The organism is Bradyrhizobium sp. Leo78 (genome assembly GCF_059512425.1).
Genome location: NZ_JCAMOT010000042.1, coordinates 1 through 57671 on the forward strand (window position 1 = coordinate 1; position 57671 = coordinate 57671).

The following is a 57671-nucleotide window of genomic DNA, read 5'->3' on the forward strand; positions in this document are numbered from 1 at the left end:
CGACCCGCCCCTCATTCGCGCTGAGACGCGCGGAGTTAAATCACTGATTTGCCCGACGGCGAAAGCGGAATGTTTTTTGCGCGAGGACTGGACAGACTTTTGCTGATTTGCCCGTCGGGTTGTTATGTCGCACCCAAAATAGCCACATCGTCATTGCGAGCGCAGCGAAGCAATCCATAGCGCCGCAAGTAGAGACATGGATTGCTTCGCTGCGCTCGCAATGACGGAGGTGGTGGCGCGAGCCGCCGCACCCTCGGCAAGGGGCTTTTCGACGACGATCATTCGTGTACTAATAAACAATCCGACTTGATCGGCACGTCAGGCCGCGGGCACAATGCGCGGCGCAGGGATTGAGCGAAAAGGACAGAGCATGGCCCACGATGCACCGGAGGCGACCGGACCGAGCAAGCTGATGATCCGCAATATCGGGCTGTTGCTGTCGGGGGCGCTGGAGCGGCCGATCCTCGATGCCGACACCATCGTGGCCGAGAACGGCAAGATCACCGCGATCGGCCGCGCCAAGGATGTCGACACCGAAGGCGCTACCACCATCGTCGATGCCAATGGCACGACGGTGGCGCCCGGGCTGATCGACAGCCACGTCCACCCTGTTGCGGGCGACTGGACGCCGCGGCAGAACCAGGTCAACTGGATCGACAGCTACCTGCATGGCGGCGTCACCACCATGATCTCCGCGGGCGAAGTCCACATGCCGGGCCGGCCACGTGATGTCGTGGGCCTCAAGGCGATGGCTATCTTCGCGCAGCGCGCATTCTGGACACTGAGGCCCGGCGGCGTGAAGGTGCACGCCGGCGCGCCGGTGATCGAATGCGAGATGGTGGAAGAGGATTTCAAGGAAATGGCCGCCGCCGGCGTCAAGCTGCTCGGCGAGGTCGGCCTTGGCGGCGTGAAGGACGGCCCGACCGCGCGGAAGATGGTGGGATGGGCGCGCAAATACGGCATCCAGAGCACGATCCACACCGGCGGCCCCTCGATCCCCGGCTCCGGTCTGATCGACAAGGATGTGGTGCTGGAGGCCGACACCGACGTGGTCGGCCACATCAACGGCGGCCACACCGCCCTGCCGGACGACCAGATCCGCTGCATCTGCGAGGGCTGCAAGCGCGGCCTCGAACTGGTTCACAACGGCAATGAGCGATCGGCGCTCTACACGCTGCGCATCGCGCGCGATATGGGTGATCTTCACCGCGTCATCCTCGGCACCGATGCGCCCGCCGGCTCCGGCGTGCAGCCGCTCGGGATTTTGCGCATGGTCTCGATGCTGTCCTCGCTGGGCGAACTGCCGGCAGAGATCGCGTTCTGCCTCGCCACCGGCAACACCGCGCGGATGCGCGGATTGGATTGCGGATTGGTCGAAGTCGGCCGCGCGGCGGATTTCGTGCTGATGGACAAGGCGCAGCATTCGCCAGGCAAGAATATCCTGGAGAGCGTGCAGCTCGGCGATCTGCCGGGCATCGGCATGACTATCATCGACGGCATCGTCCGCACCCAGCGCAGCAGGAATACGCCGCCGGCGGGCAAAGTGCCGGAGATTATGGGACGGTAACCGCTCCGGAGTCATTCCGGGGCATCGCGAAGCATCGAGCCCGGAATCCATCTCGCCGCAGAGTGCGCGGCCAAATGGATTCCGGGCTCGCGCTACGCGCGCCCCGGAATGACGGGGTGCGGGCGCGCCTACTCGATCACCTGCACTATCTTCTGCTGCTGCGGATCGACCAGCACGATCTGGTCGCCGACAGCGAGATAGCGATAGTTCCTGAGCTCGGCATTGCTGCGCACCATCTCCTCTGGCACGGGCTGCAGCGACAGGCAGTTCGATGCCGACGTTCCGCCCGACGAGGTCGTCGAGCCGACCGTGGTCGAAGGCCCGCGCGCCAACTCCCTGAACCTCGTGCGCATGTCGTCGCTGATGACGATGCGCTCGCGGCCATAGGCTGCGGCCCCGCCATAGCCCGGCCCTTCGTCGAGGATGTCGACGACTTCGTGCCGCCGCGGATCGACGATCACGACCCTGTCGTCGACGAGCGTGTAATCGTAGTCGCGATATTGCGGAGCAATCCGCACGATGTCTGCCGGCAGCCGGTGAGGCTGGATACTCGGCGGCAACGGCTGGCCGATATTGACATTCACATTGGAGGTCCGGGTTGCCGTTCGATCACTCCGTAGCTGATCCACGATCTGCTTGCGCTGGTCGTCATTGACGTTTGCAGCGCGCTGACCGGCCTGTCCAGACGTTTGGCCGGTCCTTGTGGCCTGGTCCTGCGTCGTGTCGCTCGGCCGCGAGCTCTGCTGCTGCGTCGACGTGCCGGAGGGCTGTCCCGCCTGATCGCGCTGATCCCTGCGGTCGCGGTCCATCTGCTGCTGGCTCTGCTGCCTGGTATCGGCAGGCTGCCTGGCGTCCTGCGCGCGGTCACGTCCAGTGCGGTCCTCGCGACCACGCTGCTGCTCGGTGGTCTCCTTGGCGTTGCGACCTTGCTGATCTTCCTTGCTCTGTTGCTGCGACGCGCTGGCTGGCGGTCGTTCGCGACGATCCTGATCCTGGCTTTGCCGGGTCGGCTCCTTGCTCTCACGCCCTTGCGGCTCCTGAGCCTGCTTGCTCCGCTCAGCGGGCGACGAACCTTCGCCGCGCTGCATGTCCCTGGTGCCGCCCTTCTGTTCAGATTGAGCGCGCTCCTTCGCGCGATCGGCGGCGCCGGAGCGGTCCATCTCCCTGGACTGGGCGCCCGAACGATCCATGTCTTTCGACTGAGCCGTGGGCGCCTGTGCGCGAGGGCTCTCCTCGCGCTTCTGCGATTGATCCGGCGCCTGCGCAATGGCCGCGCTGGCGCCGATGGTCATGGCGATTGCCGTTGTGTAAAGCCAATTCATCCTCATTGGGGGAACTCCTGTTGGTTCCTCTGCCCGCCTCTTGAACCTTAGCAATGTCAGCCGCCGGGTTTTGTTCCGCCGACAATCCGGCGGACTCTGGACGCTTCAGCGCAGCTTGCTCAGGAGCGCGATCAACGTCTCGCGCTCCTTGCCATCGAGCGGCGCCAGCGTTTCCTTGGTGATCGCCAGCGCGTTCGGCGCAGCTTTTTCGACCGTCTGCTGGCCCGCGCGGGTCAGGCTGACGAGCAAACGACGGCCGTCCTCAGGATCGGAACTGGTCTCGGTCAGGCCCCGCGCCGTGAGGCGGTCGATGACGCCCTTGATGGTGGCGACATCCATCGCTGTCAGCCGGCCAAGCTGGTTCTGCGAGCACGAGCCGGTCTCGGCGAGCTTCGACAGCGCCGCCCATTGCGGCGAGGTTAGCTCGACGCCGATCTCACGCGCGAAGATGGTGGCGTGGCGCTGCCACACCTGGCGCAGCAAGAAGCCGATCTGCTCGTCCAGAACGTAGCTGATCTTCTGCGGCTTCGGGTTGCGTTTCGCGCCCCCATTCCTGGCCATTATTGAATCTCCCACCGTCGCCCATCACAGCGACAGATGCGCGTCCCGAATATCGGGCCGCGCATCGAGCTCGGCCATCGTGCCGCCGAAGCAGATGCGGCCGCGCTCGATGATATAGGCGCGATCCGAGATCAGGCGCGCGAAATGCAGGTTCTGCTCGGAGACGACGATGCTCACGCCCTCCTTTTTCATGGCAAGGATCGCGTCGACCATCTGCTCGACGATCTTCGGCGACAGGCCTTCAGAGGGCTCATCGAGCAGCACCAGCGACGGGTTGCCCATCAGCGTGCGCGCAATCGTCAGCATCTGCTGCTCGCCGCCGCTCATGCGCCCGCCTGCGCGTCCCCGCATCTCGCCGAGATTCGGAAACAGCGTGAACAGTTTTTCGCGCGTCCAGTATGGCGCATTGGCGCGCTTCGGCTGACGGCCGACTTCGAGATTCTCCTCGACCGTCAGGTCGGTGAAGATGCGCCGTTCCTCCGGCACATAGCCGAGCCCGCCGCGCACGATCGCGTGCGTCGGCTCGCGCGAAACATCCCTGCCCTCGAAGAGGATGCGCCCCGAGCGGTTCTCGACCAGGCCAACGATGGAGCGGAACGTCGTCGACTTGCCGGCGCCGTTGCGACCGAGCAGCGCGACCACCTCGCCTTCGCCGACATCGAGCGCGATATCGAACAGGATGTGCGCCGGACCATAGAAGCTGTTGAGATCGCTGACCTGGAGTTTCATGCGTGCGCTCCGTCGCGGTGGCGCGCGTCATAGACCAGGCCCTCGCCGAGATAGATGGCGCGCACCTGCGCATTGCCGCGGACTTCCTCAGGCGATCCCTCGGCAACCAGGCTGCCGCGGTTGAGCACCAGGATGCGGTCGGCATGCTCGAACACGACGTCCATGTCGTGCTCGGTGAAGAGCACGCCAATCGACTGCTCCCGTGCGATCGTGGCGGTGAGCCGCATCAAGTCGATGCGCTCGCGCGGCGCCATGCCGGCGGTCGGCTCGTCCATCAACAACAGCTTCGGCTGGTTGGCGAGTGCAACCGCGAGCTCGAGCCGCTTGAGGTCGCCATAGGCGAGCTCGCCGCAGGGACGCTCGGCATAGGCGCCCATACCGACGAGATCGAGCAGCCGGCCTGCCTCCTCGCGCGCGAAATTCGGCGTCGAGCTCCAGACATTGAAAAGCTGGTGCCGGTGCGAGACCAGCGCGACCTGCACGTTCTCGCGCACGGTCATGGTGGGAAAGGTCGCGGTGATCTGGAAGGTGCGACCCACGCCGAGCCGCCAGATCGCGCGCGGCTTCTTGCCGGCGGTGTCCTCGCCCAGGATCGTGATGCGGCCGGAGTCCGGGATGTTCTGGCCGTTGAGCATATCGAAGCAGGTGCTCTTGCCGGCACCGTTGGGACCGATCAGCGCCAGGATCTCGCCGGCGCGCAGCTCGAACGAGACGCCGCGCACGGCGTGCACGCCGCCATACGACTTGGTCAGGCCTTCGACCGACAGCAATGTGGGGACCATGCTCATTCGGCGGTCTCGATGCGCGAGGCGAGAAGCGGCGAGTTCGACGATGACGATTTGCGGCGGCGGCTGAGGATCGATTCCAGCGTGCCGACGATGCCCTTCGGGAAGGCGACGACGATCAGCACGATGAAGGCGCCAAGCACCAGTTTCGACCAGTCGGTCTGGCTGACCAGCCAGATGTTCAAGGCCTTGTAGACGATGGCGCCGACCACGGCGCCGGACACCGTCTCGACGCCGCCGAGCAGCACCATGACCAGCGCATCGACCGAGAGCGAGATGCCCATGTTGTCAGGAAAGACGCTGCCTTTCAGATACGCGAACAGCGCGCCGGCGAGACCAGCCACGGTGCCTGCGATCACGAATGCGGTCCACTGGATGCGCTTGCCGTTGATGCCAACAGCCTCGCTGCGCAGCGGCGAATCCCGCGTCGCGCGCAATGCGAAGCCGAAGGGCGAGAACACGATGATGCGGAGGATCAGAACTGCCAGCGCCGCGATGCCGAGCGAGAGCCAGTAGAAGTGCGACGGGCTCGCCGCCCATTTCTCCGGCCAGACGCCAAGGATGCCATTGTCGCCGCCGGTGACCGCCACCCACTGGAACGCGATCGACCACACGATCTGGGCAAAGGCGAGCGTCAGCATCGCGAAATAGACGCCGGAGAGCTGTACGGCAAAGAAGCCAAACACGGCGGCACCGACGAGGCCCAATAGCGGGCCAAGCGCGAGGCACACGATCATCGGCAGCCCCGCCAGTTTAGCGAGGAAGGCGACGCCATAGGCGCCCAGGCCGAAATAGGCGGCATGGCCGAACGAGGCGAGACCGCCGACCGACATCAGGAAATGCAGGCTGACGGCGAAGATCACGAAGATCGCGATCTCCGAGCCGACGGTGAGCGCGTAATTGCCGGCGAAAAACGGCAGTGCGGCAGCCACGACCAGGGCGGCGATTGCGGCCAATCGCTCGTTCGAGGTCCAGGGCCGCCACGGATTGACGGTGAGGCCCGGCGTGCGGCGCGCCGGCGCCTCCGGCTTGCCGAACAGGCCCCACGGGCGGACGATCAGCACGACCGCCATCACCAGGAAGACCAGGATGATGGAGATCTTCGGGAAGATCAAAATGCCGAAGGCATTGAGCTCGGAGACCAGCACCGCGGCGACGAAGGCGCCGGTGATGCTGCCGAGGCCGCCGATCACGACAACGACGAACACATCGACGATGATGCGCAAGTCCATCGCATGATGCACGGCATCGCGCGGGATCTGCAGTGCGCCGCCGAGCGCAGCCAGGAAGACGCCGACCGCAAACACGCTGGTGAACAGCCATTTCTGGTTGACCCCAAGCGCTGCGACCATGTCGCGATCCTGCGTCGCCGCGCGCACCAGGACGCCCCAGCGCGTGCGCTGGAACAGCAGCCAGAGGATGCCGAGCACGACAGGGCCGAGCACGATCAGGAACAGGTCATAGCTCGGGATGTTCTGGCCGAAGAAATCGACCGCGCCCTTGAAGCCGGGCGCGCGGCGGCCGACGAGATCGCTCGGGCCCCAGATCAGCACGACGAGATCCTGGACCATCAGCGTGAGGCCGAAGGTCGCGAGCAACTGGAACAGCTCGGGCGAATGATAGATGCGCCGCAGCAGCACCATCTCAACGAGCACGCCAACCACGGCGACGACAAGTGCGGCGACAACGATGCCACCCCAGAAGCCGAGCGCGCCGGCGAAGCGCTCGGTGAGCGTGAAGGCGATGTAGGCGCCGAGCATGTAGAAGGCGCCATGCGCGAAATTCACGATCCGCGTCACGCCGAAGATGATCGACAGCCCCGAGGCGACCAGGAACAGCGAGGCGGCGCTGGCAAGTCCGGTCAGGAACTGAACGACGTAAAAGGCCATCGGCGGTCCAGGTTGGAGGCTGGGTCACCTCTCCCCGCCTTTGCGGGGAGAGGTCGAATTGCGCAGCAATTCGGGTGAGGGGCTCTCTCCGCGAGCGCGACTCGTGGAGACAGCCCCTCACCCCGACCCTCTCCCCGCAAGAGCGGGGAGAGGGAGGAGATCATCCATCAATCCTTCGGCCGGAGCTTCTCGATCTCGGCATCGGCGGGCAGATAGTCGGAGCCCTTCTTGTAGGAGGACTCCACCATTACGCCCTTGCCGTCCTTCAGCGCGGTCTTGCCGACGTAAGCACCGAGCGTCGACTGGTGGTCGATCTTGCGGAAGGTGATCTCGCCGAACGGCGACGGCACCGACAGGCCTTCGGTCGCCGCGATCAGCTTCTCCGGATCGGTCGAGTTCGCCTTGGTCAGGATCGCCGCCGCCGACTTGATGGTCTGGTAGCCGACGATCGAGCCGAGCCGCGGATAATCCTTGAACTTGGCCTGGTAGGCCTTCAGGAACGCCTCATGCTCCGGCGTCTTGATATCGTACCAGGGGTAGCCAGTGACGATCCACCCTTCCGGCGTTTCGTCCTTCAGCGGATCGAGATATTCCGGCTCGCCGGTCAGGAAGCTCACCACCGCGCGGTCCTTGAACAGGCCACGCGTGTTGCCTTCGCGCACGAGCTTGACCAAGTCGGCGCCGAAGGTGACGTTGAGGATCGCTTCCGGATTGGCGGCGGCAACCGCCTGCACCACCGGGCCGGCGTCGATCTTGCCCTGCGGCGGCCACTGCTCGTCGACCCAGACAATGTCGGGACGCTTCTCCGACATCAGCTTCTTGAACACGGCAACGGCGGACTGGCCGTATTCATAGTTCGGCGCGATGGTGGCCCAGCGCTTGGCCGGCAGTTTCGCGGCGGCCTCGACCAGCATCGCCGCCTGCATGTAATTCGAGGGACGCAGACGGAAGGTATAGCGGTTGCCCTTGGGCCAGGTGATGGCATCGGTCAACGGCTCGGCGGCGAGGAAGAATACCTTCTTCTGGTTGGCGAAGTCAGAGACGGCGAGCCCGATATTGGAGAGGAAGGTCCCGGCGAGCATCGCGACGTTCTCGCTCGAGACCAGTTCGTTGGCCGCGGTCTGCGCATCCGCCGGCTTGCCATTGTCATCCTTGGAGATGACGACCAGCTTCTTGCCATTGATGCCGCCGCTCGCGTTGATCTCCTCGACCGCGAGCTGCCAGCCCTTGCGATAGGGCTCGGTGAAGGCGGGCAACAGCGAATAGCTGTTGATCTCGCCGATCTTGATCTCGCTCTGGGCCATGGCAGTATTCGCCATGCCCGCAACCAGGACCGCGAGCCCTGCCCCAATCAAATAATTCCGCATCCCTTACCCTCCGATGTCCAACAAAATTATCTCAAACCGTCTTCGCCCTTGATCTCCGCGACCGTCAGCCCGCCGACGCGCGGCAGCGGCCGCCCAGAGTCGGTCACGGCGACCGCGACCATGATCTCGTTGGCCCGCGGCGCGTCGTTGATCTGCACCTCCATGCCATCGAAATGGCTCCGCACGAAAGCCGCATCCTTATGCCCCAGCGGGATATCCAGCGTCGTCCCCGGACCAGAACGCTTTTTCGAGGATGGAATCAATGCGGCTCCTTTACTCAGGACCTTGCGGACGGGCGCTCCCATCTTGGGATGCAAGATCGCGGCCGCATGTTCGAGCTCGCCGTTTTCGCCGACGGCGGCGGCTTTCCCATAGGAATGCGCCTTGGAGCCCTCGATGCCGAGCGCCGCCACCGCTCGTTTCGACAGCAATTCGCCGAGTTCCTCGCCAATCGCGATCAGAGACGAAAGGTCCTCGACATAGCGGCCGGCAAAGGGGTTTTCGATTACCGCGATCGCCGCCGCGCGCCGGGTCGGCGGAGCGATGGTCTTACCCATCTCGATGTGGGTCTCCTCGACCACGGTGACGATCTTGCGAATGATGGCACTCATCGGTTTCCGCCCTGTTGTGTTCGGCCCTGTTTGATCAGGCCCGCGTAGTCTCTATCGCGCATTCATGAACGAGTTGCGATTCCGGTACCTTAAGCGCACGCGCCCGCACGATCGCCGTCTCGCCGAACAGGCGCAGCGCCGCGCTCTCGATCAATCCTGCCGCAAGGCATTGTCGCGCGCAAACCGCACCCGCTTCAAGGGCATCGGTGATCTCGCGAGCCGACAATGTGCCGACCTCCCGCGTCACCAGGCGCGGGCCGAGGTCGCTGTCGGGCTGCAATTCGTTTGCCGGACGGCGGACAATCGCCGGGTGCCCGGGCAGATCGACGGCGTTGGCGATGACGGTCGCGGCGGCATCGGCTTCCGAGGCGGTCCGCGCCAGCACGGTGACGGCATCGGCGATGCCGAAGGAGAAGCTGCGGCCGTGACGGCCGCTGGTGGCGATACCGCGGACGGGATCGTCGGCGTGGATGACCATGGTCTGCAGCAGGCCGCGGCTATCGGGACGGTCGATCAGGCCGACGGTGAACTGCTCGTCGCCGGCAAGATGCAGGGCGATGTCGCCGCCATTATTGACATAGGCGCGATCGAGCGATGCTGCCTCCAGCATCGCGCCGAGGATTTCTTCCGCCACGCTGCCCGCGACAGCTGCCATCGGCGTGATGAAGCGGTCGGCGGCAAACGGGGCCACCGCAGCATGCATGCGGCGGGCGATGACGCCTTCGAGCGCGCAGTGCATCGGATGGGCCGCCTTGCGCAGTTCGCCGAGCTCCATGCAGAGCCCGTCCAGCAGGCCGGTGAAGCGGCACACCGCCGCATCATAGGCTGCGCGCACGGCAGTCTCGCTTCCCGTTGCCTCCACGATCAGATCGATCGGTCCGTCCTGCAAATGCAGCCGCTTGCCATCAGGAAGAAGCGCGATTTGCGGACGTCTCGTCATGGTCGCCTCCCCGAAGTGAAGAGCATGGGCCGGATCTCGGCGCTGTCGCGGAGCGATGACAGCGGCCGCACGTAATCCATGTGGCCGCCGAGCGCCGCATAGTCGGAAAGTCTTAGCGTGAACTCGATCGGCGCCACCAGCGCCGGCGTCGGCACGTAGCCAAATGCCCCTATCGGCATCTGCGTGACATCGACCATGAAGGTGATGCCGCCGCCGGGCCAGACATAGACAGGTGCGCCGCCGCTGGTGACGCGGGTCAGCGCGTCCTTCACCGAGCGCGTCAGCCGCACCGGGTTGTCGGTGACGCCGGCGCGCAGCGAGCCGCCCGCGCCGGCCATGAACAGCACGGTGCACAGCGCCGGCTCGCAATTCTCCTGGATGCGCTCGACCGAGAATTTCAGCTCGGCCGGCATCTCCTGCTCGATCGGCCGCAGCGCCTCGTCGAGCACGTAATAGGCCGCATGCTCGCCGGTGGTCGAGACCATCAGCATGGTCAGCCCCGGCCGCGCATCCTTAGGATCGAACGGGCCAAGCACGGACAGCGGATCGGAGATCCTGGTGCCGCCCCAGCCCGTGCCGGGCTCGGCGACCTGGAAATAACGCCCGGGCGTCGAGCGACGCCCTTTCATCTTGATGCCGGTGTCGGGAATATCCAATAGCTTGCCGGCCTGGTGCTCCGAGAGCACGCCGGTGATGTGGTCATCGACCACAACGACTTCGTCGACCTTGCCGTGCCATTGCTTGGCGAACATGCCGATGGTGGCCGAGCCGCAGCCGACGCGCATGCGCTCTTCCTGCACGCCGTTGACAACAGGCGCTTGGCCCGCCTGCACCACGACGGTGGCGCCGCCGTCGATCGTAAGTTCCACCGGCTTGCAGTTGGAAAGATCCATCAGCGTATCGCAGGTGACGCGGCCCTCTTTCTTGGAGCCGCCGGTCAGATGATGCACGCCGCCGAGCGACAGCATCTGCGAACCGTATTCGCTTGTCGTGACATGCCCGACCACCTCGCCCTGCGCGCGCACTGCGGCGGTCTCCGGGCCGAGATAACGGTCAGTGTCGATCTTCACCTTGACGCCGCAATAGGAGAAGATGCCTTCGGTCACCACGGTGACCATATCGACGCCGTCGATTTCCGACGACACGATGAAGGGCGCCGGCTTGTAATCGGGATAGGTCGTGCCGGCGCCGATCGCGGTGACGAAGATATCGCGCTGGTGGACGATCTTGCCGTCCCAGTCGCCGCTCGCCTGGAACGGCACAACGCGCCCGCCATGCTCGAGCGCGCGCGACAGCACGATGTGCGGATCGACGCGCACCAGTTTCCCATCATGATTGGCATAGCGGTCGCAGGCGCCCGCCGCGCCCGGCTTGATGTAGCACATCACCGGGCAGGCATCGCAGCGGATCTTGTCAGAAGCGGCAACGTCGGCCATCGCGAACAAGCCTGGTGTTGGGAGGCGGCGTCATCTGGTCCCCGGGATATCAATCATCGGGGATATCGTTCGTATACGAATGATCCTGCGCGCAGGTTGTAGAGCTGTCAAGCGGGTGCAATCGCGAAAAACCACACCTGCCGAATAAAACCTCATTTGCCTGCTCGCTTTGTCCAGAAAGCGGGCAGCGCAGTGCAGCAAATTTCGGGCGGCTTGCACGTTTGTACACAAACGTTATCCTCCGATTCATCGATCGTAGATTTTGCGATCGCCGATTTTGCAATGCAATCATCGAAACGCTCATAGAAGCCTTAGGGGACCACGAGCCGATGCGCCTGACCGTCAACGGCAGGATTTTCGATGTCGACGCCGCTCCGGACACCGCACTGCTTTACGTGCTGCGCAACGATCTCGAACTGAACGGACCGAAATATGGGTGCGGGCTCGGCGAATGCGGCGCCTGTGCGGTGCTGATCGACGGCGTCGCGGCGCGATCCTGCGTGATCCCCATCGATGGCTGCGCCGGGCGCGACATTGTGACGCTCGAAGGGCTCGGCGCGCGCGAACATCCAGATCCCGTGCAGCAAGCCTTCATCGCCGAGCAGGCCGCACAATGCGGCTACTGCCTCAACGGCATGATCATCACGACGAAGGCGCTGCTCACGCGCAATCCGCGTCCGACCGAAAACGAGATATTGGAAGCACTGCGCTACAATCTCTGCCGCTGCGGCGCGCATATCGAGATCATCCGCGCCGCGATGCGCGCGGCCGGCCACGAACTCGAGGCACGCGATTGATGGCGTCGGATGAGAATCGCCCCCGGCCGCAGGGATCGCTCTCCGTTGTTCGACGATCGGATGCGAACGGCGCGTTCGAGACCTTCATCAAGATCACGGCGGATGGCTTTGTCACCGCCTATAACGGCCATGTCGATCTCGGTACCGGCATCCGCACCGCGCTCGGGCAGGTCGTCGCCGAAGAGCTCGACGTATCCTTTGCGCGCGTGGTCGTGGTGCTCGGTGACACCTCGCAGACGCCCAACCAGGGTCCGACGATCGCCAGCGAGACCATGCAGATATCGGCGGTGCCGCTCCGCAAGGCGGCAGCGCAGGCGCGGCACTTCTTGGCCGCGCGTGCGGCAGAACGACTCGATGTATCGGCTGAAGAGCTCTCGGTCGAGGACGGACTGATCCGCGGCAAGGACAACCGCAGCATCACCTATGGCGAGCTGATCGCGGACGAGACGATCCGGCTCGAGCTGGCCGACGATGTGCCGGTGAAATCCGTCGATACCTATTCCGTGGTCGGGCGTTCGGTGCCGCGCGTCGATCTGCCGGCCAAGGCGACCGGCGAACCGGTCTACGTCCACGACGTGCGCGTGCCCGGCATGCTGCACGGCCGCGTGGTGCGCCCGCCCTATGCCGGCGTCGATGCCGGGCCGTTCGTCGGCACCAGCCTGATTGCAGTTGATGAAAGCTCGGTGCGCAACATTCCGGGCCTCGTCGCGGTGGTGCGGATCGGCGATTTCGTCGGCGTCGTCGCCGAGCGCGAAGAAAACGCGATCAAGGCGGCGGCGCAACTGAAGGTCACTTGGAAACCAGGGCCGACGCTGACGAGTCTCGATAACGTCGAGCAGGCGCTGCGCGCCAATCCTTCGACGCCGCGCACGCTGCTCGACAAGGGCGATGTCGACAGCGCAATCAAGGGCGCCGCGAAGCCGATGCAGCGGACCTATCTGTGGCCATACCAGATGCATGGCTCGATCGGCCCGTCCTGCGCGGTGGCGGACTATCGCGACGATGCGATCCACGTCTGGTCGGGCACGCAGAACCCGCACCTCCTGCGCAGCGATCTCGCGCTGCTGATCGAGCGGCCGGAAGCCGAGATCGAGGTGATCAGGATGGAGGCAGCCGGCTGCTATGGCCGCAACTGCGCCGACGATGTCTCGGCGGACGCGCTCCTGCTCTCGCGCGCCGTTGGCCGTCCCGTGCGCGTGCAGTTGACGCGCGAGCAGGAGCACGCCTGGGAGCCGAAGGGCACCGCGCAGTTGATGGACGTCAATGGCGGCCTGAACGCGGACGGCAGCGTAGCGGCCTACGACTTTGCCACGCGCTATCCCTCGAACGGTGCGCCGACGCTGGCGCTGCTGCTCACGGGGAGGATTGCGCCGACACCTGCTGTCTTCGAGATGGGCGACCGCACCGCGATCCCGCCATACGACTACGACCACATGCGCGTGGTCGCCCACGACATGCCGCCGATCGTGCGCGCCTCCTGGTTTCGCGGCGTCTCGGCGCTGCCGAACACCTTCGCGCATGAATCCTATATCGACGAGCTCGCGACTGAAGCCGGCGTCGATCCGATCGAATACCGGCTGCGCTACCTCAAGGACAAGCGCGCCATCGATCTCGTCAACGCGGTCGCCGAGCGCGCCGGCTGGAAGCCACGCCCGGTGCGCGAGGAGAAGGTCGCGGAAGGCGACATCTTGCGCGGGCGCGGCTTTGCCTATGCGCTCTACGTCCACAGCAAGTTTCCGGGCTATGGCGCGGCATGGTCGGCGTGGATCGCCGATGTCGCGGTCAACAAGGCGACGGGCGAGGTCAGCGTGACGCGCGTGGTGGCGGGCCAGGATTCCGGACTGATGATAAATCCGGACGGCGTGCGCCACCAGATCCATGGCAACGTCGTCCAGTCGACCAGTCGTGCGCTGATGGAAGAAGTCACCTTCGAGCGCGGCGCGGTGACGGCGCGGGAGTGGGGCGCCTACCCCATCATCAAATTCCCGGAGCTTCCGAAGATCGATGTGCTGATGCTGCCGCGGCAGGACCAGCCACCGCTCGGCGTCGGCGAATCCGCGTCCGTGCCGAGCGCGGCCGCCATCGCGAACGCAATCTATGACGCGACCGGAGTTCGTTTTCGTGAATTGCCGTTCACGCCGGAACGTATCCTGAAGGGATTGCACGGCGAGGAACCGACTGCCCCACCTGCGCTGGCGCCACCACTGCCTGCTCCATCAGAGAAATGGCAAAAACCGTTCGCGAGACGCACCGGCGTGCTTGCCGGCATCGCCGCCGTATGTGCGGCCGTCGTCGGCATCGGCGCGGCCACACTGCCGTGGCGCGCGATTGCGCCGATCGCGCGTCCTGACGCATCGGTCTATTCGGCCGCGACCATTGCACGCGGCAAGGAGCTTGCCGCGCTCGGCGCCTGCGCGGTGTGCCATACCGCAGCGGACGGAAAGCTCAACGCCGGCGGCCGGGCGCTGGAGACGCCGTTCGGCATCATCTACGCGACCAACATCACGCCCGATGTCGAGACCGGCATCGGCGCGTGGTCCTATCCGGCCTTCGAGCGCGCGATGCGCGAAGGCATCCATCGCGACGGCCGGCATCTCTATCCGGCTTTCCCCTACCCCCATTTTGCCAAAGCCACCGACGCCGACCTGCAGGCGCTCTATGCCTACCTGATGGCGCAGGCCCCGGTGCGCGCGATGACGCCGGAACACGACCTGAAGTTTCCTTTCAACCTGCGCCCGCTGCTCGCCGGATGGAATGCGCTGTTCCACGATACGAAAACATTCCAGCCCGATCCGACCAGGTCGGAGATGTGGAATCGCGGCGCCTATCTGGTCGAAGGTCTCGGCCATTGCAGCGCCTGCCATTCGCCGCGCAACGCGCTCGGCGCCGAACTGAAGAATGCCTATCTCGCCGGCGGCTTTGCCGAGGGCTGGGAGGCGCCTGCGCTGACGTCGCTCTCAAAGGCACCGATCCCCTGGAGTGAGGACGAGCTCTACGCCTATTTGCGGACCGGCGAATCCCGCTTCCATGGCGTGGCGGCCGGGCCGATGGCGCCGGTCGTGAAGGAATTGGCCGCACTGCCAGACCGGGACATCCGCGCCATGGCCGTCTATCTCGGCTCTTTCAACGAGACCGCCATTGACGGGCCGGCGCAGGAAGCGCTCGCCGTGAAGCTCGAACATGCGACGGCCACGAGCGCGGTTGTCCCCGCCTCTTTCGGCGCCCGCCTCTACCAGGGCGCCTGCGCGGTCTGTCACGAGGTGGGCGGACCGCCTCTGTTCGGCAGCCGGCCCTCGCTGTCCCTGAACAGCAATCTGCACAGCGCGGTGCCGGACAATTTGATCCAGGTGATCCTGCACGGCATCCGCGAACCTGCGACCGGCGACCTCGGTTATATGCCCGGATTCAAGGACAGCATGACCGACGGCCAGGTCGCCGAACTCGTTTCCTATCTCCGGCGGCAGTTTGCTCCGGACAAGCCGGCCTGGACCGGCATCGAGGCGACCGCTGGCAGGATCAGACAGGGAACACGCTGAGCTGCCCTGCCAGAACCACTGCCACAATCCACTGGTTGGGCAGCTTTTGGCACGCTAAGGTTCCGCCATGACGTTTACGGATATTGCAACCCGAACCTACAACCATGGCTGGCGGCTCGACCCGATCGTGCGCAGCCTGCTCGACACCGATTTCTACAAGCTGTTGATGCTGCAGATGATCCGGGAGTTCTACCCGGACACGCGCACGACCTTTTCGGTGATCAACCGCACCAGCCGGGTCCGGCTTGCCGAGGTGATCGACGAGGGCGAATTGCGCGCCCAGCTCGACCACGCCCGCACCATCCGCTTCAGCAAGAAGGAACTGATCTGGCTCGCCGGTAACACGTTCTACGGCAAGACCCAGATGTTCTCGCCGGATTTCATCAACTGGCTTTCGACTTTCCGCCTGCCCGAATATGAACTGCGCAAGGTCGATGGGCAGTATGAACTGCATTTCCACGGGCCCTGGACCCACACCACGATGTGGGAGATCCCGGCGCTCGCGATCCTGAACGAATTGCGCTCGCGCGCGGCGATGAAGGGTCAGGGCCGTTTCGCGCTCGACGTGCTCTATGCGCGCGCCAAGGCCAAGCTGTGGGCCAAGGTCGAGCGCCTGCGCAAGCTCGACGGCTTAAAGCTTTCGGACTTCGGCACCCGCCGCCGCCACGGCTTCCTCTGGCAGCGCTGGTGCGTCGAGGCCGTGAAGGAGGGGCTCGGGCCGTCTTTCACCGGCACCTCCAACGTGCTGCTGGCAATGGACAACGACCTCGAGGCGATCGGCACCAATGCCCATGAACTGCCGATGGTGGCTGCGGCGCTCGCCAATTCGGATGAAGAGCTGCGCTGGGCGCCCTACGCCATCCTGGACCAGTGGCGCCATACCTATGGCGGCAATCTGCTGGTCGCCCTCCCCGACGCCTTCGGCACCAGGGTGTTTCTGCGCGACGCGCCGGATTGGGTCGCCGACTGGACCGGCTTTCGCCCGGACAGCGCGCCGCCGATCGCGGCCGGCGAGGAGATCATCCGATGGTGGAAGCAGAAGGGCCGCGATCCCAGGGAGAAGCTCCTGGTCTTCTCGGACGCCATGGACGTCGATTCAATCGAGGAAAGCTACAGGCATTTCGCCGGCCGCGTTCGCATCAGCTTCGGCTGGGGCACCAACCTCACCAATGACTTCGTCGGCTGCGCGCCTGACGGTTCCGCCGACCTCGACCCGATCTCGATCGTCTGCAAGGTGACCTCGGTCGACGGCAGGCCGGCGGTAAAACTCTCAGATAATCCCGAGAAGGCGACCGGTATCCCCTCCGAGGTCGAGCGTTACCTGCGCGTATTCGGCAACGCCGGCCGCGTGCGCGCCGCCGTGCACGTCTAGTTTTGGGCATAATCTCCGCGCAAACACTACGCGTTTGTCGCGCGGGAAAACTGGCTTCCATCTTTCCGGATCAGGCCATAAACCGCACCAATCCCGCCCCCAGCTCGCGAGTTTCAGCATGCCCGCACCCAACCCGCCTGCGTTCGAAACCCTAAGCCTGCATGCCGGACAGCGCCCCGATCCCGTGACGGGATCGCGCGCAGTGCCGATCTACCAGACGACGTCCTACGTGTTCCAGGACGCCGATCATGCGGCGGCGCTGTTCAACCTGGAGCGCGCCGGCCACATCTACACACGAATTTCCAATCCAACGACTGCGGTGCTGGAAGAGCGGATCGCAGCGCTCGAAGGCGGCGTCGGCGCGATCTGCACCGCGAGCGGCATGGCGGCGATGCATCTGGCGATCGCCACGCTGCTCAATGCCGGCGACCATATCGTCGCTTCGGCCTCGCTCTATGGCGGCACCATCAACCTGCTGGCGCACACGCTGCCGCGCTTCGGCATCACGACAACCTTCGTGAAGCCGCGGGCGCTGGACAAATTCCGCGCCGCGATCAAGCCGAACACGCGCCTGGTGATCGCCGAGACCATCGGCAATCCCGGCCTTGAAGTGCTCGATATCCCCGCGGTGGCTGACATCGCGCATGACGCGAAAATTCCGCTGTTGATCGACAACACCTTTGCGACGCCCTATCTCAGCCGCCCGATCGAATTCGGCGCCGACATCGTCATGAACTCGGCGACGAAATGGCTCGGCGGGCATGGCATTGCGATCGGCGGCGTCATTGTCGACGGCGGCGGCTTCGACTGGCATGCGTCGGGCAAATTCCCGCAGCTCACCGAACCCTATGCCGGCTATCACGGCATCGTCTTCGACGAGCAGTTCGGCAAGGCGGCCTTCATCATGCGGGCCCGCACCGAGGGCTTGCGCGATTTCGGCGCCTGCCTGTCGCCGACCAACGCGTTCCAGCTCCTGCAGGGCATCGAGACGCTCGGCGTGCGGATGGATCGGCACATGAGCAATACGCTCGCCGTGCTGGAATTCCTGACCGCGAACAAGGCAGTCGATTGGGTGCTACATCCGGCGCTGGAAAATCACCCGGATTACGAGCTTGCGAAGAAGCTGCTGCCGCGCGGCGCCGGCTCGATCGTCAGCTTCGGCATCAAGGGCGGACGCGCTGCGGGCAAGAAGTTCATCGAACAGTTGAAGCTGATCAGCCACCTCGCCAATGTCGGGGACGCCAAGACGCTGGTGATCCATCCCGCCTCCACCACCCATCAGCAGATGGACGCCGAGCAGCTCAAGGCTGCCGGCATCGGCGAAGAGCTGGTGCGGCTGTCGGTCGGCATCGAGACCGCGCAGGACATCATCGACGATCTCGGCCAGGCGCTTCGCGCATCGCAGAGGGTTTGAGCCATGCAGCTTTCGGTGAACGGGATTGAGACTTTCGTGGTAACTGGCGGAAAGCCGTTCGATCCATCGTTGCCCACGGTCATGATGATCCACGGCGCGGGCTTTGACAGCTCCACCTGGGCGCTGCACAGCCGCTGGTTCGCGCATCACGGCTATTCGGTGCTGGCGCCGGATCTGCCCGGCCACGGCCGCTCGTCCGGCAAGCCCTTGCCGACGATTGCGGCGATGGCGGACTGGATCGCGGCGCTGTTGCATGCGGCCGGCGCCTCGAAGGCGAAGCTGATCGGACACTCCATGGGTTCGCTGATCGCGCTGGAGACCGCGGCGCGGCACCCGGACAAAGTGTCGGCACTGAGCCTGATCGGAACGGCGGCGACGATGACGGTTGGGCCTGATCTGTTGAAGGCGGCGGAGGCCAACGATCCCGCCGCGATCGACATGGTCTCGATCTGGGGTCTCGGCTTCAAGGCCGAGCTCGGCGGCTCGCTCGCGCCGGGATTATGGATGCACCACGGCGCACAACGCGTGCTGCAGCGCGCGCGACCGGGCGTGCTCTACAACGATCTGAACGCCTGCAATTCATACCAGAATGCGCTGGCCGCGGCGGCGCAGATCAAGGTGCCGGTGACGTTCATCCTCGGCGAGCGCGATCTGATGACTCCAGCAAAAGCCGGCAAGACGCTGGCGGCCGCAACGCCAAACGCGCGCACCGTGGTGCTGGCCGGTGCCGGCCACATGATGATGGTCGAGCAGCCCGACGAACTGCTGGCGGCGCTGCGGACGTAGTTCATCCCTTCTCCCCTTGTGGGAGAAGGTGGCGCGAAGCGCCGGATGAGGGGTTCTCGCCACACGCTCTTGTGCTCGCGGAGAGAACCCCTCACCCAATCGAGTTCGCTGCCGGCAGCCGAGCTGCCCTCTCCCGCAAGGGGCGAGGGCACATCAACTGGCAGCTCCAAAGCTGCGATCGTCCGGCAGCGGGCTGCTGGCGACGCTGAAGCACTGACATTGTACTCGTCATTGCCGGGCTTGACCCGGCAATCCATCCCTTCGCAAGAACTCTTTTCTTGATGGATGCGCGGGTCAAGCCCGCGCATGACGAGCTGAGAACGACTACCTCGCCGGCTTGCGTTCGATCGGGTGGATGTCGATCGCGCGCAACCGACCCAGGCGCAGCACGTCCATGGCCAGCGTGCGGTCGATGCGGTCGCGGTCGAGGGCGCGGATCAGGTCGTCGACGCCGTTGATGTCGATGCCGTCGAGCTTGATCACGACATCGCCGGGCAGAAGGCCCGCTTTCGACGCCGGGCTATCCGGCTCGATCTGCGCGAGCAGCGCGCCCATCTTGTTCTCGACGCCGGCGAGCACGGCATGGCGCCGCGGGATCGGCGCGGTCTGGCCAGCGACGCCGATGAAGGCGCGGCGGACATAGCCGTGGCGGATGATCTCCGACAGCACGAACTGCGCGGTGTTGCTCGCGACCGCAAAGCAGATGCCCTGCGCGCCGTTGATGATCGCGGTGTTGATGCCGATCACCTGCGAATTCGACGACACCAGCGGGCCGCCGGAATTGCCGGGGTTGAGCGCGGCATCGGTCTGGATCACGTCCTCGATCGTGCGCCCGCTGACCGAGCGGATCGAGCGCCCGAGCGCCGACACCACGCCGGCGGTGACCGTCGATTCAAAGCCGAGCGGATTGCCGATCGCGACCACGAGCTGGCCGCGCCGGAGTTGCTTGGAATCGCCGAGCGAGGCGTAAGGCAGATCGCGCGCGCCATCGGCCCGCAACAATGCGAGATCGGTGTCGGGATCGACGCCGAGCACATGGGCGTCGGTGACGAATCCCTCGGTGTCACGCAGGCGGATCTCTTTCGACGAGCCGACCACGTGGCTGTTGGTCAGCACGAGGCCGTCGGGCGAGATGACGATGCCTGAACCGAGCCCGCCGCGCTCACGCGGCGTTCGCACTTTCGGCCCGGTCTCGACGCGCACCACCGCGGGGCCGACGCGTTCGGTCACGTCGATCACGGCGTTGGAATAGGCATCGAGCAACGCCCGGTCATCGGCCGGGATAGCTTCGGTCGTTCGCGGTGACAGCGCGTCACCGGCGTTATTTGAGGTGATATCCAACATGGTGAGGGTTCCTTCGGCTCATTCAAATGGGAGCCGAGTTCCTCCTGCGCAAGGTGCCCGTGCCGGGCTCAGACCTGCCCAAACGGCTAGGGCGCCGGAGCTCTCTCCGCTCGGTCGGGACGTAGCCCGGGTGAAGCGCCAGCGTAACCCGGGACCCGTCGTGGCCGCGGATATGGAATATCCCGGGTTACGTGTTCCGCTCCACCCGGGCTACGACTTCCTGCTAGGGCGCTCGCCGCAAGCTGCCCCCGTGCGCCCTGACGGGATCAAGCAATGACCAGTCGCCCTGCTCCAGCGTGTGGCCCTTCGGGAAGGGGGCGCGGAGCTCGTATCCGAGCGAGCGCAGCACGCGGTCATCGCGGTAGTAGCATTGCAGGACCACGCGAACGAGCGTTGCCGCGGGGACTGCGCCGGTCGCGCGGAATTCCTTTGCGACCCGGTCGCGCTGCGCTGTGTCGAGCTCGGCGAGCGGCTTGCCGGCCAAGCGCGCGAGATGGTCGAGCGCGGCGCGCACCGGCTCGGTATCCCGGCCGAGCGTTGCCAAGATATCGGCCTGGATGGCTCGATCATCGGCGCCGGGCACCTTGTACTCGGCACTCTCGGGGATGATCATGCCGGCGATCGTCCTGAGATCGTCGCGCTGAACTGTGGTAAGCGTATCGGCTGACATGGCATCCTCAGTCGAAAAGATTTGCAAGGCGCTGCTTCATCTGGTCGGCGATGTAGAGCGCGATCGCCTGGATGGTCGAGGTCGGGTTGACGCCGCCTGAGGTGACGAAGACGCTGCCGTCGACGATGAACAGGTTCTTCACGTCATGCGAGCGGCCCCATTCGTTGACCACGGAGCGCGCAGGATCGGTGCCCATCCGCGCGGTGCCGAGCAGATGCCAGCCGCCCCAGGGGATCGGATTATTGGTGCAGATATCAGTCGCGCCGGCGGCCTCGAGAATCTCGCGGCCGCGCGCCAGCCCATGCTCCATCATCTTCCGGCTGTTCTCGCTGATCGTGTAATCGATCTTCGGGGCGGGAATGCCGTGGCTGTCCTTCAACACGGGATCGAGCGTGACGCGGTTGTGCTCCTCGGGGAGATCCTCGCAGATCGCAGAGACCGCAAGGCGGTGGCCGTTGAGCTTGCGGAAGACGCGGTGATGGTCCGCCCCCCACGGCAGAATGCCCTTCTGCTCGCTGGCGACGGCCTCGAACACCGGCCCTGCGCCGCGGCCGAACTGGATGCCGTAACCGCGGACGAAGCCGCGCGAGAGGTCGGTGTCGTAGAACTCCTTGCTCCACAGGCAAGTCGGCGGCGCGCGGTTGCTGTCGGTCGGCTCCTTCACGAAACCGTAGATCTGCGCATAGGGATGGAACATCAGGTTCTTGCCGACCAGGCCTGATGAATTGGCGAGGCCGTTCGGAAAGCGGCCGGAGACGGAGTTCAAGAGCAGCCGTGGCGTGCCGACGCCGTTGCAGGCGATGATGACGACCTCCGCCGGCTGAAACTGCTCGACGCCGTCCTTGTCGTAATAGACGACGCCGGAGGCCATGCCGTGCTCGTTGGTCAGGATCTCACGCACGCGGCAATGCGTCTTGATTTCGACGCCGGCGCGGATCGCATGCGGCCAATACGTGATGTCGGTCGAGGCTTTCGCGCCTTGCGCGCAGGCCGGTGTGCAATGGCCGAGATTGATGCAGCGCGCCCTGCCCTCGTAGTCCATTGTCGCGACCGTGGTATCCGACGGCCACCAGTGCCAGCCAAGCTTGTTCATGGCCTTGCCGATCAACGGACCGGAAAGTCCGAGCGGCTGCGGCGGCATCGGCGGGTGCGTCAATGGCGAAAGCGGATCGCCTGACAGGCCCGATACGCCCATCATCCGGTCGTTCTCTTCGAAGAACGGAGTGAGTGCGTCGTAGTCGATCGGCCAGTCATCGGCGACGCCGTCGAGTGTCTTCACCTTGAAATCGGACGGATGCAATCGCGGCCAATGCGCCGTGTACATCACGGTCGAACCGCCGACGGCGTTGAAGTTGACGACCTTGATCGGCGAGTTGTCGTCGTTGATGGGATAATCCTCGGGCCGACCGCGGACGTTCGGGCTGGTCGACCAGTCGCCATAGAACTTGGCTTCCCAGTCCCGCCCGGTGCTCGGATAGTCCGCGGGATTCATCCAGCCGCCCTGCTCCAGGCAGAGGATGTGCATTTTCGTCTCGGCCAGCGACCACGCCACCGCGGCGCCGGATGCGCCGGCGCCGATGATCAGGACGTCAACGGAATCGTTCATTTGGGGTTTCCCCTAGAATTATTTGTCCGTCATTGCGAGCGAAGCGAAGCAATCCACGCCTCAGCGGACGGACAGATGGATTGCTTCGCTACGCTCGCAATGACGGCGCGTTGTTGGCTAGACGATAGGGGAAAACCGGATGCGGAGTAAAGCGGCAGGTCATTGCACGCGCGGCACGATCATCACGTCGAGCCCGCGGATTTCGTCCGGCGTTGCGGATCGCGTCATCGCGCCCGGCGCTTCCACCAGCACTTGCACCCGCAGGCGCTTGTTGACCACGTTCCTCGACTGAACGGGGAAGGTTTCGGAACGGGTGTCATTCGGACCCGGCACGCCGTAGGTCATAATCGAGCCGATCACGTCGCCTTGCTCGGTCTTCACAACAAGGCGCGCGCCGAACGGCAACGGACCGGTTACGACCTTGAGCCGGACTGCCTCCTTGGGGCCGGGATCGCGCGGCGCTAATAGCTCGGTCATCCTCCGGTCCTGCGCGGTGGCTATGCCAGCACCAGCGAGGGTTGCGAGAATAAGGGCGATAGAAACTCTGTGTCGCATGTCGGGCCTTGGCAGGAGAACGCTGCTTCGGATTGCACTCCGTCTTTTGGGCGCGATCATGGTCGGGCACGATCTTTCGTGGGATGGGTAGAGCGAAAGCGAAACCCATCACCCGCGTCGATGGCGATCGAAGCTGATGGGTTTCGCTTTCGCTCTACCCATCCTACAAACTCTACAAACTCAAACCTACCACGCATCGATACAGGGGCGCTTGCGGTGGGTGCGCGGCGCGGGTTTCGGCACCGAGCGCAGACCTGACATGATCCAGTGGCGGGTTTGCGCGGGATCGATCACCTCGTCGATCTCGAGCACGGAGGCGATCGAGACCGCCTTGCCGTTGGCATAGAGCTCGGCCACCTTGGCCTGGTAATATTTTTCGCGTTCGACCGGATCCTCGATCGCTTCCATCTCCTTGCGGAAGCCGAGCCGCACATAGCCTTCCAGGCCCATGCCGCCGAACTCGCCGGTCGGCCAGGCCACCGTGAAGAACGACGCGTGAAAGCCGCCGCCGATCATAGATTGCGCGCCGAGGCCATAGCCCTTGCGCAGCACGATGCCGAACAGCGGCACGGTGAGACTCGCGCCGGTGACGAACATGCGCGAGACGTGACGCACGATCGCGGTCTTTTCGGCTTCCGGCCCGACCATGAAGCCGGGCGTGTCGCAGAGCGAGATGATCGGGATGTCGAAGGCGTCGCAGAGCTGCATGAAGCGCGCGGCCTTGTCGCCGGCGGGCGCATCGATCGCGCCGCCGAGATGTTTCGGATTGTTGGCGATCAGGCCGAACGGCTTGCCTTCGATGCGGATGAAGGCGGTGATCATGCCGACGCCGAAGTCGCGGCGGATTTCGAGCACCGAGCCCTCGTCGGCGAGGAGATCGATCACCTTGCGGATGTCGTAGACGCGCAACCGGTTCTCCGGGATCGCGCGGCGGAGCAGCCGCTGGTCCGGCGCCTTCCAGTCGCCGGTCGCGCCCTGGAAGTAGGACAGGTATTTTTGCGAGGCGACGGTCGCCTCCGCCTCATCCTCCACGAGGATGTCGATGACGCCGTTCGGCGCCTGGAACGACACCGGACCGACCTCGGCCGGATGATAGACGCCGAGGCCGCCGCCTTCGATCATCGCCGGCCCGCCCATGCCGATCGACGCGTTCTTCGTCGCGATGATGACGTCGCAGCAGCCGAGCATCGCGGCGTTACCGGCAAAACAATAGCCGGAGACCACGCCGATGACGGGGACGAGGCCGGAGAGCCGCGCGAACTGCACGAAGGACGGGCCGTCGAGCCCGGTCATGCCGAGCCGGTCCGTATCACCCGGCCGCCCGCCGCCGCCCTCGGCATAGAACACCAGCGGCAATCGCCACTGCTCGGTCAGGGTGAGCATGCGATCGATCTTCTTGTGGTTCATGTGGCCCTGCGTGCCCGCGAGCACGGTGTAGTCGTAGGCGATCACCATGCAGCGCGCGGCGTCCGCGCCGAACTTGTCGGCGTTCACGGTGGCGACGCCGGTGATCAGGCCGTCGGCCGGCGTGTTGCGAATGAGATCGTCGACCTTGCGCCGGCGGCGCTGCGCGGCGATGGCGAGCGAGCCGTATTCGACAAACGAGCCCTCATCGACGAGATGGGCGACGTTCTCGCGCGCGGTGCGCTGGTTGGTCTTACGCCGGCGCTCGACGGAAGCTGGCCGGTTCTCATCCAGCGTGATCGCGTGGCGGGCGATCACCTCGGCGAGATCGGGACGGATGTAGTCGAGATCGATCTCCGCTTCCTCGGCGACATGGTGGCCATCGACCTCAGCAGGCTCGATGAACAGAATCGCCTCGCCATGCATCAGCGTGACGCCGACGCCACCGGCGATCTTCGTCACCCTGCCGCCATGCGGCGCGGTGACGAGATGCTCCATCTTCATGGATTCGAGCACTGCGATCTGCTGGCCCGGACGGACGAGATCGCCCGCGGCGACATCGATTGCAACGATGGTGCCCTGCAGTGGTGCCGGGACGGCGACGGAGCCTTCCGGGCCTGCCTCGCCCGTCGACGGTCCGACGGGCGTACCGATGCCGCCATTCGCCTCGACCAGCACCGGCTCATCGGCTTCCTTCGCCGCGGCGACCAGCGAGCCGGCATGCGCATTGATGAAATTGGTGCTGACCCGGTTGGCGGCAAAATCCGGATGCGCGAGGATCGCGCCGAGGAACGGGATGTTGGTGGCGACGCCGCCGATGCGGAATTCGCGCAGGGTGCGGAGCGCTTTCTGAACGACGTCGGCCCAATTCGCGTTCGGCGAATGCACGATCACCTTCGCGAGCAGGGAATCGAAGGCGGCGCTGGTCTTGTACCCCATATAACCAAAGGTATCGACCCGTACGCCCGGGCCGGACGGCAGGTCGAACACCGACAACGTCCCACCGGTCGGTTTGGTCTCGCCCTTCTCGTTCATCACCTCCATGTTGACGCGGAGCTGCATCGCAAAGCCGCGCGGCGACGGGATCGCTGCCTGCGCCAGACCGAGCGAGGCCAGCGTCGCGCCCGAGGCGACGGCAAGTTGCGCCTTGACGAGATCGATGCCGAGCACCTCCTCAGTGACGGTGTGCTCGACCTGCAATCGCGGATTGGCCTCGATGAAGGCGAAGGCGGCCTCGCCTTCACGTGCCTCGTCGTCGACGAGGAATTCGAAGGTGCCGAGATTGTCATAGCGCGCGGCGGCTGCCAGCTTCTTCGCGGCTTCGATGATGCGCGAGCGCTGGGCCTCGCTCAGCGACGGGCTTGGCGCCGCCTCGATCAGTTTCTGGTTGCGCCGCTGGATCGTGCATTCGCGCTCCCACAAATGGCTGATCTGACCGGAGCGGTCGCCGATGATCTGCACCTCGATATGACGCGCTTTTCGGATCAGCCGCTCGACATAGACGCCGTCGTTGCCGAAGGCGGCCTTGGCCTCGGACTGGCAGCGCGCATAGGCCTGTTCCAGCTTGGCGGCGTCATCGACGATGCGCATGCCGCGCCCGCCGCCGCCGGCGATCGCCTTGACCATGACGGCGCCGCCGGGGCCGAGCGAGGCGAAGAATGCCTTGGCTTCCTCCAGGCTGGTCGGGCCGCTGGTGCCTGATATGATCGGCACGCTGCAGCTTTTCGCCAGCGCTTTGGCTTTCGCCTTGTCGCCGAACAGTTCCAGCGCCTCCGGCGACGGTCCGACAAAGGTGATCCCCTCCTCCGCGCAGCGCCGCGCCAGCGCCGCGTTCTCGCTGAGAAAACCATAGCCGGGATGCAGCGCGTCGCATTTCGCAGCCTTGGCTGCGCCGATCACCGCTTCGATATCGAGATAGGCGCGCGCGCCGCGGCCCGGAATCTCGTGCGCCTCGTCCGCCGCGCGGACATGCCGCGACGTCGCGTCATCGGCCGGACAGATCGCGACGGTGGCGATGCCGCTTTCGCCTGCCGCGCGGGCGATACGGATGGCGACCTCGCCGCGATTGGCGATCAGCAATTTCTTGAAGGACATGAACGTTTCCATGAAAACTCTAGATCAGGCCGCGAGCTTCCACCTCTCCCCGACGGGGAGAGGTCGGCGCGCAGCGCCGGGTGAGGGGCAGCAGGTCCCACGAGAAAGCGTATCCCCTCACCCGGATCGCATCTTGCGATGCGATCCGACCTCTCCCCGCTGGAGAGAGGTGGGGTACCTTCGACGAGGCACCAACGCAGTGCAATCATGCTCTATCGATCCTTCATGGTCGGATCGAGCACGATGCGCAAGGACTCTCCGAGCGCGTTGAAGGCCAGCGACACGACCAGAATGGCGACGCCGGGCGCATACATCTGCTCCGGCGCGATCTCCATATATTGGTAGGCGCGCGCCAGCATCGCGCCCCAGCTCGGGTTCGGCGGCTGGATGCCGAGACCGAGGAAGCTGAGGCTTGCTTCCGCCAGCAGCGCCGCGGCCAGCAGCAATGTCACCTGCACGATGACGGGCTGCAGCGTGTTCGGCAGCACGTGCCGCCACAGGATATGCCAGGCCGGCGCGCCGAAACATCTGGAGGCATCGACATACAGCTCCTGCCGCACCACCAGCGTCCGCGCCCGGACGATGCGGGCGAGCGCCGGAAACATCACGATGCCGACCGCGATCATGCCGTTGGTGAGCCCGATGCCAAGCGCGCCGGTGACTGCAATCGCCAGCACGATTGCCGGGAACGACAGGAACGTATCGATGATGCGGCTGATGATGTCGTCGGTCCAGCCGCCGAAGAAGCCGGCGACCAGCCCGACCGGCAGGCCGATGGCAACTGCGACGCACACCGCCAGCACGCTGGCATAGACGGTCGCCGGCGCGCCATAGATCAGGCGGCTGAAGATGTCGCGGCCGAGATCGTCGGTGCCGAGCAGATGCGCCGGGCCCGGCGGCGCCAGCATGTTGTTGACGTCCTGCGCGGTCGGAGAATAGGGCGCGATCCACGGCGCGCCGATCGCGACGATGACGAGCGCCAGCAGCACGAGGATCGCAAGCGCGGCCCGCAGATCTCCGGCCAGCCAGCGCAGGAAACGCCGCATCCGGGTCGGCTTGGCAGGCAGTCGCGCAGAGGCCAGCGCGAGGTCGGTCATTGCTCGATCCTCGGATCAATGGCGGCGCAGAGCAGATCGGTGATCAGGTTGACCAGGATCACCACGATCACCATCGTGAACACGACGCCCTGCACGATCGGGAAATCCCGCTGGATCGCGCCGCGCACGATCAGGCTGCCGAGACCGGGAATGGCGAACACCGCCTCGATGACGACAGTCGCGGCCAGCATCCGGTTCACCAGCAGGCTGATGATGGTGAAGAGGTTGACGCTGACGTTCTTCAGCCCGTGCTGCCAGAGGATGCGGCTCATCGACAATCCCTTGGCGTGCAGCGTCCGCACGTATTGCGAGGACAGCGCTTCCAGCAGCGAGCCGCGGAGCTGGCGCGCTACTTCGGCCATGCCATAGGCCGCGATCGCAATCCCCGGCAACAACGCGTGCCTGATCGCCTCGATTGGCGAGACGGTGAAGGATTTGGCGCCAGTCGCCGGCAGCCAGTTGAGCCTAAGCGAGATTTCGGCGACCAGGATCATCGCGAGCCAGAAGCCGGGAATGGCGACGCCGAGCGAGGCGATCATGCTGACGGCCTTGTCGACCCAGCCATTGGGCTTGATCGCCGCAATCACGCCCATCGGAATGCCGGTCAAGAGCGCGAGGATCAGCGCGATCACCACGATCAGAAGCGTGTTCGGAAAGGCGCGGCCGATCGAGGTTGCGACCTGCTCGCCCGTCAATAGCGATTGCGAGAGGTCGCCCTGGACGACATTCCCGAGCCAGACGGCGTATTGCACCAGGAACGGCCGATCGAGCCCGTAGATGCTGCGGATCTCGGCAATGCGCGCATCCGAGGCGTTGTCGCCCGCGAGCGTCACCGCGATGTCGCCCGGCACGAGCTTCAGCAGCGCGAACACCATGAAGGTCGCGAGCACGATCACGGGCAGCGCCTGCAACAGGCGGCTGCCGACAACCCTGACCGGACTGCGTCGCGCCATGTTCCTCAGCTCTCCAGCCAGACGTCGTCGTATTTCGGCTTGCCGAGAAGGTTCGGCCGATAACCCTGCACCTTCTTGTTCATCGCGACCAGCTCGAACTGGAAGGCGAGCGGCGCGACGAAGGCGTTCTCCATCACCAGCCGCTGCACGGTGGCAAAGGCCTTGCGGCGCTGCTCGATATCTTCCGATGCCCGCGATTCCTTGATCGCGGCCTCGAGCTCCGGCGGCACCGGCGCACGGCCGGCATTGTAATAGGCGTCCTTGGTGAACATCAGCGAATAGGTCAGGCTCGGGTCCGGCCGCCCGGTCCATGCCGACAGCAGGCCGGAGCCTCGCTTTTCGCTGGCGAAGAAGGCAGCGGATGCTTCCGCAATCGGCGCGTTCGAGAACCGTGCGGTCATGCCCGCCTTGCGGAGCTGCTCGATCAGGATTTCCTGGCGCTGCACCGAGTCCTGGTCAGGATAACCGAGGAGATCGAGCGTGAGACCATCCTTGAAACCGGCTTCCGCCAGCAGCTTGCGCGCTTTGTCGGGATCGTAGGGGTAGAGCGCGGCGACCGATTTATCGTAGGCCCAATGTGCCTTCGGCAGGTTCATGTAGGCGGGCTCCGCCAGCCCGGCGAGCGCCGCCTTCACGAAGGACTCGCGGTCGATCGCGAAGTTGAGGGCCTGGCGGACCTTTGGATTGTCGAAGGGCGGCTTGGCCCAGTTCAGGAAGATCTGCAGGACATAAAGCGTCGGCCCGCTCACGACCTTGATGCTGCTGGCGCGATCGAGGATGGCCTTCTGGCGCGGCGGCAGTTGATAGATCAGGTCGTTCTGTCCGGCGGTGACGGAACGCGCGCCGGTGGTCAGTTCCGGGATGATCGAAAACTCGATGCCGTCGGGAAGAGGACGGTTCGGCTTCCAGTATTTCTCGTTGCGCTTGACGACGATGCGCTCGCCATCCGCCCAGCTCACGAACGCATAGGCGCCTGCGCCGACCGGCTTGCGCGCGACGGTGCCGCCTTCGGCCGCCTTCAGCGCTGATGGCGAGACCATCATGCCGGCGCGGTCGGAGAGGATGAGCGGCAGCGCGGTGTCGGGCGTGCTCAGCTTCAGCGTGACCTGCGTCGGACTGGTGACCTCGACCGAAGCCACGGAAGCAAGATCGGCCTTGATGTTGGACTTCTGGTCGCTCTTGTTGCGCTCGAGGTTGAATTTCACGGCTTCCGCATCGAGCGGCGTGCCATCGTGAAACGTGACGCCGGTACGGATGTTGAGCACCAAAGTGTTCGGATCTATGAACTTCCAGCTCTCGGCAAGGCCGGGCTTGGGCGCCAGCGTCTCGAAATCCCATTCGATCAGCGTGTCGTACATCGTGAACAGAAAGGCGTGATCGGAGCCGGCGCCGCCGGTGGCCGGATCGAGGCTCGAAGGATTGGCGGGCGCCGAGATGCGCAAGGTGCCACCCCGCTTCGGGGCGACATCCGCCCACGCACGGCCACCGAGCGTCACGCCGGCTATCGCCGCCGATGTCAGCGCGATAGCCTCGCGTCGCGTCATCTCTGTCATGTCGTCTCCTCCCGGCAATTCTTGTTAGTTTGGCGCAAAGTTTGGATGCTCGGCGAAATGGCAGGCAACCCAGTGGTCCGGGTGAAGCTCGCGCCACTCCGGCGTCTTCTCGGCGCAGAGCGGCTGCGCGTGGGCACAGCGGGTGCGGAAGCGGCAGCCCGAGGGCGGATCGATCGGGCTCGGAATCTCGCCCTGCAGCATGATGCGGCTGCCCTCGCGCAAGTGTGACGGCAATGGTCGCGGCTCGGCCGACAAAAGCGCCTGCGTATAGGGATGCAGCGGATGCTCGGAGACGCGCTCGGTCGGCCCAAGTTCGACGAAGCGGCCGAGATACATCACGGCGATACGCTCGCTGATGTGGGAGACCACCGCGAGATCGTGGGTGATGAAGACATAGGTGAGACCGAGCTCACGCTGCAGGTCGGCGAAGAGATTGAGCACATCGCCCCGAATGGACATATCCAGCGCGGCCACCACCTCGTCGCAGACGATCAGCTTCGGTTTCAGCGTCAAGGCGCGGGCGATCACCACGCGCTGCTTCTGGCCGCCGGAAAGCTGGTGTGGATAGCGCTCGCCGACGTCCTGTGGCAGGCCGACCCGATCAAGCGCCTCTCTCGCCTGCCACTCGCGCTCAGCACCGGTGCCGACGCGTGCAAGCTCGAGCGGTTCCAGCACTGACGAGAGGATGGTCATGCGCGGATTGAGCGCCGCATTCGGATCCTGGAAGATGATCTGGTAGTCGCGGCGGTGGCTTTGAAATCTCTTCCGCGGCAGCGCCAGCGGATCGATCCCCTCATGCCGGATGGCGCCCGCGCTCGGCTTGAGCAGGAATACCAGCGCGCGGCCGATCGTGGTCTTGCCTGAGCCGGATTCACCGATGATCCCAAAGGTCTCGCCGCGGCGGACGTCGAAGTTGACGCCGTCAACCGCCTTCACCGTGGCGCGGCGATCGCTGGTCTGAAACCGCACTTCGAGATCGCGCACCGAGACGATGGTGTCCTGCCTGATATCGGGGGCAAGCGGCATCACTGCGTCCCGGCCATCGCGGCGATCGGCACTGACGCCGCGTGCTGCAGCGCGCCCGGCAGATCGAGCTCGCGGAAGCGCCAGCAGCGCACCTTGCGGCCGCCTCCCGCATCGCGCAGTTCCTGCTCAGCCTCGCAGCCCTGTGCCGCATGGGCGCAGCGCGCGCGAAAGCGGCAGCCGTTTGGCATATCGACGATCGAGGGCACACGGCCCGGGATCGACGGCAGCCGGCCGTGGCGCGGGCTCAAGTGCGGCAGCGAACGCAACAGGCCTGAGGTGTAGGGATGCAGCGGCCGCACCAGCGCATCGTCGACCGGGGCGTCCTCGATCACCTCGCCGGCATACATCGTGATCATCCGCGTGCAGGTCTCGGCGACCACGCCGAGATCGTGGGTGATCAGCATCAAGGCGGTGTTCGAGGTCTCGCTGAGCTCGCGGAGCAGCTCCAAAATCTGCGCCTGCACGGTGACGTCGAGCGCTGTGGTCGGCTCGTCCGCGATCAGAAGCTGCGGGCCGCAGATCAGGGCGGCTGCGATCATCACGCGCTGGCGCATGCCGCCGGAAAGCTGATGCGGATAGTCGTCGATCCGCCGCTCGGGCGAGGCGATGCCGACCCGGCGCAGCATCTCGAGTGTCTTCGCCCTCGCCTCTTCCTTGCCGGCGCCGGTATGAACGCGCAGCGTCTCGGCAATCTGGTGGCCGACGGTGAAGACGGGATCGAGCGCGCTCATCGGCTCCTGGAAAATCATGGCGATCCGACGTCCGCGGATCGCGCGCATCGGCCGCGCGCTGCAGGAGACGAGGTCTGTGCCGTCGAACAGGATCGAGCCGTCGAGGCCGGCGAGATTGCCCGGCAACAGCCGCAGGATCGAAAGGCCGGTGATGGTCTTGCCGCAGCCGCTCTCGCCGACGATGCCGACGCGCTCGCCGGGCGCGATATCGAAATCGATCTTGCGCGTCGCCTGCCAGACGCCGAGCGAGGTCTTGAAGCGGATGCCGAGGCCGCGCACCGACATCAGCGGCGGCGCGCTACCGGCCGCGGTTTCCGATCGGGACTGTTGTCGTGCAGCCGCGGCCATCAACCCGCCGCCTGCTTCTTCTTCACGAGTTCTTCTTCCATCAGCATCTCGGTTCCGATGATGCCGTCGCGCTCAAGCTGCTCGATTTCGGCCTCCGACAGGCCGAGCATGCCGGAAAGAATCTCGTGGTTGTGCTCGCCCAGCGTCGGCGGTATCCGCCGGATTGGGAACGGGTGCGCGCCTTCACGAAACGGCATCGACGGCTGCGGATGCTTTCCGATGAAAGCGCGATTGACCTCCTGGATGAAGCCGCGCGCCTGAAGCTGTGGGTCACGCAGGAGATCGATCGGCAGCCGCGCCACGCCGGCGGCAACGCCTGCGGTCTGCAGCAGGTTCATCGCCTCTTCCGCATCGCGTCCGGCGGTCCAGGCCGCGATGGCCGCTTCGATCTCGCTTTCGATCCGTCGCCGGCCGGCGGCAGTCTTCAGCGTTTCGTCACTGGCCCAGTCGGCGCGTCCGAGCAGTGTTGCGAGCCTCAGCCACATCGCGTCGCTGGACGCGGCAATCACGATCCAGTTGTCTTCGCCCGCACAGCGGAAGCAGCCATGCGGCACGAAGTCCGGGTGACGACTGCCGTATTTGATCGGCGGTTTTCCGTCGATCGACTGCGCGATGATCCAGGGCGCGGCGAACGGCATCATGCACTCGATCTGCGCAAGGTCGATGAACTGGCCCTTGCCGGTCAGCTTCGCATGGATCAGTGCGGTGAGCACTGCGGCGCAACCGTTGAGGCCGCCGACGGCGTCGCCAAAGGCGGTGTGGCTCATGACCGGCGGCCCGCCGGCATCGCCGACCACGCTCGGCAGCCCCGAGCCTTGCTCCAGGGTGGAGCCATAGGCGCGGCAATCGCGATGGACGCTGCCCGCGCCGAAGGCCGACATCGACATCATCACGAGCTTCGGGTTCAGCTTGCTGAGCACGTCATAGCCGAGCCCGAGTTTCGGCAGCACCTCGACCGAGTAATTGTCGACGACGAGGTCCGCATCCGCGAGCAACCGTTTGGCAAGACTGAGCCCTTGCGGCCGGGTCAGGTCGAGCGTGATGGCGCGCTTGTTGCGGTTCATGATGCAATAGCGCACCGACTTCTCGTACATCTTCTCCAGTACATAGGCCGGCCGCCGGTCGACGCCGCGCCACCAGTCCGGATACTGGATCGCCTCGATCTTGATGACGTCGGCCCCGAGATCGGCGAGCGTGCGGGTGCAGATCGGGCCGGCCCAGCCCATCGAGAAGTCGATCGCGCGGACGCCCTCGAGCGGCAGGCGGTTCGGTCCGCTCCGCTCCGGCAGCGGCACACGCGGCGGCGTCTCGATCTGTTGCTGTTCGCCGATGGCGGGTACCTTGCCACCGCGGCGCGGCGGCGTGCCGGTCAATCGCTGCATGCAGCCGGCGGAATACCCGCGCTCCTCGCCCACGGTGACGGGCACGATCGCGCCACGCGCCCGCTTCTCCTCATCCGCGATCAGCTCGGCGATTTCGGGCACCGGCACGATCGGGATCTTTCGTTTCAAGCCTTCGGCAAACCATTCCTGCGCGGTGCGCTGCTTCAGGCGCGGCAGGAATTTGGCTTCGATCGCCTCGACATGCTGCAATCGATCGACGCCGAGGAACAGCTTTGGATCGTCGCGCAGCTCGAGCAGTCCCAGCATCTCGCAGAACGAGCGCCATTGCGCCGGTGTCACCGTTGTGACGCCGAGCCAGCCCTGCTTGGTTTCGTAGATTCCGACCGGAAAGGTCGGCCAGAAGCGGTTCACGCCGATCCGCCGCATGATATCGCCGCGGGAAAACGACTCGAACATGATGTACTCGGTCACGGCGATGGCGGATTCGAAGATGCTCAGGCGGCTCGCGCGCCCGCGCCCGTCCTGCATCCGGCCGAGCACCGAGGACGACGCAGCGATAAAGCCCCACAGCCCGGCGAGAATGCCGGTCTGGAAGTCCGGCGCGTGCATCGGCGGCCCTTCGGTCGGCCCCACCAATTTGATCAGCCCGGTCAGCGCGCGAACGGTCGCGTCGGTTGCGGCAAAGCTGGCGTAAGGACCGACATCGCCGAACCAGTCAGCCTCAAGATGGATCAGGCCGGGATGCCTCTCCTTTATGGCGGCGAGATCCAGCGGCGGACAATCGGCCGCATCGATATCGCGACCGTCGAGCAGGATATCGCAGGACTCGATGAGTTCCGTCAGGCGGGACGACGCGCTGGCATCCCAGCGATCGAGCACGACGCTCGACTTGTTGAAGTTGAGGAACGCGAACCAGGCGCTCTCTCCTTTCGGAGTGAACGGCGCCGCGCGGCGAAGCGGATCGCCCGCTGGAGGCTCGACCTTCTGCACGGTGGCGCCAAAATCGGCGAACAAACGCGCGCAATAGCTGATCGCAGCCGCGCTCCCGATCTCGACAATCCGCAGATGCGACAACGCGCCCATCACGTTTCCTTAAGACCCCGCATGGCCAGCGCGAACGACGCACCGGCTCATTTTTTGTTGCGAACATCAAACCTTGCGGGCGCGATGATGCAAGCGGAAACTTCTCCCGCGTTGCGGAATTCGCTTTGAGGTGCTTGCGCTTAGCGGCAGTCGAATTGCGCTTCGAACCAATTTTCGAGCGAAGTCGAAAGCGGTTGCCACATGCGCTGGAAGTGCGAGAGTTTCGCAGCGCTACCGCGATAGATCACGCGCAACTCCTGTTCAATCGCAGGAAGATCGACGCCGGTGACACGACCTTCGCTGACGATCGTGCGTCCATCGACAACAACGTCCTTGAGCAGCGACGCATTGCCGCGCGCGAACAAAAGCTCGATCGGATCGACCGGCACGATCTGGTCGCGATCGAGCCGATCGAGATCAAGTGTGACGAAATCGGCCGATGCGCCCGGCAAAAGCTCGCCGCTACCCGGCGCGCCGGTCGCGCGGCGGCCGTTGCGGATCGCGAGTGCGAAGAACTCGGCCGGCGTCCAGGACCGCTTGAATCCTGTGCCGCCGTGCATCATCTGCACCAGCCGCATCTCGCGCAGCACGTCGTCGTCCTCATCGAGCGCGAGCCCATCGACACCGACGGTGACCGCGCAGCCGCATCTGTGTGCGGCGGCGATCGGCGCAAGGCCGGAACGCAGATGCATGTTGGAGCTGAAGTTGGTGACAATGCGCGCACCGGACGCGGCGATCATTTCCAGCTCGTCAGGGCGTGCATGGATGCAATGCGCGAGCGTCAGGCGTTCGGAGAGAAAACCGATGTCGCGGAGATGGCGGACGATGCCGTCAGGAAAATGCTGGTCCGCCCACGCGCGCTGGTAGATCGTCTCCAACAGATGCATGTGAATGCGGCGGCCGGTCAGCGCGGAATTTTCGGCGACGGCCTCCAGCAACGGTTTGGAACACCATTGCACACCGGCCGGGCCGAGCTGCACGTCTATCTTTGGGCCGGCAATCGCCGCGGCGATCGCGTCGGTCAGTTCGATATAGGCCTTCGGCGACATCGGCGCGCGGACGAACAGGTCCTCGATCGTCTTGCGATCGTCGCCGGATAATCTGGAGAGCACCGGTTCGGCATCGCCATAGACGACCGGATTCTGGTCGCGCACAGCGATCGCAAAGGCGATGCGGATGCCGACGTCGGAAGCCGCGCGCGCGATCTCTTTGGCTTCCTCCACCAGCGGCATGGTTCCGCTCGGGCGCGTGTAATGCACCATCATCGCGGCGCAGCCGGCGCGCGCCGATCGCGCCAGCGCGGAAGCCGCAGTGAGATAGGGATCGACCGGCGTGCCCAATGCGGAACGCAGGAGCCAACTCTCCAGGGGCATGCCGAGTGCGCCGAAGGACGATGCGGTCGGCCGCGCATGATCGTGGGCGTTGACGAAGGCCGGCAGGACGAAGGAGCGCGACCCCGTCGGCGGCGCTCCCTGATCGATGGAAGTGATGAAGCCGTTGTCGTGCCGGAGCACGACGTCATCAAGCACACCGCGGTCACGACCGGCGAATAGGCTATGTGCCGGGACTTTGTTCGCCATGACCGCAGATTATCTCAGTTGGTGATGTAGACCAACTCCCGCTCCGCCCGCGGCGGCAGGAACTCGCGGCTGAAGATTTCGGACGGCGTCGGCGTGCGGGTGAGCTGATAGCCTTCGACGATGATGCCGATGGCGCGGGCCATGCGGTCATCCTTGACGTCGCCGACGCCGATCTCCTTCATCTCCGGCGAGACGATCAGCTTGTCGAAGGAGTATTGCAGGCGGCGCTTCTCGACGTCGACATTGATCAAATTGTCGAAATTCACCGCGGCCTTCATGCCGGCGTTCTGGTCTTTTGCCACTGCGATCAGGCCCTTGTTGATGGCACGGACGAGGCCGGCGACGGCCTTCGGATTGGACGCGAGCAATTTGCGCGAGACCATCACGCCGTTGGAATAGAGATCCATTCCGTAATCGCCGAACGAGAACCACTTGAAGTCCTTCTCGGGATCCTGGCGGTTCAGCACCAGGTTGAAATAGCTGGTGATGTTGAAGACGAGCGCGGCGTCGATGTCGCCCTTGATCAGCATCGGCTCCTGCAGGTTCGGCGCCATGTTGGAGATCTTGATCTTCTCGCCATCGAGCCCGTTCTTGTGCACGAACACCGGCAGCAGCCGCGTGGTCGGCGTGCCCTGCGCGCCGCCGAGCGTGTGACCTTCGAAATCCTTGATGGTGTTGATGCCGCTCGATTTCTTGGCGACGATCGCGAACGGCGGCTGGTTCCAGATCATGTAGACCATCACAGGCGCGTCCTGCGGCTTGCTCGCGGCATTCTGGATGATGGCGTTGACATCGCCGAAGCCGGCGTCATAGGCGCCGGACATGATGCGCGTCACGGTCGCGCCCGAGCCTTCGCCCTGGTCGATGACGACGTTGAGGCCTTCCTCTTTGAAGAAGCCATGGTCCTTGGCGTAGAAGAAGGCGGCGTCCGAGCCTTGGGTCTTCCAGCCGAGCGTGAACTTGATCGTGGTATCCTCGGCCGCCGCTGGCCCTGTTAACAGGATTAGTCCCAACAGCGCGGCGCTCACTTTCCTTGGCATGACGACCTCATGAATGATGGTTGATAAAACTCTTTCTCAGGTGGCAATCGCGTCGTTCTTGCGCGTGGCCCAGCCGGTGACCTGGCCTTCGATCAGCGAGAACACGACGTAGAGCGCGACGCCGAGGCCGGCGAGCACGAACAACCCGGCGAACACCAGCGGCACGTTGAAATTCGATGAGGCGGTCATCATCACATTGCCGATGCCGCGATTGGAGGCGACGGTCTCGGACAGCACCGCGCCGACAAAGGCGTAGGAAATCGCGACCTTCAGCGAGGCGAAGAAGAACGGCATCGTTCGCGGCAGACCGACATTCCAGAGGATGTCGAATTTGCTGGCGCCAAGCGCCTTCAAGACGTCCTCGAGTTCGGGTTCGGTGGTGGCGAGCCCGGTGGCAATGTTGACGACGATCGGGAAGAAGCAGATCGACAGCGCGGTGAGAACCGCCGGCACGGTGCCGGAGCCGAACCACAGCACGAAGATCGGCACCACCGCGACCTTCGGGATCGAGGAGAAGCCGATCAATAGCGGATAGGCGGTGTCATAGGCAGTCTTCGAGACGCCGATGAAGGCGCCGAGCACGACACCGAGCGCCACACCCAATACGAAGCCGAACATCGTGGTCGCGAGCGTCTGGACGATGTGCGGCCACAGCACCGGAAAGCGCTCGAACAGTGTCACGAAGACCTGCGACGGACGCGGCAGCACGAGATCGGACATGCCGGTCATCAGGCAGAACAGTTCCCAGGCGACGAAGAACAGCACGATCAGCGCCGCCGACCACGCCTTCTGCTTGATATCGAGTGCTGTCATCTCAGACCGCTCCTTCCTGCACTGCACTGCGCGCGTCAACGATCATCGCGCGCAGCTTCTGGTTCAGCGCGACGAAATCAGGCTCGAAGGTCATCGCCACCGTGCGCGGCCGGGCAAAGCCGACATGGCTGTCGTCGAGGATGCGGCCGGGCCGCGCACTCATCACGCAGATGCGGCTGGCGAGAAAGCCGGCCTCGCGCAGATCGTGGGTGACCAGCAGCACCGTCGGCTTGTGCGTCATCCAGAGCCCCTGCAGGATCGACCACAATTCCTCGCGCGTGAACTGGTCGAGCGCGCCGAACGGCTCGTCGAGCAGCAAGAGGCGCGGCTCATGGATCAGCGCGCGGCAGAGGTTGGCGCGCTGGAGCATGCCGCCGGATAGCTGCCAGGGAAAGCGGCCACCAAAACCTTTCAGGCCAACCTGCTCCAACAGCGCGTTGGCCTTGTCGCGGAATTCGCTCTTGCGGAGTCTTCGGAACTGCGAGCGGAACGGCTCAACGATCTTGAGCGGCAGCATGATGTTCCGCTCGATCGTCATCCACGGCAGCATGGTCGGATTCTGGAAGGCCATGCCGACCCGCATCGCACGCGCCGCCACCTCGCGGCCGCCGACGATGACGACGCCCGTAGTCGGCTGCACCAGGCCGCTGACCAACCGCAGGATCGTCGATTTGCCACAGCCGGACGGACCGACCAGCGCGACGAACTCGCCGTCCGCGATCCGCAGTGTCGTTGTCGATAACGCCGGCACTGCACGCGCGCCACGGCCGAACGTCACGGAGGCGTCGGATAGTTCAATGGCAATCGGCGCGCTTCCGGAAGGAACCGGCTCGCCGGAGAATTCGGAATTTGCTTGCATGCGCATCACGGCAGAAAGTGTATGCAAGCCAGATGCCAGCGCGGCTTTCCTACGGAATCAACGCGATCAGGGGAATCGGCACTGCTCCGGCGGATTCTTTTTAGGCAATCGGCTCATCAAAGTGCATGCAATTCGTGCGCACAATTATTGGACGCCTGTGCTAAGAATCGGCCCGCAAGCACTTACGGGACCAACCGATGGCGCCGCGCGCGGCCAGCAAGACTGCTGAATCGTCCGACAAGGTCAGCGTGATCTGCCGCGCGCTCCGCCGCGCCATCATCGAGCAGGCGCTGGAGCCGGGCGCGAAGCTGCCGGAGGATTCGCTCGGCGAGCGTTTCGGCGTCAGCCGCACCATTGCGCGCCATGCGCTCGGGCAATTGGCGGCCGAGGGGCTGGTCGAACTGCGCCGCAACCGCATCGCCGTGGTGGCGACGCCGAGCTGGCAGGATGCGCGCGACGCCTTCGATGTCCGGATTCAGCTCGAGCGGCTCGTGGTGCGCCATCTCGCCGGCAAGCTCACCAAGGCGCAGATCGCGGAATTGAATGCGCATGTCGATGCCGAGGACCGTGCGCGCGGCGGCTCGGACCCGGTCTCGATCCGGCTTGCGACCGAATTCCACATCCTGCTCGCGCACATGACCAACAGCCCGATCCTGATCCGGTACGTCAGCGAGATCGCCTATCGCTGCTGCCTGACGCTGTCGCTGTTCAGCCGCCCGCATTCCTCGGAATGCGCCATCAACGAGCATCGCGCGATCATGGCGGCGCTGGTCAGGGGCGACGAGGAGAAGGTGATGAGCCTGATGCACAGCCATCTGGACTCGGTGGCAGGCCGCGCGCTGGTTACTCCGGTCCCGCAGCGCGGCCGCGATTTGCTCGATATCCTTGCCCCCTATGCCGAAGAGGCGGAGGGTGGCCGCGTCGTGAAACTGCCGAAGGCGGCGCGCGGACGCTGACGACGATGCGAACCGCCTTCGATCTCCTCTTCCGCAATGCGCGCACGCGAGGTGCGAGCACGCCGGTCGATATCGGCATCGCCGGCGGCCGGATCGCGGCGATCGAACCGCATCTCATTTGCAAGACGGCGGAAATCGATGTCGGCGGCAAGCTCGTGCTGTCGGGCTTCGTCGACACGCATATCCATCTCGACAAGGCCTGCCTGCTCGGCCGCTGCGCTCATGACCATGGCAGTGTCAGCGAAGCCATCCGGGCGGTGGCGGCGATGAAGCGCGATTTCACCGTCGAGGACATCTATGCTCGGGGCGCGCGCGTGATCGAGCGCGCGATCACCTTTGGCACGACGCGGATGCGCACGCATGTGGAGATCGATCCGCGCATCGGCCTGCGCGGCTTCGAGGCGATCAAGGCGCTGAAGCGCGATTATGCCTGGGCGATCGATATTTCCCCGTGCGTGTTCCCGCAGGAAGGGCTGACCAACGATCCCGGCGCCGAGGAATTGCTGATCGCAGCGCTGCGCGACGGCGGCGAGGCGATCGGCGGCTGTCCCTATGTGGACACCGATCCGAACGCACATATCGAGAAGATCTTCGATCTGGCGCAGGCGTTCGACGTCGACGTCGATCTGCATCTTGACTTCGACCTCGATCCGTCCTGGTGGCACATGGAAGAAGTGTGTCGCCAGACCGAACGCCGGAACTATCAAGGACGCGTCGCCATCGGCCATGCGACCAAGCTCTCGGCGCTGCCACCGGATCGGCTGAAGACGGCGACCGAACGGCTGGCAAACGCTGGCGTTGCGGTCACCGTCCTACCCGCGACCGACCTCTATCTGCTGGGGCGCGACGCGACACATAACGCGCCGCGTGGCTTGACCGTCGCGCACAAGCTCGTCACCGACGGCGTGCTCTGCTCTGTCGCGACCAACAATGTACAAAATCCGTTCACGCCGTTCGGCGATGCCTCGCTGCTGCGGATGGCCAATTTCTACGCCAACATCGCCCATGCCAAGGTCAACGAATTCGACGCCTGCCTCGATCTGGTGACGGACCTCCCTGCCCGCCTGATGAACCTGCGGGACTACGGCATTAGCGTCGGCAATCCCGCTGACATCATCGTGCTCGATACCGATAGCGGCCGCGGCGCGATCGCGGAATTGCCCGAGGTGCTCATGGGCTTCAAGGGCGGCCGCCAGACCTTCGAACGGCGCCGGCCAATGCTGTTTCCGCCAAAGAGCTAATCGCAACCTGCCGATCTGGATTGCCGCTGATGTGATTGACGCGCCGGCCGTTCCATTGTTGTTATCGGTCTCAACGAAACAACAACGCCGGGCAGGAAACCATGGGCAAGTCGTCCAACATCAGAAGCATCGAAACGCTCGCCTGCGATGCCGGCTGGCGGAATTACCACTTCGTCAAGATCACAACCGAAGACGGTGTCGTCGGCTGGAGCGAGTTCGACGAAGGTTTTGGCGCGCCCGGCGTCACCGCCTCGATCGAGCGGCTGTCGACGCGGATCATTGGCAAGAACGCGCTGCAGCACGAGCGTATCTATGCCGAACTGTTCTCCGCGACCCGGCCGGCCGCCGGCGGCGTGGTGGCGCTGGCGCTCGGCGCGATCGAGAACGCACTGCTCGACGTCAAGGCGAAGGCGCTCGGCGTGCCCTGCTACGAGCTGCTCGGCGGCAAGATTCGCGACCGCATCCGGGTCTACTGGTCGCATTGCGCGACCTGGCGCATCAACCATCCCGACTGGTACAAGCCGGCCATCACCGACCTCGACGGCGTCAAAGCGATCGGCCGCGAGGTGCGCGAGAAGCGCTTCACGGCGCTGAAGACCAACATCTTCGTTTATACCGACGGCAAGCCGCAGGGCTGGCGGCCCGGCTTCGGCGCGCCGTTCGAGCCCGAGATCAATGTCGACCGCACGGTGCTGCGCAATCTCTGCATGCATTTGGAGGCGATCCGCGACGGCGCCGGGCCCGATGTCGATCTCCTGCTCGATCTCAACTTCAACGCCAAGACCGAAGGCTATCTGAAGATCCTGCGGGCGATCGAGAAGATGGACATGTTCTGGGTCGAAATCGACACCTTCAACCCGCAAGCGCTAGGTTACATCCGCCGCCAGAGCCCGCATCCGATCTCCTCCTGCGAGACGCTATTGGGCCTGCGCGAATTCCTGCCCTACTTCACCGAACAGGCGATGGACGTCGCGATCATTGACACGCCGTGGAACGGGGTCTGGCAATCGATGAAGATTGCGAACGCCGCCGAACATTTCGAGGTCAATGTTGCCCCGCATAATTTCTACGGCCACCTCTGCACCATGATGAACGCGCATTTCTCCGCGGCGGTGCCGAACTTGCGGATCATGGAGACCGACATCGACCGGCTCGCCTGGGACCATGAGCTGTTCACGCATGTCCCTGAAATCGTCGACGGCCACCTCGTGATTCCGGACCGGCCAGGCTGGGGTACCGAGCCGAACGAAGAAGGCCTGCGCGCGCATCCGCCGAAGGCCAAGGGTGGGCTGCTGAATTACGGGCAGGCAGGGAAGAAGTAGGCCCCGCCCTTCGAGACTGCGCAGCCGACCTCTTAGGGGTCGATCGGAAGATCGGCCTCGAACAGGCGATTGAGGTCACCGATCAATGCAAGACCATTTTCGCGCGCTCTAAGCGCTGAGTTGATCCGCTCTGACGCCGCCGCCTGGAACGCCATATAACCATGGTATCGCGGCCGAACATAGGATCCCTCTAGCGTCGCGCGTGTGCTCCGATAAAACTCGGCGGTCGCGCTGTTGACCACCGGATCGTCCCAGGCGGTTGCATGTCCGGGCTGGCCGCCGGCAGCGGCGTAAGGTCCGCGCTGCACCTCTGCGCTTGCGACCCAATAGGCGAAATCGATCCCGTGCATCGCGTGCGACGTCTTGGCGGAAACGGCAATTCCGGTACCGCCAAGCGCGGCGCCAATCGGCTTGCGCGAGCCGATCGTCGGGATGTTGGCGAAACGGATCAGTCGTCGGCGGAAGGCAGTCTGGGCGTAGGACACGTAACCGTAGATGAACGGAACGCAGTCGATTTCCGAGGCATCATCGACCATCCTTTCGAACACGGCAATCGGGTCGCGGTCGAGGTCCGCGGGATCGATCAGTTCGGCAAGTTCGCGAATCCTGCGCCACACTTCGAGGCCCGTCTCGGCATCCACGAACCGGGACCGTTCAATGCCGCATGGCTGGCCGAGATGCGCTGCAAGCGTATAGAACACCATGAGGGAATGCGGCGGCCGGAGCGGAAGTGCCACTCGCCCGCGCCGCGCCAGTTCCATCACTTCGGTGAAGTCCGACGGAGCTTGCGCCAGCCGGTCCGGTCGAAATGCCTGGACCTGGGTGGCCGCGTCAATCGGAAACGCCCATTGTCTTCCATTCCACCTGTATGAAAGATACGACGGGCCGACGGATGCGGCTTCGAGCAAAGTCCGCTCCGCCGCCCGGCCGGTGACATCCAGCGGCAGCAGGCACTTCTCCTCGGTGACTTGCCCGACATGCGGATGATCGATCACAATCAGATCATAGCGCTCGGCGAGCTCCATCACCGGGAAGCTTTCGAAGTCCTGAAGCGAACGCTGCTCCCAGGTGATGTTCACTCCGCTGCGCCGTCGCCATATCTCCGAGCACGCGACCAGCGGGTCGTAGCCGCGCGGATGGCTCCACGTCATGCCCTTGAGATGGATCACAGCCCGAACTCCCGGCGGAGGACGGCGGAATGCTCACCGATCTTCGGCGCCGCCTGATCGCCCTTCGGCCTGAAGCCGTCGAAACGCAGCGGCACGCGCGTGGTCCGGATGCTGACATCCGCGCGCGACACGGTTTGCAGCATATCAAGCGACTTGAAGCCCTCACTCTTCAGCAATTCAGGCCAGGTCAGGACCTTCGCGCACCAGATGTCGGCGGGCTCGAGGATCGAGAGCCAGTCGTTACAGGTTCGCTCGGCCAGCCGCTGGGCGATGATGGCCTTGATAGCGTCCCGGTCATTGAACCAGCTCGCGGGGTCGTCGCGATAGGGTGCGAGCTCATCCAGCCCGAGCAGGTCGGCAAGCTTCGGGATCGGCGCCATGGCGATCGCCAGGAACCCGTCCTTGGTCGGATACACACCATATGGCGCGGCCAGATAGGCGTGAGCGCTGCGACGCGCGGAGCGGCTGGGCAGCCGCCCGCCGTCATTCAGATGTACCGTAAGCACCTCGAGCTGGAAGTCGATGAGTGCTTCAAGCAAGCTCGTCTCCACATGAGCGCCCTCACCAGTCACGCCGCGTCGGACCAGGGCAGCAAGAATACCCTGGGCCATCGTCGCGCCAGCCATCATGTCGGCAACCGCAAGCCCGAAAGGGACCGGTCCTTGGGCATCGTCGCCATTCAGCCACATCACGCCGGACCGGGATTGTGCCAGCAGGTCCTGGCCCGGGCGTTGCACCCACGGCCCCTCCTTGCCGTAACCCGTGATGGACGCGTAGACGATGCGCGGATTGAGCGCTCTCACGGCATTGTAGTCGAGCCCGATCCGCTCGATGACGCCGGGACGGAAATTCTGAACCACAACGTCCGCACGCGCGAGGAGCGTGCGCAGCGCCGCCAAATCGTTCGGGTCCTTGAGATCGAGGGCCAGGCTTTCCTTGCCGCGGTTGATCGCGTGGAAGATCGTGGAGTCGCCGCCGATCTCTGCGTCGCTGAGATACAGGCGACGGGACAGGTCGCCGCTCTCCGGCCGTTCGACCTTGATCACCCGCGCTCCGAGATCGAGCAGGCGGAGGCAGCAATAGGGACCGGATAGAAACTGGCTCATGTCGACGACCAGAAGACCTTCGAGGGGAAGCGTCGTTTCGAACATCGGGCCACCTTCTGTCGGACAAGTTCTCGCTCGCAGTGCCGGGACTGCTCAAGCGCCCCTGCAGTTGATCCGCTCCGGCGCCATCATTCTTATATGAATATGATACTTACAAATGAATGGCAACCTCCGGCGCGACGAATACCGGGCGGGCCAACGCAACCTGAGGGTCACTGGCCGGGCGTCAGGTCGGCGGCGGAATTCAGGCTACGCCCGCGGCAGCAGAAATCTCGCCTGCCGTCGTGAGCAGCATCGCGAGAATGTCGTCTCGTGATGGCGCGTCGTCGCGGTCGAGACGACGAATATGCGGACAGGTAAGCGCCGCAAGTGGGATTCCGGTCGAGCTGAGAATCGGAGCGGAAATATTGGTGACTCCGGCGGTTTGCTGGCTTGGACGAACCTCGTAGCCTCGCTGTCGCACCTTTGCGATGATTTGCTCGAACCTTTCCGGTAAAGTCTCGCCTGGAATAGGCACTCGCTCGTCGAGCATCAGCTTGCGCTCTGTCTCGGTCACGAAGGCGAGCAAGACGTGGCCCGATCCGGTGTTCAGCAGGCTGATATGCGAACCCACACGTATCGAGAGCCCCCAGTAATCCGGAGCATCGGTCTGTGCGATGACCACTCCGCTGCCCCGGTCATAAACCACCATGTGGCAGGCCTGCTCCGCCTTGCGCGTGAAGCGGCGCATCGCAGGGAGTGCGAGACTTACGAGGCGCCGCATGGGCGGATGCCGATGAGCCAGCCCAAACAGCTTCAGGGACAGTTCGTAGCGATCTTCGCTGGTCCGCACGACGTAGTACCGCCGAACCAGCCGGTCCAGCATCCGGTAGATCTCGTTAGGTGAACGGTCGAGTGCCTTGGCGATTTCGGCCTGCGAGAGTCCCTCATCGGTACTCGACAAGAGCTCGATGATGTCGAGGCCCTTGTCCAGCGCAGGCGCCTTGTAAAGCTCTTCCGTCGTTTCATGTTTCTTCGTCATTGCTCACCCACGGCCCATAGGCGGCGACAATAGCACACGACCGGATTGCCGCCGGCCAGTGCCGCCGACGTTTTCGACGGCTTTTTCGGGGCACTTGACTTTCTTCCATATATGAAAATACTTTCCATATTTGAATAATGGCGGCAAGAGCCTTCGCGGCGTCGCTTGCTGCGCCGGGAGGACGTCAAGGAGTTTCACGCATGATCGTGAGCGAGCTTTTTTTCGAGGATTACCAGATCGGCTTCAGCCGCCGCACCCTCGGCCGCACGATCACGGAAGCAGACATTGTGATCCACGCCGGCCAGACTGGCGACAATTTCCCGCATCATATGGACGCCGAGTGGTGCACCAAGCAGGATTTCAAGCAGCGGATCGCACACGGAACGCTGGTCTTCAGCGTCGGCATCGGCATGACCGCGTCCACGATCAATCCGCACGCAATGTCCTACGGCTACGACCGGTTGCGGTTCATTCGCCCGGTCTTCATCGGTGACACCATCACCGTCAACGCAAGCATCACGACCAAGCGCGACCACGCCAAGCGCGCCGATGTGGGTGTGGTCGTCGAATCGATTGAGATGCTGAATCAGTCCGACGAAACCGTGCTCGTCTGCGAGCATCTCTATCTCGTCAAGCGAAGACGGCCCGGCGACGAGTGCCGCAAACCGCATTGAGACATTGCGCAAGACAACAAAGTTTAAACAAGGGAGGTCCGATGATGTCGCAGAATACCCTGGATTCGCCGCTGGAGAGCGCGATCCGGCGATCCGCATGGCGCTTGCTACCGTTCCTCATGCTAATGCTTGTCCTGGCATTCCTCGATCGGGTCAATATAGGCTTCGTCAAGCTCGCCTATCAGGCCGATACCGGCATCGGGGACGCGGCCTATGCTTTCGGAGCAGGCATTTTCTTTATCGGCTATGCCCTGTTCGAGGTGCCCAGCAATCTCATCATGACGCGCGTCGGCGCACGCACCTGGCTCGCGCGCATCATGGTGAGCTGGGGACTGATCTCCGCGGCGATGATATTCGCGCGTTCGGACACCGTCTTTTATGTCCTGCGCTTTCTCCTCGGAGTCGCTGAGGCTGGCTTTTACCCGGGAGTGCTGCTCTATCTGACCTACTGGTTTCCGGCCAAGCAACGAGCGCGGGCAACCGGCCTGTTCTATCTCGGCGTCCCCCTCTCACTCGTATTCGGGAGCCCGCTCAGCGGCTACTTGCTGCAATTCGATGGGGTGTTGGGGCTGAAGGACTGGCAGTTCGTTCTTGCGGTCGAGGGATTAGCCGCAGCTTTTGTTGGCATCATTGCGTTCTTCTATCTTTGCGACCGGCCCGCGGAGGCGGCCTGGTTGACGCCGGCGGAGCGCAAGGCGCTGTCCGACGAAATCGCGCGGGAGGAAGCCCTCAAGGCGGGGCAGGTAAAGCATTCAGCCCTCGGTGTGCTCAGGGATGTGCGGGTTATCGCCTTCATCTTGGTCTACTTCTGCTTCCAAGTCGGCACCTCGCCGTTCTCTTTCTACTTCCCCTCAAAGCTCGCCTCGGCCACGGGAGGCAAAGTCGACTTTACGATCGGCCTCCTGTTGGCACTTCCCTGGCTGTGCTCGGCGATCGTCACCCTGCTTGCGACCGCATACGCCGATCAGCATCAGAATCATCGCCAGGTCGCTATAGTGCTGATCATCGCCGGCGTTCTGGCATCGGCCGCCGTCGGATTCACCAACAATCCGATTCTGCTGGTGATCGCCTTCTGTATTGCTGTCCCGGGGCTGACCTCGTCGCAGCCGGTCTTTTGGAGCCTGCCGACGCAATATCTGAGCGGCATCGGCGCGGCGAGCGGGATCGCCTTCATCGTATCCCTGGGCAATCTGGGCGGGTTCTTCTCGCCACAGATCAAGACCTATGCGGAGCAGGCCCTTGGCAACAGCAGCGTCGGCTACTTGGTCCTGTCGGTGATTGCAGCCGGTGCCGCAGTCATCCTGCTGGGTCTGCCGCAACATGAACCGCGCGCCCGCTTCGCGCCGCCGCTCGCCAAATTAGACGCCGCAGCCAGGAAGGATCCTGCCTAACCGCGCAATGCGAAGGCAGGCAAGAAAATCAAAGGATCGGCTGAGAATGCCGGCCGTTTTAAAGAGGGCCAGATGAGCAAACGTCTCAGTGGAAAGACCGCCGTTGTGACCGCGGCCGGAAATGGTATCGGGCGCGCGTCCGCAATGATGCTTGCCGCAGAAGGGGCAATGGTGTGGGCGACGGATATCGACCAGGTCGCGCTCGACGAGTTGAGAAGAGATGCAGACCCCGGCTTGCATCTGCGAGCTCATTGCCTGGATATGCTCGATCCGGTCAAGGTAAGGCAATTCGCCGAATCGCTCGGACCGATCGACGTTTTGTTCAACTGCGCAGGCTACGTACATGCAGGAGATATTCTGCATTGCGAGGAGAGCGCTTGGGATCTCAGCTTCGATTTGAACGTGAAAGCGATGTACCGCTCCATCCGGGCGTTTCTTCCCGCAATGATCGAAGCCGGCCGCGGCGGCTCTATTATAAACATGGCGTCCGTTGCTTCGAGCGTGAAAGGTGTCCCGAACCGTTGCGCCTACGGCGCCTCCAAGGCGGCCGTGATCGGTCTGACGAAATCCGTTGCGGCGGACTTCGTATCGCATCAGATTCGTTGCAACGCCATTTGCCCCGGCACGATCGAGTCACCTTCCCTGCAAGCTCGCATAAAGGCACAGGCACTGAAGGACGGACTGGACGATGCCGCAGCACGTCAGAGCTTTACGGCGCGGCAGCCACTCGGAAGACTTGGTCGACCCGACGAGGTCGCGGCTCTCGTCACATATCTTGCTTCGGATGAGTCGGCGTTTACAACAGGAGCCATCCACATCATCGATGGCGGCTGGTCAACTTGAGTAGCTCGGTGGTTGGGCCCCGGCTCCAGCCCGGGAGGACGGAGCGGCATTTCATCCCACACGATCACTTATCGCCAGGCGCGTTCAAAAATGCGCTTTCGACCACATCGCCGATCGGTTGCCAGACATTGCCGTCGAACTGCACCAGACGCATCTGCTTGATCGGGCGGAAATCGGTCGGGCTGGTGTTGATCGCGATCCCCGGCAGCGCGACCGGATTGAGATAGTTCTTCAAGGACGCAGCCTGGCGCATGATGTTCTCGCGCGACAGATCATCGCCGCACTGGTTCAGCACCTGGACCAGGGTCTCTGCCGCGGCGTAGCCGAAGATGGCGTAGCTGTCCTCCTTGTCGCCGTCGGGATAGTATTTGTCCATGAAGGCCGACCATGCCTTGATCGGCGGGTCCTCCTTCCATGCCGCATCGTCGGCGTCCTTCAGGAAGGATGTCGAGATCACGCCGAGCGCATTCTGCAATCCCGCTGGCCGCAGCGCGCTGGCGATCGAGGCCGAGGCATTGTCGAGGATGAAGACCGGATGCCAATCCAGGTCGGCCGCAATGCGAATGGCGCGGGCGGCGATCGCCGGCGCTCCGTTGAACACCAGTATGTCGGCGCCGGAATCCTTCAATATCTTGATCTGCACCTGGATCGAGGTATCGGACGCATCAAAGGCGAGATCGGCGACGATCATGCCGGCGGTATCGCCGAGACCTTCCTGCAATCCCCTGAACAGATCGCGGCCGAACTGATCGTTTTGCCAGAGCACGGCGATCTTGCGGTCGGGATAGGACGCCTGGATGTAATTCGCATAGATCTGGCCCTCCGCGCGGAAGGTCGGCTGCCAGCCCATGCTCCACGGATATGTCTTCGGATTTGCCCATTCCTCGTCGCCCGAAGCGACGAACAATTGCGGGATCTTCTTGTCGTTGAGATAGGTCCGGGTCGCGAGATTGCTCGGCGTGCCGAATGAGCCGAACATCAAGAGCACGCTCTCCTTCTCGACCAGTTCGCGCGTCTGCTGAAGCGCGGTGCGCGGATTGGAGCTGTCGTCGACGGAGATGAACTTGATCTTGCGTCCGTTGATGCCGCCGCGCTCGTTGACCATGTCGAAATAGGCGGCTTCTGCCCTGCCGATGGTCGCAAAGGCCGCCAGGGGTCCGGTGTAGGGCATGACGTTGCCGATGCGGATCTCATTATCCGCGGCGCCTCCCTCGGACGCCTGCTGTGCGCTGGACGGCGCCCACGCGAGAAGCAGTGCGGCGACGAGGGACAGCGACAATCTTGCTTTTCTTTGTTGCATCGGCATCGCCTCAAACCTGCTCGGACGGCAGCCTGCTGCGTTTCCCGCCCACAACAATAGCGCGTAAATATGGGCAGAGAAATGAAATGGTGCGTTGCAGCGATCTAGCGATCATCGACGGTCAGCGCCGAAAGGAACTCCCATCAGCGCGAACAAAGCGGAGAACATTGTCTATTTTATCGCCACCGCCCGGGACGTATAGATCAAAAACACCACCGTGCCGGCCAGCAGGGCTGCAGCCATGAAGATCATCACGGCCGGCAATCCATAGAGCGCCGCCACCGCGCCGGTTATGGACTGCATCAGTGCCGCGCCGAGGAAGAAGGAGAGATTGATCGCCGAAAGCGCCTTGCCTGCGCTCTGGGCGTCGACGAGCTGTCTGGTCATGCCGTAGAGCAGCGGCTGCGCCGAGACGGCAAGACCGATCAGGACGAACAGGACGAGATCATATTGCGGCGGCATGACGGCGACGCCGAACAGGTTAGATACCGGGTAACCCGGAGCTCCCAGGGCCATCAGGAGAAGCAGCAGCGCCGATGCGAAATGGGTTGCCGCAACCAGGGTGCGCCCGTGGCCGAGCCTGCGATCGGCCACGCCGATGCAGACTGGACCTATGATCAGCGCCAGCGTGAACAGGCCGAGCTGGTTGCCGGCTTCGATGCGGGTGAGGCCCTTGACCTCCATCAGCCACGGCCCGCCCCACAATCCCCTGAGCACGAGCGACGCGGCCAGCGAGACCAGCGACAAGGCGACCAGGCCCCGGAGCTGATGGGACAGGCCGAGGCGCAAGACTTCCATCATCTGCGAAAGCGGCGACGAATCGTCCTTGTGTTCAGCCGGCTGTCTCGGCACCAGCGCGAACACCGCAAGCAGCACCGCGACACCACCGACCGCCGATATCCAGAACCCCGCGCGCCAGCCAAAACGCTCGACCACGAAGGCCAGTGGGCTCGACGACAGCAACATGCCGATGTTGCCGATCGACAGGATCGCACCCGACCACAGGCCAAACTTGAACGGGGAAAGCTGTTTCGCAGCCAGCGTCATCGGGCACATCAGCATGCCTGATGTCGCGATCCCCAGCATGAGCTGGCCAACGAGGAAGCTCCCCGGTCCAGTCGCAAACGCCGATGCCGCCGCCCCGAAGATGGTTCCGATGAGCAGGCCCAGGGAGACCGGGCGAACGCCGAAGCGGTCCATCGCGGCGCCGACAGGAACCTGCGATGCGGCAAAGGCGAAATGGTAGATCGAGGTCAGGCTGGCGAGCGTCTGCGGCGGCGTCGCGAAATCGGCGGCCATCAGGTCGAGGCTGATGGCCGGGATCGTCCGCAGCAGGGTCGATAGCATATGGCCACAAGCCAGGGCCAACAGAGCATAAATCAGCGTGCGGGTACTGGACCCCGCATCTTCTTTGGTAACGCCGCCCACGAATCGTCTCGTCTTCCGAGGAATTTCGGGACGGCGTATCACCAATAGGCAGAGAACGCCAATCTCTGCCTAGGTATTGGGCAGTTTAGTGCTTATGGAACACCAGCGTCCGCACCTCGATGCTCTCGCGAGGCTCAGCATCAGCCGGCGTCGTCGGATCGATGAAGGCCGTATGCGGCGCGAAGCGCGTGCGGCCGTCGGTTGCCGAATCGTAGCACTTGAGCAGCAGCGCTTCGTCGGGGGTCATTTCCGGGAAATAGAACCAGCGGTGGTTCGCATTGTATTTCACGGAATAGGTCTCGCCCTGACGGTTCGGATAGATCAAGTCGGAGGCGATGAGATCGCCCGGCTCCACCGACTGGCCGTCGCACATCGCCAGCGGCGCATCGCGCAGCGGCCCGCGGATCGGCCTCCACAGGTTGATCACCTGGGCGCGACCTTTGAGAAGTTCGTTGGCCTCCTCAGGCAGATGTTCGAACACACGGTTGCGGCCGGACAGATCGGTCTGGTCGACATGGACCCGAGTCGCCGGCTGGCGCGGCGTCCCGTCACGCACATCAGGTGCACCCTCGACGCGCTTGCGCACGGTATGGTCGAAGATGACGACCCGATCCGCCTTCAATGTCGCCTTAAGGAAGGCTTCGACGGCGGGATAGTAGACGCGCCTGATTTCGTTGTCGTCGTAGTAGTTCTTCACCACGGTCGGATGCTTGACGAGAGCGAAGCCTTCACGGTCGAGCGAAAACTGGCCCGCGATCAGACGGCCGTCGAAGATCGGAACGTTGTGGGGTTCGGGGAGCGCCGTCGACTTGGGCTCGCCGGGTGGCGGATCAAAGGCGTAGGTGCGCGGCTTGCCCGCTGTCGGGGCGAGATAGTTGAGCTCGGCAGTGACGAAGGGAAGCGACTCGATCTTGGTTTCATGCAGGCCCATGGTGGTTCCCGGACTCCCTATTGTTCGTTCTGCTTCATTTTGGCCGGGTGAACCGTCCCGGCAAGGGAGGCCAAGAAATAGCAACGTTGACATTCTTGCGAGGATGAAACGTGGAAAATCCTTTCGGCACTCTCGACTCGCCAAGCGGATTATTTCCGCCGATCACGCATTCGGGAGGTGCGCTCCCTCTGCTACCCTCGTCATTGCGAGCCGCCGCTCTCTCCCCCGTCATTGCGAGCGCAGCGAAGCAATCCATGCCTCGACAAGCGGAGAGATGGATTGCCTCGCTTCGCTCGCAATGACGCTGGTGTGAGCGCTTTCGCGACTCATCTTGTTCGACCCCAGGGGGAGGTGGAAGATTGGCCCGGGCCTACAAACCCGTGCCCTTGCCGATCGCCGTCGCGAACGAGCGGTCGACGATCTCGGCGGCATTGAGCTGCTGCTTGATCAGACCCCAGCGGTGATAGAGATCGATGGTCTTCTGCTCGTCGCTCACGACGGCGTCATCGATCGGGGTGATCTGGATCTTGGCCCGCGCCAGCCAGTTCAGCGGCACCGAAGTCGGGATGTTCATCAGCTTGCCCCAGGTCTCGGCATAGCCGGCGACATTGTTCTGCGACCATGCCCGCGCCGCGGCGAGGCGACGGACGAAATCCTGCAACTGCTCGTGCTTGTCCTTGATCGCGCTCGGCGTTGCGACCTGAAAGCCGAGGCCGGGCGTGATGCCTTCGGCGGTGATTACGCGGCGCGACTTGAAGAGTACCTCTTCCTGGCTGACATAGGGCTCCCAGGTCGACCAGGCCTCGACCGACCCTTGCGTATAGGCGACCTTGGCGTCCGAGGGTGCGAGGAAGACGATCTGCACATCGCTCGCCTGCCAGCCCCTGGATTCGAGCGCGGCCAGGATCAACTGATGCCCGATCGAGCCGCGGCCGGTTGCGATCTTCTTGCCGCGCAGGTCGTCGAAACTCTTGATCGCGGATGTCTCGGGCACCAGGATCGCGAGCCCTTCGCGCGACTGCCGCACCGCCGCGATCGCTTTCACCGGCACGCCCGCTGCGGCGGCAAAGGTGAAGGGCGCATCGCCGACGAGGCCGGTGTCGATCGCGCCGGCGCTGAGCGCTTCCAACAGCGGTGCGGCCGCCGCGAACTCCTTCCACTCGATCTTGTAGGGCACGTCCTTGAGCACGCCGGCGGCTTCCATCACCGCCTGCGAATTGCCCTTCTGGTCGCCGACGCGCAGCGTGGTTTGCGCGGACGCGATGCTCGTGCCGCTGAGCGCGAGCAAAACAGCGAGAGCAAACCGGATCATTCGGCGGCAATCCCACGCATCGCATTGCGCTGGGCGATCAGCTTGCGCGTCAGCGGGATCAATTCACGGCCATAGTCGATCGCATCGATCAGCGGATCGAAGCCGCGGATCAGGAAGTGACTGACGCCGAGGTCGTAATAATCGGCGAACACCTCCGCCACCTGCTCGGGCGTGCCGACCAGCGCCGTGGTGTTGCTGTTGGCGCCGGTCAGCTTGGCAATCTCGGTCCAAAGCCGCTTGTCGATACGCGCGCCTTGATCGGCAAGCGCAAGCAGCCGCTTCGCGCCCGCGGTGGCATGACCATCAGCCGGCTTGCGGTAGCCGGTCTGGTCCTGCAATTCGGTGGCGCGCTCGAGGATCGACTGCGCCTTGGCCCACGCCTTCTCCTCGGTGTCGGCGAGGATCGGCCGCACCGAGAGGCTGAAGCGCGGCGCCGGCCGGCCGTGCTTGGCGGCAGCAGCGCGTACGCGCGCGGTGACGTCGCGCACCTGCGCATAAGATTCTCCCCACAGCGCGAAGGTGTCGGCGTGCTTGCCCGCGACCTCCACCGCGGCATCCGAGCCGCCGCCGACAAAGGTGTAGATGCCGCCCTTCTGATGCGGCTTGACTTGCGAAAAGCCCCGCTCGACCTGGTAGTACTTGCCGCGATAGTCGAACGGCTTCTCGCTGGTCCATTCCAGGCGGACGATGTCGAGGAATTCGCTGGTGCGCGCATAGCGCTCGTCCTTGTCGTCGAGCGTATTGCCGTCCTGGCGCAGCTCGGTGGCATTGCCGCCAGTGATGACGTGCAGCGAGACGCGGTCAGGGTAGAACCGGTCGAGGGTGGCGAGCTGACGCGCCAAGAGCGTCGGCGCGGTGAAGCCCGGCCGCTGGGCAATCATCACTTTCAACGTCCTGGTGATGCCGAGCACGTGCTGGGCGACCTGCAGCGCATCCGGCGTCGTCGAGTGAAACGCGAGCAGCGCGCGGTCGAAACCGGCAAGCTCATGCGCCTTGGCGACCGTCTCGAGATAGGGCGGATCGAGCACGGGACCGGAGCGCACGATGGTCTCGGACGCATTGTTGTTGGTGATGAAGCCGATGAACTCGACTGACATGGGGAAGCTCCGATTGTTGGCTGTTGTTCAGATGCCCAGCGCCAGGCGTCCGGCGGCGATGCGGGTGGAGTCATCCTGCGGGGTGTGGACGCGGCCGCACAGCACATCGCGAAAATGCCGCTCCAGCGGATTGTGTCGCGACAGGCCGTGATTGCTGGTCAGTGACAGCGCGTCCTCCACCACGGCGACGGCATTGTTGGTCACCGTCAGCTTGACGATATTGGACTCGGTCGCGCTGAGCGGCAAGCCGGCATCGAACTCGGCGGCAAAACTGTCGATCAGGCGTGCATTGACCGCAAGCCGCGCCTCGATGCCGCCGAGGATTTCCTGAGCTCGTGGCAATGTCGCGAGCGGTCCGCCGAGATTGGCCGGAACACGTTCGCGCAGGAACCTGATCAGCCAGTCGCGCGCGGCGCGGGCGATACCGTCATAGATCGCGGCCACGAAGATGGCGTGGATGGTCGCCTGGGTGACATCAGGCGCGGTCCACTCTTCCGGCTTCCGCACGTCGACCTCGTAATCGAGCGGGAACACGACGTCCTCGAAAATCACGTCGTGACTGCCGCTGGCGCGCAGGCCGAGATGGTTCCAGGTCTCCTCGATCCTCGTTCCGGGCAATCCCGCGGGCACCAGGAACTGGCCGACGCGGGTTTCCGGCTCGTCGGTCCTGGCCCACACCAGATACCATTTCAGGATCGGCGCGCCGGTCGAATAGATCTTGCGGCCACTCAGCCGCCAACCCGTCTCTGTGCGGCGCGCAATCGTCGCCGGGAGGCCGCCGCGCGCAGGCGAGCCGAGTTCAGGCTCGACGCGCAGCGCGTTGATCAGCGCGACGCCCTCGACGGTCTCCTTGGCAAGCTTGCGCGATAGGCGTGCAGGCCAGCGCGGGCTGCGCGCCATCACCAGATGGTTGATGTAGTGCATCGAGAGCACCAGCGCCGTCGACGGATCGGCCTTGCCGATGATGGTGAGGATGCGCGCCGTGTCGCGGGCGCCCGCCCCTGCTCCGCCGAGCGCAGCCGGGACGGTCAGCGCGAGCAGACCGGCTTGCGCGAGGTCGTCGAAATTCTCGAACGGAAAGCTGGCGTCACGGTCGTGCGCTGCCGCCCGCCCGGCAATGACCTCGGCGAGCTGTGAGGCGCGCGCAACATGGTCCAGCGCTTCCGACGGCGTCAGCTCTTTCGCCGCAGATGTCACCATGTCGCATCGAGCCCGAGCAGGCCGAGGATCTGCCTGCGCAGATCGGCAAGATAGGGGTCGCCGCGATGGCGCGGATACGGCCGATCGACTTTGACGTCGGCCTTGACGCGCGCCGGGCGGTCGCTAAGCACGATGACGCGGTTGGCGAGGAACAGCGCTTCCTCCGCATCGTGCGTGACGAGCAGCGTGGTGAAGCCCTTGCGCTGCCAGAGCGAGACGATCTCCGCCTGCATGGTGATCCGCGTCAACGAATCCAGCTTGCCGAGCGGCTCGTCGAGGATCAGCACCTTCGGATCGTTGACCAGCGCACGCGCCAGCGCAACGCGCTGCGCCATGCCGCCGGAAAGCTGGTGCGGATAGGCTTTCTTGAAGGCGGAGAGGCCGACGAGATCGATCGCTGCGTCGACACGCTGCCGCTGGCTTTTCAGGATGCCCTGCGCCTCCAGCCCGAGCGCGACATTGTCCCAGACCGAGCGCCAGGGAAACAGCGTCGGGTCCTGGAACACGACGACGCGCGACGGGTGCGGTCCGTTGATGCGGATATCGTCCTCACGCAGCACGCCGCTGCGCGGCTTCTCAAGTCCGGCCACCAGCCGCAGCAGCGTGGACTTGCCGCAGCCGGACGGGCCGAGCAGCGCGACGAACTCGCCGGGCTTGATCGCCAAGCTGACGTCCTCGAGCACGGGCAGCACGGCGCCATCGATATCGAAAGCGTGGCTGACATGCTCGATATCGAGCTCGGCACCGACGGCAGGATAAGTGATCGCTTCGGCCAAAGCGGCGGCTACCATTTGACGACACCTTTCTGCCAGACCAGCAGGCGGTCGCGCGTCTTGAACAGCAGCGTGATCGCGCCGGAGCAAAGCAGCGACATCACGATCAGCGCGGCATACATGTTGGCATAGGCCGCCCAGCCCTGCGCCCACTGCAAATACCAGCCAAGCCCGGCCTTGACGCCGATCATCTCGGCCACCACCAGCACCGCGAACGAGGCGCCGAGCCCCATGAACAGGCCGACGAAGACATGCGGCAGCGCCGCGGGGATGGCCACCTTCAGCACCAGGAAGGACGGTTTGGCGCCAAGCGTCCGTGCGACGTCGTAATAGGCGTTCGGCACGCTCGCAACGCCGGACCAGGTCAGGACTGTTACCGGGAAACCGGTGGCAAGCGCGATCAGGAAGGTGCTCGCGCTCCAGCTCGAGGGAAAGGTGAAGAAGGCGAAGGGCAGCCAGGCGGTGGCCGGCAACGGTCCGATGAAGCGCAGCACCGGATGCACCCAGTAGCCCACCTTCTGCGACCAGCCGATCGATACGCCGGTCAAAAACCCGATGGCCGCGCCGATGATATAGCCACCGAGCTGCAGCTTCACGGATGCGATGACGCTGTTGAACAGCTTTGGCAGATCATCGGTATAGACTTCCACGATCGCCTGCGGCGGCGGGAAGAACGGCAGCGGCAGCCAGCCGAAT

At 64.3% G+C, this 57671-nt stretch carries 47 protein-coding genes (1 of these 47 running past the window's edge); 12 read left to right on the forward strand and 35 right to left on the reverse strand.

The window, feature by feature from the left end:
* Positions 1-370: 370 nt before the first annotated feature.
* Positions 371-1567 carry an amidohydrolase family protein gene (locus tag AC5ZG1_RS35260; protein ID WP_496135619.1) on the forward strand — a complete coding sequence of 399 codons (1197 nt, stop codon included), beginning with the start codon at positions 371-373 and terminating at the stop codon, positions 1565-1567.
* A gap of 128 nt (positions 1568-1695) precedes the next feature.
* Here the strand turns inward: AC5ZG1_RS35260 and AC5ZG1_RS35265 are convergent, their stop codons facing one another.
* From AC5ZG1_RS35265 to AC5ZG1_RS35305, 9 genes are all read right to left on the reverse strand, one after another.
* Entirely contained in the window at positions 1696-2895 is a 1200-nt protein-coding gene (locus tag AC5ZG1_RS35265) for a DUF1236 domain-containing protein (RefSeq protein ID WP_496135620.1), read from the reverse strand.
* 99 nt (positions 2896-2994) lie between these two features.
* Positions 2995-3450 (reverse strand): MarR family winged helix-turn-helix transcriptional regulator, encoded by a 456-nt coding sequence (locus AC5ZG1_RS35270; protein ID WP_028164318.1) that lies wholly within the window; start codon positions 3448-3450, stop codon positions 2995-2997.
* 24 nt (positions 3451-3474) lie between these two features.
* Positions 3475-4179: an ABC transporter ATP-binding protein gene (locus AC5ZG1_RS35275; protein ID WP_496135621.1), complete on the reverse strand. Its 705-nt coding sequence runs from the start codon at positions 4177-4179 to the stop codon at positions 3475-3477.
* On the reverse strand, positions 4176-4967 hold the full coding sequence (locus tag AC5ZG1_RS35280) for an ABC transporter ATP-binding protein (RefSeq protein ID WP_496135622.1): 792 nt from the start codon (positions 4965-4967) through the stop codon (positions 4176-4178). The genes AC5ZG1_RS35275 and AC5ZG1_RS35280 overlap by 4 nt, the downstream gene beginning before the upstream one ends.
* Complete coding sequence (locus AC5ZG1_RS35285; protein WP_496135623.1) at positions 4964-6853, reverse strand: ABC transporter permease; 1890 nt, start codon at positions 6851-6853, stop codon at positions 4964-4966. The genes AC5ZG1_RS35280 and AC5ZG1_RS35285 overlap by 4 nt, the downstream gene beginning before the upstream one ends.
* 167 nt (positions 6854-7020) lie before the next feature.
* Positions 7021-8220, reverse strand: a complete 1200-nt coding sequence (locus AC5ZG1_RS35290) for an ABC transporter substrate-binding protein (RefSeq protein WP_496135624.1) — start codon at positions 8218-8220, stop codon at positions 7021-7023.
* A 26-nt stretch (positions 8221-8246) separates the two neighbouring features.
* The gene (locus AC5ZG1_RS35295) at positions 8247-8831 is read right to left on the reverse strand and encodes an amino acid synthesis family protein (RefSeq protein WP_456644028.1); all 585 of its coding nucleotides are present in this window, start codon (positions 8829-8831) and stop codon (positions 8247-8249) included.
* Positions 8832-8865: 34 nt separating this feature from the next.
* The gene (locus tag AC5ZG1_RS35300) at positions 8866-9771 is read right to left on the reverse strand and encodes a UPF0280 family protein (protein WP_496135625.1); all 906 of its coding nucleotides are present in this window, start codon (positions 9769-9771) and stop codon (positions 8866-8868) included.
* Positions 9768-11207: a 6-hydroxynicotinate reductase gene (locus AC5ZG1_RS35305; protein ID WP_496135626.1), complete on the reverse strand. Its 1440-nt coding sequence runs from the start codon at positions 11205-11207 to the stop codon at positions 9768-9770. Before AC5ZG1_RS35305 ends, AC5ZG1_RS35300 begins: the two co-directional genes overlap by 4 nt.
* A gap of 329 nt (positions 11208-11536) precedes the next feature.
* Here AC5ZG1_RS35305 and AC5ZG1_RS35310 point away from each other — a divergent pair, with 329 nt between their 5' ends.
* From AC5ZG1_RS35310 to AC5ZG1_RS35330, 5 genes are all read left to right on the forward strand, one after another.
* Positions 11537-12004 (forward strand): (2Fe-2S)-binding protein, encoded by a 468-nt coding sequence (locus AC5ZG1_RS35310; RefSeq protein ID WP_456644025.1) that lies wholly within the window; start codon positions 11537-11539, stop codon positions 12002-12004.
* Positions 12004-15540 (forward strand): molybdopterin cofactor-binding domain-containing protein, encoded by a 3537-nt coding sequence (locus tag AC5ZG1_RS35315; protein ID WP_496135627.1) that lies wholly within the window; start codon positions 12004-12006, stop codon positions 15538-15540. The genes AC5ZG1_RS35310 and AC5ZG1_RS35315 overlap by 1 nt, the downstream gene beginning before the upstream one ends.
* Positions 15541-15607: 67 nt before the next feature.
* A complete protein-coding gene (gene pncB / locus AC5ZG1_RS35320) occupies positions 15608-16912 on the forward strand; it encodes a nicotinate phosphoribosyltransferase (protein WP_496135628.1) in 1305 nt (434 codons plus the stop codon).
* A gap of 118 nt (positions 16913-17030) precedes the next feature.
* Positions 17031-18326 (forward strand): O-acetylhomoserine aminocarboxypropyltransferase, encoded by a 1296-nt coding sequence (locus tag AC5ZG1_RS35325; protein WP_496135629.1) that lies wholly within the window; start codon positions 17031-17033, stop codon positions 18324-18326.
* Positions 18327-18329: 3 nt separating this feature from the next.
* Positions 18330-19112: an alpha/beta fold hydrolase gene (locus AC5ZG1_RS35330; protein ID WP_456644021.1), complete on the forward strand. Its 783-nt coding sequence runs from the start codon at positions 18330-18332 to the stop codon at positions 19110-19112.
* Positions 19113-19436: 324 nt separating this feature from the next.
* Here AC5ZG1_RS35330 and AC5ZG1_RS35335 read toward each other — a convergent pair whose 3' ends face one another.
* The 15 genes from AC5ZG1_RS35335 to AC5ZG1_RS35405 all read right to left on the reverse strand — a co-directional run bounded on the left by AC5ZG1_RS35335 (position 19437) and on the right by AC5ZG1_RS35405 (position 39211).
* Complete coding sequence (locus AC5ZG1_RS35335; RefSeq protein WP_496135630.1) at positions 19437-20456, reverse strand: S1C family serine protease; 1020 nt, start codon at positions 20454-20456, stop codon at positions 19437-19439.
* Between the two features lie 223 nt (positions 20457-20679).
* On the reverse strand, positions 20680-21126 hold the full coding sequence (locus tag AC5ZG1_RS35340) for a hypothetical protein (RefSeq protein ID WP_496135631.1): 447 nt from the start codon (positions 21124-21126) through the stop codon (positions 20680-20682).
* Positions 21127-21133: 7 nt separating this feature from the next.
* Positions 21134-22732 (reverse strand): GMC family oxidoreductase, encoded by a 1599-nt coding sequence (locus tag AC5ZG1_RS35345; RefSeq protein WP_496135632.1) that lies wholly within the window; start codon positions 22730-22732, stop codon positions 21134-21136.
* Positions 22733-22891: 159 nt separating this feature from the next.
* Positions 22892-23209 carry a hypothetical protein gene (locus AC5ZG1_RS35350; RefSeq protein WP_474419051.1) on the reverse strand — a complete coding sequence of 106 codons (318 nt, stop codon included), beginning with the start codon at positions 23207-23209 and terminating at the stop codon, positions 22892-22894.
* A gap of 264 nt (positions 23210-23473) precedes the next feature.
* Entirely contained in the window at positions 23474-26785 is a 3312-nt protein-coding gene (locus tag AC5ZG1_RS35355) for a carboxyl transferase domain-containing protein (protein ID WP_496135633.1), read from the reverse strand.
* Between the two features lie 212 nt (positions 26786-26997).
* Entirely contained in the window at positions 26998-27882 is an 885-nt protein-coding gene (locus AC5ZG1_RS35360; RefSeq protein WP_496135634.1) for an ABC transporter permease, read from the reverse strand.
* The gene (locus AC5ZG1_RS35365) at positions 27879-28835 is read right to left on the reverse strand and encodes an ABC transporter permease (RefSeq protein WP_496135635.1); all 957 of its coding nucleotides are present in this window, start codon (positions 28833-28835) and stop codon (positions 27879-27881) included. The genes AC5ZG1_RS35360 and AC5ZG1_RS35365 overlap by 4 nt, the downstream gene beginning before the upstream one ends.
* Positions 28836-28840: 5 nt before the next feature.
* Positions 28841-30388: an ABC transporter substrate-binding protein gene (locus AC5ZG1_RS35370; RefSeq protein ID WP_496135636.1), complete on the reverse strand. Its 1548-nt coding sequence runs from the start codon at positions 30386-30388 to the stop codon at positions 28841-28843.
* Positions 30389-30412: 24 nt separating this feature from the next.
* Positions 30413-31414: an ABC transporter ATP-binding protein gene (locus tag AC5ZG1_RS35375; RefSeq protein ID WP_496135637.1), complete on the reverse strand. Its 1002-nt coding sequence runs from the start codon at positions 31412-31414 to the stop codon at positions 30413-30415.
* Entirely contained in the window at positions 31414-32493 is a 1080-nt protein-coding gene (locus AC5ZG1_RS35380) for an ABC transporter ATP-binding protein (RefSeq protein WP_496135638.1), read from the reverse strand. Before AC5ZG1_RS35380 ends, AC5ZG1_RS35375 begins: the two co-directional genes overlap by 1 nt.
* Positions 32493-34919 (reverse strand): CaiB/BaiF CoA transferase family protein, encoded by a 2427-nt coding sequence (locus AC5ZG1_RS35385; protein WP_496135639.1) that lies wholly within the window; start codon positions 34917-34919, stop codon positions 32493-32495. The genes AC5ZG1_RS35380 and AC5ZG1_RS35385 overlap by 1 nt, the downstream gene beginning before the upstream one ends.
* A gap of 140 nt (positions 34920-35059) precedes the next feature.
* Positions 35060-36499 carry an amidohydrolase family protein gene (locus AC5ZG1_RS35390; protein WP_496135640.1) on the reverse strand — a complete coding sequence of 480 codons (1440 nt, stop codon included), beginning with the start codon at positions 36497-36499 and terminating at the stop codon, positions 35060-35062.
* A 14-nt stretch (positions 36500-36513) separates the two neighbouring features.
* On the reverse strand, positions 36514-37539 hold the full coding sequence (locus AC5ZG1_RS35395) for an ABC transporter substrate-binding protein (RefSeq protein ID WP_496135641.1): 1026 nt from the start codon (positions 37537-37539) through the stop codon (positions 36514-36516).
* A 36-nt stretch (positions 37540-37575) separates the two neighbouring features.
* Positions 37576-38352, reverse strand: coding sequence for an ABC transporter permease (locus AC5ZG1_RS35400; RefSeq protein WP_474419042.1), 777 nt, complete (start codon positions 38350-38352; stop codon positions 37576-37578).
* Position 38353: 1 nt separating this feature from the next.
* Positions 38354-39211 (reverse strand): ABC transporter ATP-binding protein, encoded by an 858-nt coding sequence (locus tag AC5ZG1_RS35405; RefSeq protein ID WP_496135642.1) that lies wholly within the window; start codon positions 39209-39211, stop codon positions 38354-38356.
* A gap of 197 nt (positions 39212-39408) precedes the next feature.
* On the opposite strand from AC5ZG1_RS35405, the gene AC5ZG1_RS35410 reads away from it, so the two are divergent.
* From AC5ZG1_RS35410 to AC5ZG1_RS35420, 3 genes are all read left to right on the forward strand, one after another.
* Positions 39409-40167, forward strand: coding sequence for a GntR family transcriptional regulator (locus AC5ZG1_RS35410; RefSeq protein WP_496135643.1), 759 nt, complete (start codon positions 39409-39411; stop codon positions 40165-40167).
* Between the two features lie 5 nt (positions 40168-40172).
* Positions 40173-41408 carry an amidohydrolase family protein gene (locus AC5ZG1_RS35415; RefSeq protein WP_496135644.1) on the forward strand — a complete coding sequence of 412 codons (1236 nt, stop codon included), beginning with the start codon at positions 40173-40175 and terminating at the stop codon, positions 41406-41408.
* A gap of 101 nt (positions 41409-41509) precedes the next feature.
* Positions 41510-42730, forward strand: coding sequence for a mandelate racemase/muconate lactonizing enzyme family protein (locus tag AC5ZG1_RS35420; RefSeq protein WP_496135645.1), 1221 nt, complete (start codon positions 41510-41512; stop codon positions 42728-42730).
* Between the two features lie 32 nt (positions 42731-42762).
* Here the strand turns inward: AC5ZG1_RS35420 and AC5ZG1_RS35425 are convergent, their stop codons facing one another.
* From AC5ZG1_RS35425 to AC5ZG1_RS35435, 3 genes are all read right to left on the reverse strand, one after another.
* The gene (locus AC5ZG1_RS35425; protein WP_496135660.1) at positions 42763-43881 is read right to left on the reverse strand and encodes an extracellular solute-binding protein; all 1119 of its coding nucleotides are present in this window, start codon (positions 43879-43881) and stop codon (positions 42763-42765) included.
* A 14-nt stretch (positions 43882-43895) separates the two neighbouring features.
* Positions 43896-45050, reverse strand: a complete 1155-nt coding sequence (locus tag AC5ZG1_RS35430) for a CaiB/BaiF CoA transferase family protein (protein WP_496135646.1) — start codon at positions 45048-45050, stop codon at positions 43896-43898.
* A 199-nt stretch (positions 45051-45249) separates the two neighbouring features.
* The gene (locus tag AC5ZG1_RS35435; RefSeq protein WP_208824636.1) at positions 45250-46026 is read right to left on the reverse strand and encodes an IclR family transcriptional regulator; all 777 of its coding nucleotides are present in this window, start codon (positions 46024-46026) and stop codon (positions 45250-45252) included.
* Positions 46027-46226: 200 nt separating this feature from the next.
* Between AC5ZG1_RS35435 and AC5ZG1_RS35440 the strand changes: the two genes are divergently transcribed.
* The 3 genes from AC5ZG1_RS35440 to AC5ZG1_RS35450 all read left to right on the forward strand — a co-directional run bounded on the left by AC5ZG1_RS35440 (position 46227) and on the right by AC5ZG1_RS35450 (position 48934).
* Entirely contained in the window at positions 46227-46700 is a 474-nt protein-coding gene (locus AC5ZG1_RS35440; protein ID WP_456644001.1) for a MaoC family dehydratase, read from the forward strand.
* 44 nt (positions 46701-46744) lie between these two features.
* Positions 46745-48091: an MFS transporter gene (locus AC5ZG1_RS35445; protein WP_474419038.1), complete on the forward strand. Its 1347-nt coding sequence runs from the start codon at positions 46745-46747 to the stop codon at positions 48089-48091.
* 72 nt (positions 48092-48163) lie between these two features.
* A complete protein-coding gene (locus AC5ZG1_RS35450; RefSeq protein ID WP_496135647.1) occupies positions 48164-48934 on the forward strand; it encodes an SDR family oxidoreductase in 771 nt (256 codons plus the stop codon).
* Positions 48935-48998: 64 nt separating this feature from the next.
* Here the strand turns inward: AC5ZG1_RS35450 and AC5ZG1_RS35455 are convergent, their stop codons facing one another.
* The 8 genes from AC5ZG1_RS35455 to AC5ZG1_RS35490 form a co-directional block, all read right to left on the reverse strand.
* Positions 48999-50234 (reverse strand): ABC transporter substrate-binding protein, encoded by a 1236-nt coding sequence (locus AC5ZG1_RS35455; protein ID WP_496135648.1) that lies wholly within the window; start codon positions 50232-50234, stop codon positions 48999-49001.
* A gap of 171 nt (positions 50235-50405) precedes the next feature.
* Positions 50406-51662 carry an MFS transporter gene (locus tag AC5ZG1_RS35460; RefSeq protein ID WP_496135649.1) on the reverse strand — a complete coding sequence of 419 codons (1257 nt, stop codon included), beginning with the start codon at positions 51660-51662 and terminating at the stop codon, positions 50406-50408.
* Between the two features lie 85 nt (positions 51663-51747).
* Positions 51748-52593, reverse strand: a complete 846-nt coding sequence (locus AC5ZG1_RS35465; RefSeq protein ID WP_496135650.1) for a CmcJ/NvfI family oxidoreductase — start codon at positions 52591-52593, stop codon at positions 51748-51750.
* Positions 52594-52963: 370 nt separating this feature from the next.
* A complete protein-coding gene (locus tag AC5ZG1_RS35470) occupies positions 52964-53905 on the reverse strand; it encodes an ABC transporter substrate-binding protein (protein ID WP_496135651.1) in 942 nt (313 codons plus the stop codon).
* Positions 53902-55002 carry an LLM class flavin-dependent oxidoreductase gene (locus AC5ZG1_RS35475; protein WP_496135652.1) on the reverse strand — a complete coding sequence of 367 codons (1101 nt, stop codon included), beginning with the start codon at positions 55000-55002 and terminating at the stop codon, positions 53902-53904. Before AC5ZG1_RS35475 ends, AC5ZG1_RS35470 begins: the two co-directional genes overlap by 4 nt.
* Before the next feature lie 27 nt (positions 55003-55029).
* Positions 55030-56202: an acyl-CoA dehydrogenase family protein gene (locus AC5ZG1_RS35480; protein ID WP_496135653.1), complete on the reverse strand. Its 1173-nt coding sequence runs from the start codon at positions 56200-56202 to the stop codon at positions 55030-55032.
* Positions 56196-56993, reverse strand: coding sequence for an ABC transporter ATP-binding protein (locus AC5ZG1_RS35485; RefSeq protein ID WP_456643992.1), 798 nt, complete (start codon positions 56991-56993; stop codon positions 56196-56198). Before AC5ZG1_RS35485 ends, AC5ZG1_RS35480 begins: the two co-directional genes overlap by 7 nt.
* Positions 56987-57671, reverse strand: partial view of an ABC transporter permease gene (locus AC5ZG1_RS35490; protein WP_456643991.1) — the 3' portion only. It continues 347 nt past the right edge of the window; 685 of the gene's 1032 nt are visible here — the last part of the coding sequence; its start codon lies off the right edge, out of view; the stop codon is at positions 56987-56989. Before AC5ZG1_RS35490 ends, AC5ZG1_RS35485 begins: the two co-directional genes overlap by 7 nt.

Bases quoted from the DNA above. Each gene is read 5' to 3' on its own strand.
- AC5ZG1_RS35390 (WP_496135640.1), bottom strand. From the start codon at position 36,499: ATGGCGAACAAAGTCCCGGCACATAGCCTATTCGCCGGTCGTGACCGC.
- AC5ZG1_RS35370 (WP_496135636.1), bottom strand. From the start codon at position 30,388: ATGACAGAGATGACGCGACGCGAGGCTATCGCGCTGACATCGGCGGCG.
- AC5ZG1_RS35395 (WP_496135641.1), bottom strand. From the start codon at position 37,539: ATGCCAAGGAAAGTGAGCGCCGCGCTGTTGGGACTAATCCTGTTAACA.
- AC5ZG1_RS35275 (WP_496135621.1), bottom strand. From the start codon at position 4,179: ATGAAACTCCAGGTCAGCGATCTCAACAGCTTCTATGGTCCGGCGCAC.
- AC5ZG1_RS35400 (WP_474419042.1), bottom strand. From the start codon at position 38,352: ATGACAGCACTCGATATCAAGCAGAAGGCGTGGTCGGCGGCGCTGATC.
- AC5ZG1_RS35285 (WP_496135623.1), bottom strand. From the start codon at position 6,853: ATGGCCTTTTACGTCGTTCAGTTCCTGACCGGACTTGCCAGCGCCGCC.
- AC5ZG1_RS35335 (WP_496135630.1), bottom strand. From the start codon at position 20,456: ATGTTGGATATCACCTCAAATAACGCCGGTGACGCGCTGTCACCGCGA.
- AC5ZG1_RS35355 (WP_496135633.1), bottom strand. From the start codon at position 26,785: ATGTCCTTCAAGAAATTGCTGATCGCCAATCGCGGCGAGGTCGCCATC.
- AC5ZG1_RS35410 (WP_496135643.1), top strand. From the start codon at position 39,409: ATGGCGCCGCGCGCGGCCAGCAAGACTGCTGAATCGTCCGACAAGGTC.
- AC5ZG1_RS35450 (WP_496135647.1), top strand. From the start codon at position 48,164: ATGAGCAAACGTCTCAGTGGAAAGACCGCCGTTGTGACCGCGGCCGGA.
- AC5ZG1_RS35430 (WP_496135646.1), bottom strand. From the start codon at position 45,050: ATGTTCGAAACGACGCTTCCCCTCGAAGGTCTTCTGGTCGTCGACATG.
- AC5ZG1_RS35280 (WP_496135622.1), bottom strand. From the start codon at position 4,967: ATGAGCATGGTCCCCACATTGCTGTCGGTCGAAGGCCTGACCAAGTCG.
- AC5ZG1_RS35260 (WP_496135619.1), top strand. From the start codon at position 371: ATGGCCCACGATGCACCGGAGGCGACCGGACCGAGCAAGCTGATGATC.
- AC5ZG1_RS35420 (WP_496135645.1), top strand. From the start codon at position 41,510: ATGGGCAAGTCGTCCAACATCAGAAGCATCGAAACGCTCGCCTGCGAT.
- AC5ZG1_RS35475 (WP_496135652.1), bottom strand. From the start codon at position 55,002: ATGTCAGTCGAGTTCATCGGCTTCATCACCAACAACAATGCGTCCGAG.
- AC5ZG1_RS35305 (WP_496135626.1), bottom strand. From the start codon at position 11,207: ATGGCCGACGTTGCCGCTTCTGACAAGATCCGCTGCGATGCCTGCCCG.
- AC5ZG1_RS35290 (WP_496135624.1), bottom strand. From the start codon at position 8,220: ATGCGGAATTATTTGATTGGGGCAGGGCTCGCGGTCCTGGTTGCGGGC.
- AC5ZG1_RS35375 (WP_496135637.1), bottom strand. From the start codon at position 31,414: ATGCCGCTTGCCCCCGATATCAGGCAGGACACCATCGTCTCGGTGCGC.
- AC5ZG1_RS35325 (WP_496135629.1), top strand. From the start codon at position 17,031: ATGCCCGCACCCAACCCGCCTGCGTTCGAAACCCTAAGCCTGCATGCC.
- AC5ZG1_RS35470 (WP_496135651.1), bottom strand. From the start codon at position 53,905: ATGATCCGGTTTGCTCTCGCTGTTTTGCTCGCGCTCAGCGGCACGAGC.
- AC5ZG1_RS35350 (WP_474419051.1), bottom strand. From the start codon at position 23,209: ATGACCGAGCTATTAGCGCCGCGCGATCCCGGCCCCAAGGAGGCAGTC.
- AC5ZG1_RS35485 (WP_456643992.1), bottom strand. From the start codon at position 56,993: ATGGTAGCCGCCGCTTTGGCCGAAGCGATCACTTATCCTGCCGTCGGT.
- AC5ZG1_RS35380 (WP_496135638.1), bottom strand. From the start codon at position 32,493: ATGGCCGCGGCTGCACGACAACAGTCCCGATCGGAAACCGCGGCCGGT.
- AC5ZG1_RS35440 (WP_456644001.1), top strand. From the start codon at position 46,227: ATGATCGTGAGCGAGCTTTTTTTCGAGGATTACCAGATCGGCTTCAGC.
- AC5ZG1_RS35310 (WP_456644025.1), top strand. From the start codon at position 11,537: ATGCGCCTGACCGTCAACGGCAGGATTTTCGATGTCGACGCCGCTCCG.
- AC5ZG1_RS35315 (WP_496135627.1), top strand. From the start codon at position 12,004: ATGGCGTCGGATGAGAATCGCCCCCGGCCGCAGGGATCGCTCTCCGTT.
- AC5ZG1_RS35340 (WP_496135631.1), bottom strand. From the start codon at position 21,126: ATGTCAGCCGATACGCTTACCACAGTTCAGCGCGACGATCTCAGGACG.
- AC5ZG1_RS35385 (WP_496135639.1), bottom strand. From the start codon at position 34,919: ATGGGCGCGTTGTCGCATCTGCGGATTGTCGAGATCGGGAGCGCGGCT.
- AC5ZG1_RS35365 (WP_496135635.1), bottom strand. From the start codon at position 28,835: ATGGCGCGACGCAGTCCGGTCAGGGTTGTCGGCAGCCGCCTGTTGCAG.
- AC5ZG1_RS35300 (WP_496135625.1), bottom strand. From the start codon at position 9,771: ATGACGAGACGTCCGCAAATCGCGCTTCTTCCTGATGGCAAGCGGCTG.
- AC5ZG1_RS35415 (WP_496135644.1), top strand. From the start codon at position 40,173: ATGCGAACCGCCTTCGATCTCCTCTTCCGCAATGCGCGCACGCGAGGT.
- AC5ZG1_RS35270 (WP_028164318.1), bottom strand. From the start codon at position 3,450: ATGGCCAGGAATGGGGGCGCGAAACGCAACCCGAAGCCGCAGAAGATC.
- AC5ZG1_RS35265 (WP_496135620.1), bottom strand. From the start codon at position 2,895: ATGAGGATGAATTGGCTTTACACAACGGCAATCGCCATGACCATCGGC.
- AC5ZG1_RS35445 (WP_474419038.1), top strand. From the start codon at position 46,745: ATGTCGCAGAATACCCTGGATTCGCCGCTGGAGAGCGCGATCCGGCGA.
- pncB (WP_496135628.1), top strand. From the start codon at position 15,608: ATGACGTTTACGGATATTGCAACCCGAACCTACAACCATGGCTGGCGG.
- AC5ZG1_RS35360 (WP_496135634.1), bottom strand. From the start codon at position 27,882: ATGACCGACCTCGCGCTGGCCTCTGCGCGACTGCCTGCCAAGCCGACC.
- AC5ZG1_RS35295 (WP_456644028.1), bottom strand. From the start codon at position 8,831: ATGAGTGCCATCATTCGCAAGATCGTCACCGTGGTCGAGGAGACCCAC.
- AC5ZG1_RS35405 (WP_496135642.1), bottom strand. From the start codon at position 39,211: ATGCAAGCAAATTCCGAATTCTCCGGCGAGCCGGTTCCTTCCGGAAGC.
- AC5ZG1_RS35435 (WP_208824636.1), bottom strand. From the start codon at position 46,026: ATGACGAAGAAACATGAAACGACGGAAGAGCTTTACAAGGCGCCTGCG.
- AC5ZG1_RS35480 (WP_496135653.1), bottom strand. From the start codon at position 56,202: ATGGTGACATCTGCGGCGAAAGAGCTGACGCCGTCGGAAGCGCTGGAC.
- AC5ZG1_RS35345 (WP_496135632.1), bottom strand. From the start codon at position 22,732: ATGAACGATTCCGTTGACGTCCTGATCATCGGCGCCGGCGCATCCGGC.
- AC5ZG1_RS35465 (WP_496135650.1), bottom strand. From the start codon at position 52,593: ATGGGCCTGCATGAAACCAAGATCGAGTCGCTTCCCTTCGTCACTGCC.
- AC5ZG1_RS35330 (WP_456644021.1), top strand. From the start codon at position 18,330: ATGCAGCTTTCGGTGAACGGGATTGAGACTTTCGTGGTAACTGGCGGA.
- AC5ZG1_RS35455 (WP_496135648.1), bottom strand. From the start codon at position 50,234: ATGCAACAAAGAAAAGCAAGATTGTCGCTGTCCCTCGTCGCCGCACTG.
- AC5ZG1_RS35425 (WP_496135660.1), bottom strand. From the start codon at position 43,881: ATGACGTGGAGCCATCCGCGCGGCTACGACCCGCTGGTCGCGTGCTCG.